Raw genomic sequence first — 57671 nt, forward strand, 5'->3', positions numbered from 1 at the left:
TAACTTCTATTTTACACGAAGCGAGTGTGGGTTTTTTTGTATTTTCTAGATGTCGCACTTAATAATACAATTTGTCAAACGATAAAAAAGAGGTGTTTCCACCTCCTCTGTTAACCACCGGCTTCAATAACAGTATGGTCCAGTGTGGACGGATATTCAATTTCTGGTTCCACTCCAAAAAACTGCTTGACTCCTCCATGTACACCACAAAAGATCGGTTGCTTAAAACCGCTAATATTAGACTGGCGAATTTTATTTGCTGTATCCACCTGAAAAATCGAAATCTTGGTTAATTGAATGGGGTTTCTATTCATTATGCATCCTCTCTCCTTTTTCTTTTTTTTAACAGCCATCTGGTCCGCAAACCCAGCCTTCAAAATCCATTTCTGGTTTTTGCTTTGTTATTTCTTCATTTATTATTTTTTCAAGAGTTTCCTTAGGCCGTGCACCCTTAACTATTGTTTCGCCAATATAAAAGGTTGGAACTGCCTGTATGTCCGCTTCCTCATATGCATGTCTTAAGGCCTTCTGATGTACTTCTTTATACTTTCTTGTTTCTAAAGAGGAACGAAATTCTTCATGATCAAGTCCCAGCTCTTCCCCAATATTGGTTAATACGTTTATATCTCCAATATTCAGTTCATCCTGAAAGAATGCAGTAAACATTCTATGGTTATACTCATTTGCTTTTCCTTTTTCCTTGGCATATTGGAAACCTTCAAAGGCAAGATGGGTATGCGGCTGTGGAGATACTCTGGGCAATACCATCTTCACACCAAAATGCTCTGCCATAGGGTAAACGTAATTTTTCCATGAATTTTGAAGGTAGTCGCCTTCTGGTTTAAGTGTTTCATTTGGATAAGGCCTTAATTCATAAGGCATCCATTCAATCTCTACATCTTTATTCTTAATCGCTTCCTCAAGCGGAACCTCCGCTATAAAGCAAAAAGGTCAAACATAGTCTGAATATACTTTAATTTTTAAGGTCATCGTGATGCTCCTCTAATCTCAAAGTTGTTTAGTTTACTTTTTCCTTTTTTGTTGAGGTTAAAACGGGAAAAGGCTGTTTTCCTGAAATTAGAAATTAATTTGTTATGAATTACGAAAAAAGTGATAAAACATGCCTTAAGCAAAAGTAACACGGAAGTATATGTAGCGCATTTCAGTCGCAGATTCCCTTAACAACATCGTTTAACATTGACCCTAGAAAAACCTGGCTTTCGCTAAGAGCTTTTTGAAGGATGCCCTAGTATTGCTACTGCGTTCATCATTTATAAATTCTGAGCATAAAAAAAACTATCTCTTAGTCTTTTAGAAAAAGAGATAGCCTTTTTAGCTAATTGATTTATTTTCAGATGTATTTAAAACAAAAGTATTCCCCTGAGTTGATTCTATAGTTTGAATTAACCTTAATTTTGCTAGCTCAGGATTGTTTTCCATCATTTTTGCCGAATTGGCTAGGCTCCTTAGAACCGCAGCTTCCCCTCTTGCCTTTTCAAGAGCAGATTGCGCTTCTATTTTAGCTTTAATAACCTCTGAAAAAGTTTTTTTCATATCTCCAGAAAGCATTATATCCCTGATTTCCGCAGAAAGAACAGTAAGGCCATCAACTAGACCATCCCCACAAGTTAATTCATTCAGCTGTTCATTTAACTTATTCCTGGAATTAACGAGCCCCTCAATTTCAATACGAGAAATGATATCTCTTAATTTAAGCTGAATCTCGTTATATAAGAATTCACGGTAGTTTTCATACTTAAAAGTAAGTGTTTTAGGATTTATAACTTTGAAGCTTACTGATAAGCTTATTTTCACACTTGCCTGGTCCGCGGTTAATAAATCCTGTCCGTTAATCGGCAGAATAGAAGGACGCAGGTCAAATACTCCTATTTCACTCGTTCTTGTATAGTAATTATATCTGCCAGGACCTAGTGTTTCCTGAAATTGTCCATTCTTAAACTTTAAGCCCTTCTGATATTCATAAATAGTAACGGACCGAAAAAGTCGGGTCCAAATAAACCAAATTAATGCTATGGCAATAATAGCAGCAAAGGTCGTTAAAATTGTATCCAACATGGTTTCTCCTTTTTCGTTGAATTTATATCCACCCACGGAAGTGGAACAGGAAATGGAGGTCTTAACCTGCAGAATTTCCTGCCTTATAAGTTTCCGTGAGTGGATACCAAGCGGGATTAGAACCCAAAATAGTGGCCCCCTATGGGAAAACCACTTCCAGAAGAGAAACGTGGATGGACAATAGCATTTAATAACCTTAAACGACAGCTTGGCGCCTCTCTGACATTATCTTAACAGCTGTATAAAGGGATGAATAGACCCAGATACGGATTTTATGAAACTTATTTGTCTGCGTAGCTGGTCTGCGCTTTAGGATCAGTTGTTGGCTTATAACAGACAAAATTAGAAAAAACATATACATTTGTTTATAGCATGGCGTCCCTGCTATCTAATCTTTATATGAGATATGTATTTCACTAGTAATTAAAGATATTTCTTAACTTTTTCGACAACTTCCGCCGCACATAGTTGATTGCCTTGGTCATTTAAGTGAAGTTTGTCCTCATGAAGATTGGCTGACAAATCCCCATTTACAACTGCATTTAAATCATTAACCTCAACGCCTAAAATGCGCATAAGTTTTACAGCTTCTTTATTGTAAAAAGCAATTTCTGCATTACTTCTTCCTATTGCATCTTCCGCTACACTTGTAGTCGTGGCAAAAATGATTTTAGCACCTGTACGCTTTAACTCATTTACAATTCTCTCGAGTGTTTCGAGGTATTCATGTAATGGCGTTAAGGCCTCAACCATTGGTGCCTCATGATGGAGATCCCACAATCCATTATTCCAATGAACAATATCAGGTTGCCCTAATTCCTTAAGCCAAAGATTGACTCCCCATAATGTATATTTGGCAAAGCGGCCATTTTCCTCAGGCGCCACTACTTCGGCCTTTCCTTCTAGAGCTTCTTTTACATAACACTCATAGCCCATTCTAATAGAATCGCCCAGCAACATTACTTTTTTCAAAATAATTCTCCTTTTGCAATATATTTATGGTTTGAGAAAATTAACTAAAATGTTTATTGAATCAAACTGTATTAAGTCCTAGTAAGACCTACTTTGGAATTCCACTCTTTTAGAAATACAGCTTTTTGCACTTAGGCATTCACTCTCGCAAAAAGATTGGTTTATTAAGCTTTTGATGAAGTTTAAGCAGCCCTTCTGCAAACGTTTCTATCATTCCTCCTCTTCAATCCAAGCAGATAAGAATCCGCTTACATACCAAAGAATACACTACTTTGTTAATTTTTTGTTTTTTAAAAGCACTTAACTTTTGGAATGCTTTTAATTTCTAATATCCTCTTCGTTTAGGTTATATTAAGAATGAACACAACTAATGGAAGGGATGATAAAACTTGCCAAAACAAATTAATCTTAAAAAAAGACCAACTGGTACTCCTACATATGATAATTTTGAGGTTGTAGAGGTGCCTATTGGAGAGCCTTCTAAAGGCGAAATCCTTATAAAAACGGTTTATATTTCAGTTGATCCTTACCTGCGTGGCCGGATGAATGAAGGAAAATCTTATATTCCTCCTTTTCAATTGAATGAAGTAATTACAAGCGGCGTTATAGGCCAGGTTGTCGAATCCCAATCAGATCTTTTTGAAAAAGGCGATATGGTACTTGGTTCATTGGGGTGGCAGGAATACTCGATTGCTAGTGAGAAATCTGTTCGTAAGCTGGATCCTAATCTTGCCCCTGTTTCTACGTATTTAAGTGTTTTGGGTATGACTGGTCTTACAGCTTATTTCGGTTTATTGGATATTGGGAAGCCTAAAGAAGGTGAAACGGTTGTTGTCTCTGGTGCTGCCGGTGCTGTAGGTTCAACTGTTGGGCAAATTGCTAAACTGAAAGGCTGCCGAGTGGTAGGAATCGCTGGTTCTCAAGATAAGATTAATTACCTTAAGAATGAGTTAGGGTTTGATGAGGCAATTAATTACAAGACCCAGGATGTTGGAACTGCTCTTCAGGAAGCATGTCCAAATGGTATTGATGTTTATTTTGAAAACGTTGGCGGAAAGGTATCGGATGCTATTTTCCCTTTATTAAATAATTTTGCAAGAATTCCAGTTTGTGGTGCAATTTCATCATACAATAATGAAACCGAAGATTTGGGACCACGTGTTCAACCCTATCTTATTAAGACAAGTTCACTCATGCAGGGCTTTACCGTTGGAAACTATTCATCCAGATTTGGAGAAGGTGTTAAGGCGCTTGCTGGCTGGATGAGTGAAGGCAAGCTTAAGTATGAAGAAACCGTTACTGAGGGTTTTGACCATACAATAGATGCTTTCCTTGATCTTTTTAAAGGCGCTAATCTGGGAAAATCCCTTGTTAAGATAGCTGAAATAGAAAAATAAATAATAAACTGATAAGAAGTGCTGTTTCGGGCTATAGTCTGGAACGGCGCTTTTTTTTGACTCTGTGGCTAATGATGATGTTTATGTAAGGGAAACTGCGATATTACTCGAAAATGCATTCGCGTTTACTCGGTGCAATGTATATACGAGGATGCTGGCGCTGTTTCAATGTTCTGCAGAAAAGCGTGCTGTGAGTACGAGCGGGGGCTTGGCAGTTTATCTGCGGAAAGGAGGCCACCCGAAGTGGGTCAGAAAGTTAGTGCAACAGGAAAAGGAAGGATTCGATGGCTACAGCATCGACCGAAGAAATAGCACCGCTTATTCGAGGAAGTCGCAAATTTAGCCTCTTTCCCATTAACTGTCGCTTACCATTTTTTTAAATCAATTAATTAAATCCATTTGGAAGGTAATTGAATAAAATACTTTTAAATTTACTTACCATTAAAATTACCACATTTTAATGAGTTGTTTCTATTGTATTTTTTTATTTACGTTGTATAATTCTTAGTATATCTATAGGAATTAAAGGGTTAGGAGAATGATAGATGAGTTTCTTTAAGAATCTGTTTATAGAGCGTTGTCCTAAATGCAACAAAGTATTGGAAACCAATCAATCAAATATATTCCAATCAGTAATTATTAAATCATGTCCTGAGGGGCATTTTCAAAAAGAATTCCATCCAGCTTTGGAAACATACATTGAAAGTAATAAGGTTTCTTAAAAAAGAGCAGACAGCTTTTAGCTGTCTGCTCTTTTTCCTAGTTATTATCGACTTCGCTAACTTTCAGAAAGTGATCTTAGCCTTCTTAATGAGGGAAATAAATACATCCATATTCCTGCAACGGCTAATGTTCCAAGACCTCCAATAAATGCAGCTGGTACAGCACCTATAAATCCGGCAAGCATGCCGGATTCAAATTCACCTAGCTGATTGGAAGTTCCAATAAACAAAGAATTTACTGCATTTACACGGCCGAGCATTTCATTAGGTGTTTGCAGCTGAACAAGGGATGATCTGATTACCACGCTAATTACGTCGGAAGCCCCTATTAAAAGCAAAGCCAACATTGAAATATATATGTTTTTTGAAACTGCAAATAGCATCGTCGCCAATCCAAAAACAGCCAGTGCTCCAAATAGTGTTGGTCCAAAAGCCTTTTTGAGTGGATAGTACGCCAAAACTATAGACATCAATAAAGCACCCACAGCGGGAGCTGTCCGCATTAATCCCAATCCCCAAGCTCCGGTATGAAGAATATCTTGCGCAAAAATCGGTAAAAGCGCTGTTGCCCCGCCAAGAAGTACTGCAAAAAGATCAAGTGATATAGTTCCTAAAATCACCTTATGGCGATAGACAAACACCAATCCTAAAAAAACTGACCGCAATGAAACAGGCTCTGATCTTCGTTCAATTATTATCTTTGGTATTAAATATGTGAGTACCCCGGAGATTATCAGTGCTATTGCTGCTATTATGTAGACAAACTCAGGTTTCAATGAAAATAGTAACCCTCCAAGTGATGGACCAAAGATTTGAGCTGTTTGTCCTGCTGAAGTAATCCAGGAAATTGCTTTTTGAAGAATACCCTTTGGAACAAGCTGTGGCAATAAGGCCGAGGCTGCCGGACCTTCAAAAGCACGGCATGCACCCAGGATTGCCGCTGCTAGCAAAATTAATTCCCTGCTCAACGAGCCATTTATGTTTCCCACCAAAAGAAAAATGGCTATACCGCCTTCAATAAACTGACACACATAGACAATTCGTCTGCGGTCAAAACGATCTGCTACATGTCCTACGACAAACGTTAGCAGGACCATTGGAAGAAACTGAGCAAGACCGACAAAACCGAGGCTGAAGGCATCGTGGGTCAAATTATACATTTCCCAACCGATTGCCAATGAAAGCATTTGAAATGCAGTGGATGCTAAGATTCGCGAGAACCAGTATTTCGCGAAGGAAGGCGATCCAAGAAAAGATCTACTTTTTAGAGGCAAAATACAACTCACGCTCCTTTTAAAAAAATTTCCATATTGGTTTTACATCGTTATATTATACTATTAATATTTAGGAACTCTAAAGATAAACTTTAAAAAAAGTGAAAAGAAAAATCCTTGTGCTTAACAAGGATTTTGAAAGTCCTATTGATTCATTGTAAAGACCCATCCATAACAGGCGGCTACAAGCAAAAGGGCAAAACCTGCGATTAAAAGCAGCCCTATTCCTGTATACCTCCTTCCTTTTGCGAAGAAGTAGATAATAGCTCCAATATGAATTAAAGGAGCAATTATCAAGAGCCAAAGCAATGTGAATGATAATGCCACAGGTACTGTAAGGATATATATTAAAATACCCACTGCAATGCCAGCACCGATGTTACCATCATTCTTTTTATCAGGATTATTAATTTGACCGCTCATAAGAATCCCCCTCTCCAGCTTACCTCTGAAGCACAACCTCTTCTCTGATTTTCTTCAACTCTTCCTCTTTTTCATCCCGGTAAAATAAATTGAATGTATCAAAAGGAATGATTCGTCCATCAGGATGAGCAATGTGGACGCATGATTTTTTGACTGACCGCACATCAAAGTTATGGGCATCCTGGAACTGCATAATAATCACCCTAAACACATTGTCATAACCAATTTTCCCCGGCAAAGTAATTTTAGGAAGACAGCAAAGTAAGTCCTTAAGTGACATCGCTGACGACTGGGGTGAATGATTTAAGGAAAAAAGTTTAAAAATCATGTTGCGGATGTTTTCGTCCTGTTCAAAAACAATGGTGTTCCTCTCACCTTCCAACAGAATGTTTTTATCGATCATCCCTGTTAATGGAGTAACCTTCCCATTCTGTTTGAATGCATATCCCATTGCCAATGAATCCGGGTGGCATGGTACCGGAACCATATCTTTTTCACCGAACACTCCTGACTGGTCGATAATCATCTGCCGGACCTCGCTTAACGTAAGCCTGTCAGTTTCCGGATTAAATTCCTCAAGACGTCCGGCACCCTGAATTGGCTGGAAAGTAACTCCCCTTACGCATTTTTGCTGGAGGCCATACTGAATGATCCTTCCTACCTCACTGTCATTGAGCCCCTTTTTAAGGGTAACTACAAGTGTAGTAGATATATTAAATTCATTTAAATGGTCAATCGCTTTTTTCCTAACATCCCTTAAATCGACTCCGCGCAGCTCTTCAAGTGCTTCCTTCTCAAAACTGTCGAACTGAAGGTAGATTTCAAACCCAGGTTTGTACGATGCGAGTTTCCTTACAAAGTCTTTATCATTAGCGATTCTAAGTCCATTTGTGTTGACCATAATATGCTTTGTAGGCGTTGCTTTTACCATCTCCAGTATGTCAAAAAATTGAGGATGAATAGTAGGCTCTCCCCCGCTAATTTGAATAATGTCGGGCTCTTTCTCGTTTTCTACTATACTGTTTAACATAAATTTGATATGTTCGAGGGAGCGGAATGTACCCTTATGCGGTGAAGATTCGGCATAGCAAATCGGGCATTTCAGATTACATCGCTCTGTTATTTCGAGAAGACTTAGGCAGCTGTGCTGTTCATGGTCGGGACACAAACCGCAATCATATGGACATCCATATTTAATCGGTGTATTCCAGCGATGCGGCATTTCGGATGGCTTAATAAAATCCCTGGAAAGCTTGTAATACTCAATATCAGTTGATATTAAAATCTTTTCTCTTCCGTGCTGCATGCAGGTTTTGACCATATAAACATTTTCATTTTCAAAAATAATTTTAGCTTCCACTTTCCTTAAACACTTAGAACAAATGCTAATTGTTAAGTCATAATAGGTATATGGCCTATTCGGCATTCCTAATCTCCCCTTTTATAAGTATATCTTCGTTAACAATTTGGCTATGCTTTTTCTGAATAAGGAAAAAGTAATAAAGAATACCGGCAATGCTCGCCACCTGGATATTATTTAAGTGAAGATAGGGATGCGGCGTGGGTTTTATAAAATCGATCAGTAGCCGGAATGTCAGATAACCAAGCATAAATAACTGAAAAAGATAACCTTCCCATCGAACCTTATTTTGTTTTTTTATAATAAGAAGAAAGATTATAAAAATGAATAGAAATCCAATTTCATATAGTTGAGTGGGATGCCTATATACCCCGTCGCCAAAATTAATTCCTGTTACCCAGTTTGTTACTGTTCCATATGTATGGTCATCCAGTCCGGTTAAAAAGCAGCCAATCCTTCCAATCATCATTCCAACTGCAAGAGGCAGTACAAAATCATCACCAGTGGAGCGGCTCCAACCAATAATCTTTTTGGCCGTTTCAACCCCAATTAATCCTCCCAGCAAGCCACCTACAATGGTTTTCCCTTTCATTAAATACAAGATGTTATCCCAATTTTGTAGAGTTTCAGCTGGATTCTCTAGCCAGTAAACAAATTTCGAACCAAAAGCAGCTCCAAAAATTGCCCCTACCACTACCCACATCGCTTTGTCCTTAGGAATTCTTTCTTGATTCCGTGTATATAGATATACCCTGAAACCGATAAAGTAGGAAAGGGATTCAAACAGAAAATGAGGGTGAATTCCAAAAATATAAACAGGATAAGTCATCCATTTCTCCTTTTTTATAAAATTTTGATAATTTATTCTAACATGGCCTTATTGGAAAATGGTACCTTTTTTAAAGGGAAACATTATTTAGAGAAAAGAACACTTTTCTCTAAATATCATAAATTAATGTATTGATGGCATGTATGAAAAGGACTGGAAATGTTGAAAAACAAACCCATGATTAGCCAGGTAAATTTAAATCAAGTTTCAGTAAACACAATTGATACTTCCTCTGGTATTTTTATAGGAACAAATTTTGCCCATAATTGGTCTTCACATAGAAAAAATAATTACGGCTTTGGAACGGCCAGTAATTCGATCGTCTCCCAAAACTCTAGTTATGTCATTGATAATGATTTTGTTGATACTCCGATTGATAACTGTCCTGAAATTATTATCGAAAGGGTAAATGACAACCATGGAAATGAGATTAATGTTACCGAGATTAATATAAATGTCTTAGATTCAGGTGCCGCAGTTTCTGTAGGTGAAAATGACCTTAACGGCTGGAGCGCCCACAGTAAACGAAACGCTGGGCAAGGAAGGTTTGCAGGTGCCATTCAAAATACGATGAACTCATCTGTTATTTTAGATAACGACGTCATCGACACCCCTATAAATGACTTAGGCTAGAAAGGAGCTGAAGGAAATTGCCAATTGCATTTACACTTGGGGCTATAAATGTAAATTCATTAAATACTAATGCCGTCATCTCTGTTGGAGAAAACCAGCTTCCTGGCTGGGCTGCCCACCGGAAAGTCAATAATGGTATTGGCTTTTTTGCAGGCAATGTTTTAAATGCAGCTAATGGGGCGTTGATAAATGATACAGATGTTTTAGACGGCCTTATCAACAGTCAGAACCCATCACCGAGTGTTCAAACACAGGCTCTTTAATTTAAGCCCACCGGTTTAAAATTTAAGAGTCTTTTATATACCCTTTTGGCATGTCTTCCTGAAAAAACACATAGAGTGAAATAAGTGAAAAATATAATTTTGGAGGGATTTGAGTGGTTAAGCCTCATCTTCACCCTCACATAAAAAGGGTTCTGGGACCAGGAATTTCCGAACTTCTTTACGAGATTGCACCTTTTGTCGAGCCTAGGCTGGATGTATTTGAAACAGAAAATTGTTTTTATGTAACTGTAGACCTAGCTGGAGCAGATCGGAAAGATTTTTCGTTAAGATTGGAGAATACTACACTAATTATAGAAGGAGCCATTCACAATTCCTTCTCACCTAACATTATGAAAACAATAGTAAGTGAACGTTTTTATGGTCCCTTTAAAAGAGAAATCCCCCTTACAAATGATTACAGACTGGACAAGCTGACAGCTGAATTTGCAAAAGGAATACTAATTGTCTCTATTCCGATAGATAAAAAAGGAGAAGGAAAATGACTTCGATTAAGTATACGTCAATTAAGATTCACAGTCTGAGGGAATCATCAGGTTTTTTTGTTGGAACGAATGTTCAAAAAGGCAGGAAAAGCGATTCAATAATAAATGAAGGATTTGGAAGAATTACTGGAAGCAACAATAATATAAGGAAAAACTCAGCAAGCTTAGAGAAAAATAGGTAAAAAGGATTTAACTATATGGAACAGGAAGACTTAGCAATGAAAATCGAGGAAGTATATCGAAAAATCAATATGCTCGAAAAAACGTTCCAGGAGAAACAACCCCCTCCAATTATTATAAACGTGGATATAAAGGACCTTCATCTTAATGAGGTAAATCTTGAAGAGCTGGCTTTTCATCTGGATAAACTGGATATAAACGAATTGAGCGGTATGTTAAACCTCGGTAACACCTTCTCCCCTGTGGTTCATCCAAAAAAGAAGACAGCAAAGCAACAAAAAGCCGACAAAAGAAATGATATTCAAGTAAAGATAAATGATAAGCAAGTGGCTTATACAATTGATTAAGGAAAGGGTGTTTATGTGAAAAAGTTCTCCCCATCCTTTTTTATTGGTACAATCTCCATTGGAACCGTCGAAGGTGCCTCCTGTGTAAACCTGGGGAATAATTTTCCGACTGGATTTGTAAGCAACAAAAAGCATAACCAGGGGTTCGGTTCAATAGCTGGGGATCACAATGATATAGATGGAATTATGGCCTCCTTAGAGGAAAAAGATATAAACGATTCTTTTAGTTATGGATTGAATGAAAATGAACCTTTAAATAAGCTTGCTACCCAAATGCTTGAAACTGATCTTGAAATTGAGGAAGTAGATACAGGAGACCAGCATTCTTCACAGGAACTCTAGTATAGGTCTTCTTTTTTCTAATGGAACTTTTTATCAACATTTACGTCTATTAGAAAAAGGCGATGGTACCAGCCCTTGATCTCTCTTTCATTTATAAACTACCAAGGATGCGTATTCGGAAGTATTCAGCCCAAGTATTGATCCGGTTACCTTATTAAACTTACCTTTATTAGCCCCCTCTGCAAAAAAAAAGAGACTGTAGGCAAGCTCGACTTTCATCGAGTTCGTCGACAGTCTGGGTGCCGTAAATGCATCCTTTTTTCATTCTTTAGTGTCCTGAAACCTTTTCCAGTCCGCCTGGCTTATTATGAATTCCAATTTTATTAATAAGTTTATTGCTTTCAGTATTTAACCCTTTTAAAGTCACTTTTACAGCGTTTTGGCGGTACTTCATAATCACTTTATCAATAGCACCAACAGCAGAATCATCCCAAAGGTGAGCATTGGATAAATCAATCTCTACCTCTTTTACGTCTTCCTTGTAGTCAAAGCTGTTTACAAATTCTGTTACCGAGGCGAAAAAGAGCTGACCTGTTACGTGATAGATTTTTTTGTGAGAACCTTTTGAAGATAGACTGCTTACTTTCACTTTTGAAATTTTAGCTGCAAAAAATAATGCACTTAAGATAACACCAAATAATACACCTAAAGATAAGTTACTAGTTTTTACTACTGTAATCACAGTCACAATCATAACGATTGTATCTGTAACCGGAACCTTTTTAAATGACTTTAAGCATGACCAATCAAATGTTCCAATGGATACCATAAACATAACGCCAACTAAAGCTGCCATTGGGATTTGCACCAGAAAACCTTTAAGAACCACAATTAGCGTTAATAAAAAAGAACCTGATACAAATGTAGATAATCTTCCTAGGCCACCCGATTTAACATTTATAACAGACTGACCAATCATCGCGCAACCGGCCATACCGCCAAACAAACCAGATACAATATTAGCAATCCCCTGGCCTCTAGCTTCAATATTTTTATCGCTTTCCGTATCTGTCATATCATCTACAATAGAAGCAGTTAAAAATGTTTCAACTAAACCTACAAGAGCAATAGATAAGGAATAAGGAAAAATAACCTGCAGTGTTTGAAAATTAAATGGAATATCAGGAATTAGAAAAACAGGCAGTTTTGATGATAATTCTCCGATGTCTCCTACTGTCCGGACATCGCTTCCTGTAAATATAGATATAGCTGTAATAACAATTATTGCTACCAACGGTGATGGTACCGCTTTTGTAAACCGAGGAAGAATATAAATAATAGCAAGCGCACCTGCTACCATCGCGTACATTACCCAGGTTGCACCTTTAAAATGAACCAACTGAGCGGAAAAAATTAGGATCGCAAGGGCATTAACAAAACCAGTCATTACGGATCTTGGAACAAACTTCATCAAACGGCCCAGCTTCATAGCACCCATAATGATTTGAATAACACCAGTCAAAATGGTGGCTGCAAGCAAATATTGCAGACCATGCTCCTTAACCAAGGATCCCATCAAGAGTGCCGTAGCACCAGTGGCTGCTGAAATCATTGCAGGACGACCGCCAACAAATGCAATGGTAACAGCAATACAGAAGGAAGCATACAGGCCAACCATTGGATCAACTCCTGCGATGATAGAAAATGCAATAGCTTCAGGGATTAATGCTAGAGCCACAACAATACCTGATAAAATATCCCCTTTAATATTTCCAAACCAAGAATATTTAATTGTATTTAAATTCAAAATTAGTACCTCTTCCTTTTTTATTTTTGACTTTCAACTCTCATGAAAGTCGGGGTCCGTAGTCAACAAAGGTGAGTATACAGGATTGTGTCGGATTTGTGAACTTCGAAAGTAAACGGAGACATTTATGAAATACTCAGTTTATCTTTAAAAAGCTTTCAATTGCTATACTAAATAATAAATAGACCGTGACTTTGATTTTTTATAAAAAGAGCGCAAACGCCGGGATTCGCCGCGGTTTTGTCCTTGGCGGAAGCGTTTATCCAACATTTTATTGGGCGCGCGATCCCATTTTGTCCTAACCTAGGCATTATAAGGATGAAAGGCTAAAGTCGCAACTTCCTTGAAAAAGCTATGCTTTTTCATCGTGCACTGCTAAAGGCTGTCGTAGCCTTCCTTGCCCTGTTGGGCTCCATTCCATTTCCGTGTACGAACTGCCAAACTTACTCACTCGAGCCAAGCTGTGGAGTCTTGCCAGCCCATTTTTCCTCAGTAAATTTGAACTATAATACATGATTAAGCTCTGGACAAAGGATATGCGAATGTATTCGTGGAGTGTCGCAGACTCCCTTATAATCAACAACCTTGTTTAACAGATCTATATATATAAAGCACTATTCGATTTTTTGTATCATCTTACTTTAATACTCTTCTAATTTCAGAGTCAGGAAATAACGAGGAAAAAATAACAAAAAAGCCTGCAGAATTTTTGCAGGCTTTTTTGTTATTTTGTTTTCTTAATCCATTCCATGAAATTTTTCATCACTGTATCTAAAAATTGAATAGTTGGTTCGTGAGTTAACTTGCCTGACTCATCAAGTTTTTCTTTCACTCCGCCAATAAATACTTCGTTTCCTGGCAAAGCAAGGGCACCCATTCCCGGCGAATTTAAAATCTGCCGAAGATGTACCTGAGCCCGCACGGTTCCAAGTACTCCTGGAGAAGCACCCACGATCATGACAGGTTTTCCAACTAATACCTTATCTACACGAGAAAACCAATCTAATGCGTTTTTCAAAAATCCTGGGATGGAGTGATTATATTCAGGTGTTGCAATTAGAATGGCATCTGCTGCTTTAATCTTTGCTTTAATTTCAGTAACCTGTGAAGGTGGGTCTAATTCATCGTCTTCCGAATACATTGGAAGGGTTTCTATAGGTAATATTTCTATTTCTGCTTTTTCATTATATCTTTCCTGAATAAAGAGAACGATTTTTTTATTATAAGAATTTTTTCTATTGCTTCCGACTATTGCAGCGATTTTCACTGTATATACCTCCTATTTATTGGCTTTCTATAACCAGATCCATTTTTACTTGTTCGACAGTTTTCATAAACCCTCTACTTAACAGATATTTTACTACAGGACTCGATTCCCTGTTATTAATGGTATTGTAATTCACTAATCCTCCATCCTGCTGTCCTGCAATAGCAGCAAAAACAGATTGAATCGTTTCTTCTATTTGCTCTCCGATTAATTCCACCTGAAAAAGAAAAACTTTATCCAGCCCGCCATCTGCTTTCCAAGTTCTTTTAAAGATGGAATAGCCTAAAGGATTTTGATCGGTATCATAATATACCTGTGCTTCCCCTTGTTTTACACTTTGCCATTGGCATTGCCATGGCTCACTACTTTTGTAGAAGGAATACTGTGAAAGCTGCTCTGGCCTAATATTGACTGTCTGGATTTTCAGGCCATTTCCTAGCTCTAAATTCCCGCAGATGTATACAAGAGTGTCAGTTATTTCATAACCATATTTCTGATAAAGGCGAATGGCCCTTTCATTCTCTTTAATTGCCTCGAGGGTCGCCATTTCAACATTCTCTTCCCTGTAGATTTTTAAAATCTCCTCCATAAGGAAAGTAGAAACTCCTTTACCTCTGTACTCTGTTGCCACCCCGGTTCCACCATTCCAGGAAATTTTTTTACCTCCAACTGTCCTGTAGCCATTTAAAACGATTCCAACAGATACGTCGCCATCGAAGGCTATTATTGATTTATCAAGTGAGATTCCTTCATTTACTGCTCTTTGAAAAAAAGCTTCAGCAGTCATCTTAATTGGAACAAAGTAACCTTCAAACCCACGATTCCAGACGTCCACTATTTCATCAATCGAGCATTCATTTAATCTTTTAATAGAATAGTTCCCCATTTTCTCCCCCACTTTTTTATGTAAGTTAAAGAAACCATACCTTCGCTATTTTTTCTCCCTGAATTTCATATACAGCTACAGCCTTAGCTTCCTTTCCGTTTGCCCTTCCTGTAACATATTCATGGTCAATGACATGGTTCTCTTTTACAATCCTTGCTAAAAGCTCGGCATGATTATTTGGATTATCTTTAAAAAGCTTCCCGTATCTTTCCCTCATTTCTTCAAGGCCGTTTGTAGTTACACGGTTTGAAGGAAACTCCATAATTTGTACATCTTCACTGTATACTGATAAAAACTCTTCTAAGTTTTGAGCATTATAAGCATCCAGTTGCTTTTGCGCGAGTTTTACTCCCATATTCTCCATTAAGTTAGCTCCTTGTGTTTGATTTATTATCTTCGAGTTCCTTTTTAAATAAGACTCTGCCCTGCTAATTTTACCATATTTTTTAAGTTTGCTAAATTTTCGGTTTAGAAAAAGAGGAACCACTCGGGCTCCTCCTATAAAGTCATATATTGGTAACGACCTCTTATTATTCCATATAGTCCGTATAATATGAGGCCAGTTCCTGCTATTCCGAGCAGAAAGTGTCCATATGGCTGTTGAGCGAGCTTGGATAGTGCTCCTCCAAGTCCTTTTGTATGCCTCGGATTTGAGGTAATCGCTGTAAGAATAACAAAATAACCAATTAAACCAAATACTAGGCCCCGTGAGATAAGACCAATTTTCCCAGCCTTTTTGGTCATTTTTATTTCATGAGGATTCATATTATAAATTTTTAATTCCTTCATAAATTTTTCTTTAAATCCATTGAACATTTCCCATATTCCATAACCAATTATGATACTGCCTACTATCCCTATTGCCCATTCACCAAATGGTTCGGAAAGCACTTTTGCAGAAATAGATTTCTGAGTCCCTTCTCCACCGCTGCTTAAATGCAGGGCTGTTTTTATTGCATTATAAGCAATTGCCGAGTTAAGGATAGCACTCACAAGATATCCAATTCTTGCAATAAGACCTTTTCCTTTAAATCCTTTACCTTCGGGATCAACAATGGCTAGTATTCCTTTCCAAAATATATACCCTATTAAACCGATGCCTATGGCCCAAAGTATTACTTCTCCAAATGGTATTCCTTTTATGAATTTAAACATTCCGTTTGGGCCTGTTGCTTTACCACCAAGTCCGAACGCCCACATGACAGCAAGTATCCCAATTAATACATAGACAACTCCCCGTGCCATATATCCGATACGGCCACAGCGGCAAATCCATGGTGCCATTTCCCTGCCCGCTCCTTCGGCTTTTTGCTTAGCCACCGATAAACTCATTACTGCCACTTCCTTTTTTTGTTCCTTGATGGCTAAATTCCCTTTAAAAACTAAAAAGAAACCAATTGCTGAACTGGATTAAAGAAAAAATGCTACCAATTAAGGCAGCTTTTTTAGTCATTTCTATAATCATAGTTAGCTAGTTTAAAGATCCCCTTTTTTAAACCAAAGAAGCAAAACCATAAGGATTGCAAAAAGAAATAGATTCCCCATGCTTGTGCAGGAATAAATCCAGTTAGACGAGCCAGGTTAGCAGCGTCTCCTGAGTATTGTGGAGTCAGGAAACTGATGTACATGACATCAAAGCTGCTTTTTACCGAGTCTACCATTAGGATGGAAGCAAAAAGTAAAACAAGATGGTAATTGAACCTTTTAGAACCTTTGGCCAAAAGAAAGAGAAAGACGATTCCAAAAGAAAGCAGCCAAAACAGACCATACAAATTACGCACCCAAAAAATTAGATTAAGTACAATGAAGGTTAACAAAATTAAAATCATAACCTTGTACTTCCTCTTTCCAATCAGCCAAAAGGCGATAAAAGCTAGTAATGATGAAGTAAAATACCCTGCAAGACTGGTAAAAAAAGCACCAATCCAGGTTGACTGGCTGCTGACTGTCACTCCTTCAGTATTGCTAAATAGAGAGATTTGATCGACTTTTCCGCCGAACAGAGAGATAAATGCATGGCCGGACTCATGTATTAACGTATCTATCATACTTACATAATTGCCGAGAACTGGAACTTGGATTAACACAAATGCCAATAATAAAAACAAAAAACTTTTCCCACTTAATTTATTGAAAATGGCTCTCAATCACTTCGTTCCTCCCTTTATTAGGAATTAACTGCTCTCTATAATTACATTTTAAAGCTTCAAGATGGGAGCTGCCAAAAAATCAAGAAATTCTTTACACTACTTTTACAATAACACTCATTTACCTTAACGATAATGGGTTAAAGTAAAAGTGTTAAAAAATAAAATATCCGGGAGGAATACGATGCGGCACTTGTTTTCCGTGTTAATTTTAACGGGATTTCTGGTCGGTTTTTGCAATGAACCATCCATTAATCGGGATAATCAAAATAACATGTCTAAAGCTGTTTACTTAAAAGAGAAGAATCTTAAGAGTAAGACGCCATCTGCACTATTACCAACGGAAAATGATTTTTCGGCCTCGGGGGACTCCATATCTTCCTTTTTTGGGACATTAACACTTAAAAAGAACATACCAATCAACAAACTATACCTGCTTGACGGCATCGAATACATTGTTAACGATATAAAAATAATACATTTTCATCCGGCCCAGGGACATGAACACTTATTTAAAGAATACACGAATTTAAGAGAATTTGATTTCATAAAAGTGAATGTTGAGATGGTTAATACAAAACCAAAAACGGTCAAATTTACTCCTATTATTTCTTTATTAGCTGACAAACTTTTTATAAGCGGTGAAAAAGATATTTACCAGGAAAAAATAAGCGGTAATTTAAAAGGGGGAGAAACGAAAAAAGGCAATATTGGTTTTATCCTGCCCACTCCTTATGAGCAGGTGAACCAGATCAATATTTCATCTAGTGCTGTTATAGATCTTGATAATACGGTGAGGAAATCTCCAGTTACACTGCCAGTCCTGCTACGTTAACCTAGTTTTTCTAAGATCTGAAGGATTCTTTATGATACTGTGTAATAAATCTGAATAGTTCCCTGCCGTCAGTTTTTAACTCTCTCTCCTTTAAGGGCAGGTACATCGCCTGGTAAGGTTCAGGCACCCATATATATTGGTGGATATAAGGTGTTAAGATAAATCCGCACTTCTCCCAAAAGTGAATTCTGGACAGACTTTCTTGAGTTTCCTCTGATTCCACTTCAATGATTATTGAATCAAATCTCCTGGGTTTTGTTTTTATATATTCAACCATTGCACTCCCATATCCTTCATCCTGAAAGTTGGAATCAACAGCGAGGTAGTCAATAAGCAGGGTGTTATACCCTTTAATTGTTCCTGTTATCGCCATTGACACAGCTTTGGAACCTTTATAACCTACATGAAGGTGAGCAATTTCTTTTTTAAACATATTGCGTAGGATCTTTTCTGTCTTGGCTCCCTTTTCAAAGGCCGTATGATATATTTCAGAGGCTTTTTTCCATACTTCCTCATTCCAGAGTTCAGTTGTTTGATACTCCACTTTATTCCCCTCTATTCCGAAAGTTAATTTCATTTTATTCTTTTTCTCCGACAATTCAAGAAGGGAAACAGGATTGCTATATAGAATTTAATCGCAAAGCATTTGAAAGGAGAAAATATGAAGAAAAGATCAGCGATTGTGACCGGCTCATCAAGCGGGTTTGGGCTTCTCACCGCAATTGAACTTGCTAAAAAGGATTTTTATGTCATTGCTACAATGAGAAATATAAGTAAGGCAGAAATACTTATAGAACTTTCAAAACAAAATGGAGTTAGGGAAAATATAGATATTCGGCAACTTGATGTGACATCTGAAGAGTCTGTAAATAACCTTATTTTAACACTCGAATCCGCAGATATTCTTGTCAATAATGCCGGTCTGGCCGTGGGGGGATTTTGTGAAGAATTGTCTTTAGAAGATTACCGTGTTCAGTTTGAAACGAATTTCTTTGGTGCAATCCGTGTGACACAGGCACTGCTTCCATTTTTGAGAAAAAGTGGCCAGGGGAAGATTATAAATATAAGCAGCATAAGTGGCCAAATTGGTTTTCCAGGTTTATCTGCCTATTCTGCGTCAAAGCATGCACTAGAAGGCTGGAGTGAAAGTTTAAGGCTTGAACTCAAACCTTTTGGTATTGATGTAGTACTTGTTGAACCTGGTTCATACGAAACGAGCATTTGGAGTAGTATAGCTGAGATAAATAGTAAACCTGATTCAGTTTACAAGGATTATATGAATTTCATCTTAAATGAACTTGAAAAAGGTAAATCGGAGTACGGTGACCCCATTGAAGTAGCAAAACTGGTTTCAAATCTTTCCGTTCACAAAAATCCTGCCCTTCGCTATCCCGTGGGAAAAGGGGTTAAAAGGAATCTTTTACTTAAAAACATACTCCCTTGGAAAACCATAGAGAAGGCTGTTTTAAGAGGAATAGCAAAGAAATAAAATGGTTTTAAAACCAATTTTAACCAACTATAAATTTAATGTTTTTCTTTTTCATGCGGTGGTAAATAAAGAATGTAACGCCAATAAGTCAAGAAGGGACTGGTCAACTTGAAAGGGTTAACAGCGACTTCAGATTTTGGCACTTTATGGGAAGGCTCTTTTGCTTACAGGGCGAAAGGAACTTTGGTTCTTAATCGATGGACTTAAGTTCGATAAGGCCCCAGTAAAAGCAGCAGCTCAACTCCTCCCTATAGTAAAGAAAAACGCGAACTGTAATGGTTCGCGTTTTTCTAATATTGCACTATTTTACTTTAATTGGAACGATCTTACCATCCTCAACTGCAGCAATAATAAGTTCCCCTTCAAATCCGCCATTATCATCGATTTTAGGAATTACATATACTTTTTTGTTTTCTGGCAGCTTATCCAGCCCATCCTGCATATGTGCACGGATTTTTTCAGGATCATCTACAGACCCAGCAGCTTTCATAGCTTCAACAAAAACATAAGTAGCAATATAATTTAAACCGGCTTCTGAGCCTGGATCTTCATTATATTTAGCTTTGTAGTTTTTAACGAATTCAGGAATACCTGGGCTTTCGGAATGAACCAATGGCATTACTCCAATTGCTCCATTTAAAACATCATAAGATCCTGTTACTTTTTTCATTTCATCCAGTTTTGCCTGGTCCATAACGATGAATCCGCCTTTAAATCCTAGTTCCCTAGCCTGTTTTGCCACTTTTACCGTTGGCTCTGAAGCACCTCCGATAAACAGAACATCCGGCTTTTTCTTTAGAGCGTTCGTCACGATCGTGAAGAAGTCTGTCTCTTTTGCGAAATCAATGGAGGCATTGTAAACAACCTTTCCACCTTGTTTTTCCCAATATGGCTGGAGTTTTTCAGACCAGTCCTTTCCATATTGAGAGGAAGTTGGAAGAAATGCGATCTTCTTGCCGAAGTGATCCATTTCATATTTTGTAAAAGGTTCGATATATCCATCGTAACGCGGTGGGATCCGGACCGTTAACTTATTTCCATTCTCTGTAATCTTCGGCTCACTAGTATAGGCGCCGATGATAAATTTATTTGTAGTCTGGTTAAATACCTGAAGGGCAGCTACTCCGCCACTGTGTGGAGTAAAAATAATCGGTGTCTTGTTTTCCTGAAGAAGCCTTTTAGCATTCGCCCCTGTTTCGTTTGGCAAATATTTGTCGTCAAGTGCTACAACATTCAGCTTATACTTTTTCCCCTTAACCTCAAAACCGCCTGCTTTGTTGATTTCTTCAGCAGCCATTTCGGTACCATTCAAGGTCCGTTTACCATAAAAGGCTGCGGGACCGCTTAATGGTCCGCTATATCCAATATTCACTGTTGCAGCTTCACCGGCTCCAGCTTTGCTTGGTTTGGATGAAGTACTGCTGGATTTAGAGGAATTACAGGCCACGAGACTAAACATGAAGACAAAAATGATACTAAGTCCAACCAGGCTTCTTAATTTTCGCATTGATTTCTCCCCCTTTGTGTTTTTATTTAAAATATTCGGAAAATTAACCCATTAAGTGTTGCCCATCACCCCCCAAATGAAACGATAAAATGCTAGGCTCCGATGTAGGCTTTTCTAACCTCATCATTAGAGAATAACTCATTTGATGTTCCTTGAAGAACAACTGATCCATTTTCAAAAACATAACCCTTATCCGCAATTTTTAAAGCAGCATTGGCGTTTTGCTCTGCCAAAAGAATTGTGGTTCCTTCTTTATTTATCGTTTTGATGACCTCGAACATTTGCTCTACGATCAACGGTGCAAGCCCTACCGAAGGTTCATCCAGCATCATTAGCTTCGGTTTAGACATGAGTGCTCTTCCAATAGCAAGCATCTGCTGCTGTCCTCCGCTTAAAGACCCTGCTGGGTCATGCTGCTTATCTCTTAGGATTGGAAACAATTCAAATACATGAGCCATGGATTTCCTGATTTCATCCTTTTTTTTGCGATGAACATAGGCTCCCATTTTTAGATTTTCGTAGACTGACATGGCGGGAAAAAGATGTCTGCCTTCTGGGCATTGAACAATCCCCAGCTGAACAATTTTATCGGCAGTCCTCTTGCTGATTGGTGTTCCCTGAAAGAAGATTTCTCCTGATGAAGGCTTCTTAAGTCCGCTTATGGCCTTAAAGGCCGTACTTTTGCCTGCACCGTTTGCACCAAGAAGAACAACAATCTGGCCTTCTTCTACTTCAATCTTTAAATTTTCAATAGCTATAAAGCTGCCATATTTAACTGAAACATTCTGAAGCTTAAGCAATGGCACTCCCTCCCAGGTAAGCCTTGATGACAGTCGGATTGTTTTGTATTTGATCCGGGGTCCCCTCTGCTATTTTCTCTCCATAGTTTAGGACCATTATCTTGTCTGCCAATTTCATAATCATTTTCATCTTGTGCTCAATTAGGCAAACTGTAATTCCTTTATTGGCTATCTGTTTAATTAATTCCCCCAGCCCTTCTGTTTCGTCGGGGTTTATACCTGCTGCGGGTTCGTCCAGAAAAACTATTTCCGGGTCAGTAGCAAGTGCCAGAGCAAAGGCGGTCCTTTTCTTTTCCTCCTGTGATAAACTGCCGACCTGTTTTCCCATTACATGCTTTAGACCTGTGAATTCAATAACCTCCATCGCTTTCTCACAACATATGGCTTCCTCCGTTTTTAAACGGTGCGTCCTAAAGATTGCGTCGAGAAGAGTTGATTTTGTCCTTAGACGGTGTCCGACAATAACATTATCCAACACAGTTGACTGCTCAAATAGATTGGTTGTTTGAAAGGTTCTGGCAACCCCCAGCTCGGCAATTTTGTTGGCCGGCATATTGGTTACATCCTGCCCCTTAAAAATCACTTGCCCTGATGTTGGAGGGTGAAATCCGCTAATTAAATTGAAAAAAGTTGATTTTCCGGCACCATTCGGACCGATAATAGCATTAATCTTTCCCTGTTCAACTGTAAAATCGACATTATTGACGGCGGTGTTTCCTCCGAATCTTTTGGTTAATCCCTTTGTTTCAAGAAACATATCTAGCCCTCCTTTACCGGCTTTTCTACTGTGACTTGGCTTTTTCCAAAGGCCATGGAACTTGCACGGGCTACTTGGGGCTTTCTTTTTTCATCCCTTTTGTGTTTCCAGCCTGTTAAGGCTCCAACAATTCCGCTTGGATAAAAAATAACTAGGAGTGTTAAAACCGGTCCAAAAATGAGCATTCGATAATCCTGTAAAAATTGAAGCTCCTGAGACAGCCATACAATCAGCACTGTACCAACAATAGGTCCTGATAGGGTTCCAATCCCTCCTACCAGCAAATAGGTCAGCAAATCAAAAGTGACGGAAATCTGTCCGATATCCGGGCCAATAAACCGGATAAAGGAAGCATATAAAGCACCTGAAAGTCCAGCAAAAATGGTTGACAGTACAAACACGGAAAGCTTGTTTTTCATGGTTGAAATCCCAATTGTCAGGGCGAGGTCTTCGCTGTTCCGAATCGCAATATAGGTTCTTCCTGATAGTGAATGGATAATCCGGTACACAACAAGTACAGTCACCAGCAGGAAAAACAGGACAAGATAATATTGAGATAAAGGTTCCTCAAAGTTAACCGGACCTACTTTTCCAGGAGCCGGTATACCAATAAGACCGCGTACACCCTCGGTTAAGCTATCCCATTTATCAATTACTAAATAAATAATATAGCCTACACAAAGTGTGTAGATCGCAAAAAAGTGTTCCTTTGTCCTTAGAGCGATTAGTCCTATTAAAAATCCAAGAATGCCTGTAATCAGCAGGGATAACAGAAATGCAAGCCAGAAATTCATTTCAGATTTTACCGTTAATATACCAAGTGAGTAGGCACCGATGGCAAAAAATCCTGCATGAGCCAAGGAAAGATAACCTGTATATCCTGCCAGCAAATTAAGCCCGTATACACCTATCATCCAAATAAATGACAGAGTCATAACATGAATGAAATATTCGTTTTTAGTAAGGAAAGGGAACACAATCGCAATTAAAATCAGTAGAGAAATAATATTTCTCTGTTTAAGAATCTTCGCCATTAGTGCCCCCCCTTTGCGAACAACCCTGTTGGCTTAACAGATAAAATAATAACCAGAAGAACGAAGGCGATAATGTCCTTATAATCATTGGAGATGTAGGTTGCTCCAAGGCTTTCGCTAAACCCGAGTATATACCCCCCCAGAATCGCCCCTGGAATACTCCCCATTCCTCCCAAGATGATAATGACAAATGCCTTTAGAATAACGAGTTGTCCCATTCCAGGAAACACTAGGTTAATAGGAGCGGCAAGAGAACAGGCAATTGACGCCAGCCCACCGCTTATTAAAAAGGTCAGCATAGCTGTTCTATTCGTGTTAATACCAACCAGATTTGCTCCCTCCCTGTCCTGGGACATGGCAATAATGGTCGCTCCTGTGAAGGTTTTTTTCAGGAATACATAAAGAAGAATCATAACAGCTATTGCAAAAACAATAATCAGCAGCCTTTGCATCGTAAAGGTTAGGCCAAACAGATGTACCACCTGATCATAAGGAGATGGCATTGTTTGATAATCCGCTCCCCATACATATTGGGCGAATGCCTCCAAAAAAAGGAGAATTCCAATGGCAGCAATTTTGTCATGAATGGGTGGTGCATGGCGGAGAGGATGGAAAACAAGTCTTTCCATCAGCACTCCAATTAAGCCTACTCCAAGAATGGATACAAGAATGGCCAGCCAATAATTAAGGCCAAAGTTTGTCATCATAGTGAGGGTAATATATCCCCCCATCATATAGAGAGCACCGTGAGCGAAATTCGGGATGTGCAGAATGCCGTAAACAAGCGTCAGCCCTAAAGCTACAAGCGCATAGACACTGCCAATGGTTAAGCCGTTAAACATCTGCTGAACGAATATCTCCATATTTATCCTCCTTGTGAGTTAATGGTTGCCAGAGTCACTGTATTTTGTTAGACATAGGGACTGGAGGAATGAATCAAACCTGTTCTGCTTTTGCCTGTTCTTCTTCCTGAAGCTTTCTCCATAGAATTTTTCCGCTGCTGGTAACAGGAAATTCTTTTCTGAATTCAACCTGGCGTGGGTATTTATAAGCAGCCATATGCTCTTTGGACCACTCCATAATTTCCTCTTCAGAAACATTTCCTTCATAACCATCATTTAAAATGACAAAGGCTTTAACTGTTTCACCTCTTCGTGGATCTGGCACCCCTACCACCACTGCCTGCTGGATGGCTGGATGTTTATAAAGGTAAGATTCTACTTCTGTTGGCCATACCTTATAGCCAGAGGCATTAATCATCCTTTTCACGCGGTCAACCATAAAGAAATATCCCTCTTCGTCATAACGGCCGATATCACCAGTTCTGAAAAAGATTTTCCCCTCTTTTTCAATAAATGAGCTTCTGTTCTCATCATCCCGGTTATAATAACCAACCATAATCTGCGGACCATTCACGACTATTTCTCCAACTTCCCCGACTCCAAGCTCCTTGCCTGTAGAAGGTTCGATAACCCTTGCATCCACATTAAAGGAAGGAACACCAAGGCACTGCATTTTTGGCCGATCTGTAGGATTAAAATGGGTTTGAGCAATGGTTTCAGAAAGTCCATAACCTTCTACAAAGTATAATCCTGTGAGATTAAACAATTTTTGCCCGACTGCCTCTGGAAGAGCGGCACCTCCGCCTGAAATAGAGGTTAAAGAAGCGATATCCTCCTTTTTTAGGTTCGAATTTGCAAGGAAATCAACGATCATGGTAGCGATGGCAACCCAGTGCGTGCATCCCTCATTTTTAATCATTTCAACAGCAGCTTCCCGGTTCCATCTAGTCATAATGACCATAGTTGCTCCCGCATAAATCGGCATATGCATGCTGTGTACCATACCTGTTACGTGGAAAAGAGGCAAAGTCTGAAGATGCACTGTATCCGTTGTCGATCTTGACCAATGATAGGCACCAACAGTATTGGCGTTAACTGTCCTGTTTGTATGCATGCATCCTTTTGGAAGACCGGTAGTACCCGATGTGTAAGGCAGCACAACAAGATCATCCGCTGAGGTTGTATGCTCACCAGGCTGATAATTTGCATTAATGGCCTCTTTCCAGAGGTAATGATTTGGTTCATTAATCACGGCGCGAGGTGCTTCTACTTCAGCAGGGATAATACCGGTAAAATTATCTCCCTTGTAATCGGAATAGGCAGCAACCACAATGTTTTCCAAAGAAGTTGATCCTATGTTAGGACCTACCTTTGAATATAGCTCCTGTCCGGTTAACGCAGTCTTGATCTCACAATCACGGATATAGAATTCCAATTCATTTGCTGTCAGCATAGGATTAATCGGAACAACAACAGCATTTGCTCTTGAAATAGCATAAAACCCGATAACAAATTGGGGGGAATTTTGCATAAATAGTAAAACCTTATCCCCCTTTTTAACACCTAGTTTATTTTGCAAGAAGCCTGCAAGGGCGTTCACTTCTTCCTCGAGTTCCTTAAATGAAAGAGTATTTCCGTAATAGTTAATGGCTTCTTTGTTTGGATATCTTCTGGCACTGATACTTAGATTTTCATATAGCGAAGTTTCTGGAAGAGTTAAAGTTTTTGAAATCTTAGGCCAGAATTGGTGATGCAGTGTTAACATATTCATCTCTCCTTATTAAATACTTTCCGTTGCTTTTTGCAGCCCTTTAAGTTCGTTTGCAGCCTGCTTAATGGCATTTTTGGCATCTGGCAGATATTCTGTCATACCTAGGAATCCATGTATCAGCCCAGGCAAACAAACATATTTGGTTTCTACACCGGCTTGTTTTAACTTGGCTGCAAAGTTTTCTCCGCCATCACAAAGCGGATCATATTCAGCAGTCATAATAAAAGCTGGTGGCAGTTTGGAGGCTGCTTCGTCGGGAATTAACATTGGTGCGGCTAAGGGACTAAGGGTGTCAGAAGGGTCGTTAAGATATTGTTCGCGGAACCAGGTCATGGTGGATTTCGTCAAATAATAGCCTTCTCCATACTTTTCATATGAAGGAGTATATTCATATCCTGTTGAAGGATAAAACAGCATCTGATAAGCAATGGATGGAGAATTTCGTTCTACAGCCAAATAGCAGACAACTGCTGCAAGATTTCCTCCTGCGCTATCTCCGCCAACAGCAATAAGATCTTTACTAATATTTAGCTCGGAGGCATGGTCTGCAGTCCATTGGACAGCTAGATAGGCATCTTCAACAGCAACTGGAAACTTGCTTTCCGGAGACAGGCTGTAATCAACCGAAATAACAATACAATCACCTTCAACAGCTAGCGAATGGCAGGTTGCATCATGGGTTTCGATATTGCCGATTACCCAGCCGCCTCCATGATAATAAACAAGAGCAGGACGAGCATTTATTGAATCTGATTCCGGAGTATAAATCCTAATGCCGATATCATTCTTAAAGCCTTTTATTTTTCGATCCTCGGTTTTGGCTAATTTGTCCGCTTTGCTTAATAACTTGGCCGAAGCTTCAAATCCTCTTCTGGCTTCTTCAAGGCTCTGTTCTTCAATCGGAGGAACGCCCTTTGCCTCGAAGGCTTCCAGCAAAGCTTTAACTTCTGGTTTTAATGTCATATATTCTTCTCCCTTTCCCGTATGTAAACGCTAACAATTTATTTAATAACCCTTAAATCGGTATTATACGTTTGCTGTCGATCAGGCGTGGGACTGATTGAAAAAAGTCCTCCTGTGAAACAAACTCAATTTCCTTATTGAATCCAGCCTGTAACAGCATTTGGCCAACACGGGAAATTTTTAAAATATCCTGTCCCTTTTCTTTATTGTTTATATAAAATTGATGGGCAGCAAAGGCAGAATCCGTTAAATCAATTTCCTCCCCTTTACCCCTGTACAGGCAGTCGATAAAGCAGCCAGCACCGTAAAAGTCTTCCACATTAAATTCTTGGGATGAACCGGAACAAACCAATATGATCGTTTCTCCCTTGTAATCTTTTAAAATATGGTTGGCTACAGCCTGGCTGTTAAGAATAGAGGCTGCATATACAGCATTAGCACCTGATGAATTTTTCAAGGCAACCGTTCCATTTGTTGTTGAGAGAATAACCGTTTTACCTTGTATTTTCTCCTTCAATTCAAGCGGATTAGGAGATAAAAAACCATCAATGGTCTTTCCCTGGTATTCGCCTACCAGCACAAAGCTATCCTCTTCTCTACCTTGGGCTTCCAACTGGGCCTCCGTCCCGTTTAGTACAGGGATGACTTCTTTAGCACCGAATTCAAGTGCAGCTGTAACTGTAGAGGTTGCCAATAAAATATCGAATACGACCGCCAATTTATTTTCCTGCATTTTCTCTTCGTCGATTTCTTCTTTTTTTAATAAAAGATGGACTTTCAGCAATGAGAAGCACCCCTATCCGTATTTACCATTTTTGTCCCGCTGTATATAGTGAATATTGGATTAGGCTGCTCACAAAATTATTTAGTCCAGCAAATCTTTCATCCTGGGTCTGGCCCTTTTTCCATCGGTAGTAAATCTGCTGACAGATGACGGCAAGCTTAAAGTAAGCAAAGGTTAAGTAGAAATTCATATTCGAAATATCTCTTCCGCTTTTATCAGCATAACTGGATAGAAATTCATTTCTTGTCATGAATCCTGGAGCGGCAGTAATAGGAGGCTTTCCCATGCCTCTTTTTAAAAGATCTGAGTCGTCTGGTTCAATCCAGTAGCTCATGGCAACGCCCAAATCAGCAAGAGGATCTCCCACTGTTGTCATTTCCCAGTCGAATAAACCAACCATTTCACTTAAACTTTCATCAAACATGGAATTGTTTAATTTGTAATCATAATGGATAATGGACGAATCTTTAGAATTCGGAACATGGCTGTTTAGCCATTGTTTAAGTTCGTCGATACCAGGTATATCATCCGTTTGGGATCTTTCATAACGCTGGATCCAGCCGATTGTTTGCCGCTGCATAAAACCCTCAGGTTTCGTCATTTTAACCAGCTTTGTTTGCGTATAGTCGATACTGTGAAGCGCTGCAAGATTGTCTGCCATTGTAGCGGATAAGTTCCAGCACATTTCCTCAGTTGGAGTAATACCCTCCGGGAACTCGGTGTCCAGCACAATTCCATGCTTTCTTTCCATAATAAAGAACGGACTGCCAAGGACACTTTCATTAGCAAAAAAATATGGCTTAGGAGCTGCCTTAAAATGCGGATGAATTTCCTTAAGTATCAGGTACTCCCTTTCCATATCATGTGCTTTGGGTGCAACAGGACCAAGCGGCGGGCGCCTTAAAACTGCTTCCCAATCACCAAGCTTTAGCTGGTATGTCAGGTTGGATCGTCCATGACTAAACTGCTGAATAGTAAGAGAGCCTTCAGGCAAGTCGGTGAGCTCAGCTCTTATGAATGTTTCGATTGCGTTTGTATCCAACTCTTCACCTTTTCGAATTGGAATCGTATCGGAAGCCATATATGCCCCTCCTTTATGAAATAAATAATAGAATTGGGAGAGCGTTTAAGCTCTCCGTTGATTTATACGCGCATTTAAAATCTTTTCAGTGCATCCTGTAGTTTTATCCCGCCGTTTTAGAGCCTTTTTCTGCGAAACTCTTAATCACGCGGTACATCTACAAAAACAAGGTATATCTCTACACTTTTGGGCTGATGTTCTGTATTTTTTAGCAGAGGTTCTACAAAAAATATCGTAATTTCTACACTTTTTGGTTATACTTCTGCAATTGCTGCAGCCTATGCCCGCTCGATGATGGTGGCAATGCCTTGACCGCCGCCGATACAAGCGGTTATTAGCGCATATCTTCCACCGATTCTTTCAAGCTCGTAAATTGCCTTAGTAACGAGGATGGCTCCAGTGGCACCAAGCGGATGCCCATGTGCAATCGCTCCTCCATTAACATTCACTTTTTCCATATCCATCTCAAGCTCTCTGTTGCAGGCAATAACCTGTGCAGCGAACGCTTCATTAATTTCAATCAAGTCCATGTCATTCAGAGACAGGCCGGCCTTTTTTAATACTTTTCTAACAGCCGGAACTGGTCCGATTCCCATAATGTTAGGATCAACACCTGCTACTGCCGAAGCGCGAATGACCGCCAATGGCTGAACATTTAGTTCATTTGCCTTTTCTCTCGACATGATCACAAGAGCAGACGCTGCATCATTTAAACCAGAGCTGCTTCCGGCTGTAACGGACCCGCCTTTCAAGAAAGCAGGCTGAAGCTTTGATAATCCCTCGATTGTAGTATCGGGACGTGGATGCTCATCCTTTTTAAAAACTATTGGCTCACCTTTTCTCACAGGAATGGTGATCGGGACTATTTGCTCATCAAACCGCCCTTCCTCCATCGCAGCAGCCATTCTTTGCTGGCTTCTGAGAGAAAACTCATCCTGCTCTTCACGGCTGATATTATATTTTTCCACGAGATTTTCTGCAGTAATTCCCATCGGAGGATCTCCGATTTCAGCAGGTGACAGTCTGGACTTTCTAAAGCTTGGAGGTGCAGGGCTGTATGGCTTTTCAGGACGATCCATTAAGTAAGGGGCCCGGCTCATACTTTCAATACCGCCTGCAACATAAACCTCTCCGTCACCGGACAAGATTGCCTGTGCTGCGAGATTCACGGCATTTATTCCGGAACCACACTGCCTGTCAATGGTCAGACCTGGTAAGTCTAGTGATAAACCAGTCTGTAAAGCTGTTAATCTAGCGATATTTCCTCCTCCGCTGATAACATTTCCCATGATGACATCATCAATCATTTCCGGCTTAACATTAGCACGGCGAACCGCTTCCTTGATGACCTCGGCTCCAAAAACATGGGCAGGTACTGTGGCCAATGCTCCGCCCTGTCTCCCGATGGGTGTTCTTACTGCAGAAACAATTACCGCTTCTCTTGTCATGATGACTCCTCCTTATAAGACGTGCGCTCCGCCGTCGACTATTAAAATATCACCTGAAACAAAGTCCGATGCAGGAGCAGCCAGGAATAACGCTACACCCTTAAGGTCCGAATCCGAGCCGAATTTACGAAGAGGCGTTCCCTCCAAAATCCCTTCACCGCCCGCATCCAAAAGGCCTTTTGACATCTTTGTTGGGAAAAATCCTGGTGCTATGGCATTCACATAGATACCGCTTGGACCCCATTTTGCAGCAAGGTCTTTTGTAAAAGTTATAACAGCTCCTTTGCTGGCATTATAGCCAATGGCATTCATATATTTAGGATTGGAGCCTTTCAGACCGGCAACAGAAGCGATGTTGATAATCTTTCCAGACTTTTGCTCTAGCATCACACGGCCGGCTGCCTGAGACATTAAAAAGGTTCCGGTAACATTTGTATTAATCACCTTATGCCATGCTTCAAGCGGCATGTCTTCTACAGGCGCTCCCCAGGAAGCTCCGCTGTTATTGACAAGAATATCAATTCGTCCAAAGCGTTCTTTTGTTTTATCTACTACATTTTGAACATCTTCTGGGTTGGTAATATCACACTTCATTGCAAAAGAATCAACGCCAAGAGATTTCAGGTGTTCGCTTACCTCTTCACAGGCATCCACTCTTCTCGAGCAAACGACTACATTAGCTCCTGCTTCTGCAAATCCTTCCGCAATCTGCCTTCCAAGTCCGCGTCCTCCCCCGGTTACGATGGCAACTTTCCCTGTTAGATCAAATAATTCCTTTACATGCATCTATAAACACTCCTCGTCGACTCTATTTGTGCTTTTTCAATTCATATCTGGCGATGGCTCTTTTGTGAACTTCATCGGGCCCGTCAGCCAATCTAAGTGTTCTGATATTGGCCCATGAAGCTGCCAGTGTAAAATCATCACTTACACCCGCTGCCCCAAATGCCTGAATGGCCCGGTCAATCACTTTTAAAGCCATATTTGGTGCTACTACCTTAATCATGGCTATTTCAGCTTTCGCTTCCTTGTTGCCGACTGTATCCATCATATAGGCTGCTTTTAATGTAAGAAGTCTTGCCTGTTCAATATCAATTCGAGATTCTGCAATCCATTCCTGGATAACACCCTGGTCAGAAAGTTTCTTTCCAAAAGCTGTTCTCTCCTGAACACGCTTACATAATTCATCTAATGCTCTTTCAGCTGCACCTATTGTTCTCATGCAATGGTGAATACGGCCTGGTCCCAGTCTTCCTTGTGCAATAGCAAACCCCTTACCCTCACCCCAAAGCATATTAGAGGCTGGCACTCTTACATTCTTATATTCAATTTCAGCGTGGCCATGCGGGGCATGATCATAGCCAAACACAGGGAGTACTCTTTTAATCGTTACTCCAGGAGCATCGAGTGGTACTAGAATCATAGATTGCTGTTCATGCTTTGCAGCTTCGGGGTCATTTTTTCCCATTACAATTGCGATTTTACATCTTGGGTCTCCTGCACCTGAAGACCACCATTTCGTTCCGTTAACGACATACTCGTCACCGTCTCTGATTATACTTGACTGGATATTTGTTGCATCAGAGGAAGCTACGTCGGGTTCAGTCATTGAAAAGCAGGAACGGATTTCTCCGTCAAGAAGCGGCTGGAGCCATTGGTTCTTCTGCTCCTGTGTTCCATACCGTACAAGAACTTCCATATTTCCTGTATCAGGTGCAGCGCAATTGAATACTTCCGGTGCAATGGAAGAACGTCCCATGATTTCACATAGTGGAGCATACTCGAGGTTAGTCAGCCCTGCTCCATATTCACTCTCTGGTAAAAATAAATTCCAAAGGCCGGCATCCTTTGCCTTCTGCTTTAGTTCCTCCATAATCGGAGGCACAGAAGAAAAACGATCCTGTTTATCGATTTGGTCCTTATATATTTTTTCATTTGGATATACATACTCGTTCATGAAATCTGTCAGCCTTGCTTGCAGTTCTTTCACTTTATCAGAATGGTCAAAGTACATATCTACACCTCATATTCCGCATCCAACATACTAACTAGTTGGTATGCATTTAATTAATAATATCCAAAATTTTTAGAATATTCAACTTGTTTTTGTTATTTCTGTATTGTTTTTTAGTCCCATTTACTCGCGAATAATTTTGTATACTCCGCTGCCCTTTGCAATTAGCCTGTTTTCACTGTCTGTAATTTCAGCTTCTGCACCTGCAATTTTATAGCCCTTCTGGAAAACCTTTGCTGTGGCAAAAAGATCTCCCGAGCTGGTTGCCGCCAAGTATTGAATGTTGACATTCATTACGGAAACTCTCGTTTTATAAAGGGAACGTATCGCCATTGTCTGAACCGTTTCCAGCATAGAAGCATGAACACCGCCATGCAGGTTTTGATTCAGATTCAGATGGATTGGCTCTATTGTCAGCTTTAAAAGAATATTTTCTTCTTCAAACTTTAAAATTTCAAAACCCGTTTTCTTTAGATATGGATTATTTTCAAGTCCTGTTCTTATTTCATGAAGGGCTTGGGACATGTTTTCCTCCTTCCTACTGACGGGATCCTGGTGAAATTTTAAAGGTTCCCATTCCTTTTGCGATTAAGTCTCCTTCATTGTTTAAAATGACGCCTTCTGCCGTAACGCTTTTATTATCATGATGAAGGATGGTCGTTTCAGCCCGAAAGGAGGGATAAGGATTCAGATTAAAAAAAGAAATATTTAAATTAATGGTGGTTGCAAAAGAAAGAAACCTTTTCGAAATAGTTGCACCCATTACAATGTCCAGCATGGTTGAGAATACACCGGAGTGAATGGTCCCGTCATCCTGAAGAAGATCGGGCTGAAGATCAAGCTCCAAATTAAAGGCATCCGGGTCTGTTTCATCTCTTCTAAAGCCGATGTGTTCAAAAAAGGTTGATTGAACCTTGCTGGTTTCCAAGAGTTCACCTCCTAATATTTTTAAGCCTCACATTCGGACTAGCACAGACAACTTCCTGCTGGTCCTGCTTGAATGCCACTCCTATTCGGACTAGCACAAACAACTTCCTGCTGGTCCTGCTTGAATGCCACTCCTATTCGGACTAGCACAGACAATTTTCTGCTAGCACTGTCTGATAAAGCCTTAATATTCTTTTTCTAACTGTGCTGCAATGATATTTTTTTGAATTTCCGAGGTTCCTTCATATATTCTTGTTATTCTTGCATCCCGGTAAAAGCGTTCAACCGGATAATCAGCAATATAGCCCAGACCCCCGTGAATTTGAACAGCTTTATCTGCAACACGGTTGTAGACTTCAGATCCATAAAGCTTTAACATAGCTGCTTCTTTGATGACCTTCATTCCCTGGTCCACCATCCAGGCAACCCGGTAGGTAAAAGAACGAAGCGCTTCAATCTCAACTGCCATTTCTGCAAGCATATGGCTTACGGCCTGGTATTTGATGATTGGGGTTCCAAATTGAATTCTTTCTTTTGCATAGGCAGCGGACATATCCAGAAGCTTTTGGCTGGAGCCCATATTTCTTGACGCAAGACCGGCTCGTCCGTTTGCAAGAATTTTTAATGCATTCACATAACCCTGGCCATCTGATCCTAGAACATTTTCCGCAGGAACCTCGCAATCTTCAAAAATCAGTTCTGCAGAATGAGATCCTTTCAGGCCCATCTTTTTTTCAACCTTACCGACTTTAAAGCCCGGAAAGTCCTTTTCAACGATAAAGGAGGTAATTCCCTTTGCGCCTTTTGTAGGATCCGTGACAGCCATCACTGTAAAAACACTTGCTTCGGTAGCATTGGTTATATAATGCTTTAGGCCATTAAGGATGTATTTGTCTCCTTTTCTAACAGCTGTTGTTTTTAGATTGGCGGCGTTGGACCCTGCTTCCGGTTCCGTTAAAGCAAATGCTCCAATCAAGTCACCGGTTGCCATATCGGGAAGGTACTTTTTCTTTTGTGCTTCATTGCCCATTTCTACAATACCGACAGAACCAATTCCGGTATGAGCACCAATCAGGGTCGTATATCCATTATGAGTTTGGCCAATCTCTTCATAGAGCGCACATTTACCTACCATTCCAATTCCAAGACCGCCGTATTCCTCTGGAATGCTTAGCCCGAACAGTCCCATTTCCTTGGAAAGGTTAATGATCCTTTCCGGAATTTTATCCTCTTCTTCAATTTGCATCGCAACCGCTTCAACTTCAGTCTGGATAAAATCGCGGACGTTTCTTTTTAAAACTAATATATCCTCATCAAGTTCAAAGTTCATTTTGAAAGACACCTCTATCTTTATTTCTTATCAACTAGCAGTCTCTTTAAAATCTTCCCGACCGAGTTCCTCGGAAGTTCATCGATAATCTCGAATTCTTTAGGAACTTTATAGCGTGTCAGCTCCTGATAGCAAAATTCCTTCAGATCTTCCAGGTTGATTGTTTTTCCTTCTTTCGGAACCACGAAGGCTTTAACGAGTTCACCAGTTTCAAGGTCGGGAACACCAATAACTGCTGCTTCCTTTATTGAGGGATATTCATAAAGAACACCTTCTACCTCCTGAGGAAAAACATTAAAACCGCCAACTATGATCATTTCTTTCTTCCTGCCAACGATATAAAAATAGCCTTCTTCATCCATCATTGCCAGGTCTCCAGTATAAAACCAGCCGTCCCGAATTGCCTGCATGGTTTCCTCTGGCTTATTCCAATAGCCAGCCATGACCTGTGGCCCTTTTATCAGCAATTCACCAATTGCTTTCGGGGGCAGTATTTCACCCAAATCATCGACGATCCGGCAATCTGTACCAGGAAGTGGAAGTCCGATACTCCCCACTTTTCTGATACCATATGGAGGATTTCTGTGAGTTGAGGGTGATGTTTCTGACAAACCGTACCCTTCTCCAATTGTTGACCCCGTTAATTTTTCAAACTGGTGAATGATTTCAACCGGCAGTGGAGCGGATCCACTTGAACAGATTTTAAACGAATAAAGCCCATAGTTTTCTATTCCAGGATAGTTTACAAAGACCGTATACATCTTGGGAACTCCCGGAAAAAATGTCGGTTGATATTGTTTAATCAGATTAAGTACTTTTTCCGTCTCGAATTTCTTAACGAGAAGATTAGCGGCACCAGTGTAAATTCCCAGGTTCATCCCTACTGTCATACCAAATACATGGTAGAGGGGAATGGCAGTGAGAATGGTCTCACAGCCAAAAAGCATTTTTTCCCCATACAGGGCCTTGCTTTGGAGAACATTTGCCACTAAATTAAAGTGAGTCAGCATGGCCCCTTTTTTTCGGCCGGTTGTTCCTCCTGTATATTGAATAACTGCAATATCTTTCTTAGCCGTAATAGGTACCTTTTCTGCTAAAGGGCTTGCGTTTTCAATTAATTTATCCAGAAGCAGGATTCCTACTTTTTCTATCTGTCCAGACGAGAAAATATACCGAAGGCCCGGAAAGTCCTTTTCAACGTTTAATACTTTTTCCAATTGCTCTGGTTCTGCTGCAAGAAAGGCAATATCTGAATCCGTCAATATTTCAGCCAGTTCTCTTTGCGTATACTGGGGATTGATCTGGACTATTATCAACCCTAGCTTTAAGGCCGCATAATAGGAAATAATATAAAGGGGCACGTTAGATAGCATCAGGCCGATTCGATCGCCTTTTTGGGCTCCAAGGTCCCTCCATGCACCGGCAAGGCGATCAGTCTTGCTCTTCAGGCTTTTATAGGAAATGTGCTCCTCTTCATAAATAATCGCTGTATGCAGTCCATATCTTTCCACCGTATCTTCTAAAAACGAAAATAAGCTGATCTCTGGGATATCGAACGATGTTTCCGTTGTATCAGGATAATGTTTCATCCAGGGTTGAGGGTGGACTTTATTCATGTCGTCACCTCAGAAATAGGGCTGCCAATTCTAGAGTCCTGAAATTTTAAAAGATGGTAGATGGTTTGAAGGACAGGTGTAGACACGTTATATTCACGGCCTTTTTTAACTATAAATCCGCAGATGGATTCAACCTCCATCTTTTTTCCCCGTAATTTATCCTGCAGCATGGACGTTTGATGGTTTCTCGCAAGCGCCCCCTGTGCAAGGATTTCATCACAAGCACTATTTCCAAGTGTAACGCCCATGGATTTTGCTACTTTAATAGATTCACGGCAAATTTGTATAGCTGTATTTTTTAATTCCGGATTATCAAGTACTTCACCTACGCTTGTTTCAAGGAGCGCAGTAATAGAGTTAAATGTAACATTCCATAGGAGCTTCTTCCATTTAGTTTCCGTAATGTTTTTGGTAGTGAAGGTTTCGATACCAGCGAGATTTAAGAAGGTTGATATTTCCTTTATGGCTGTTTCCTGGCATTCCTCCACTCCTCCCATTACGAGTCTGGGAGAATTGCCAATCTGCCTGACAACCCCTGGTTCCTTAGAAAAAACCTGAATATAGGATGCTGCTGAAAAAATTTTTTCCTTTTCAAAAACGGTTGAAAGAATTGCTTCATTATCCACTCCGTTTTGCAGTGTCAGTATGAAGGAACCATCTTTCAAAAAGGGCTTTACGCGTAATGCTGTTTCATATGTCTCTGTTGATTTTACGCAAAATAAAAGAAGGTCAGAATCTGATAGATCTTCATATCGTTCAGTAAAATTGCCCTGAACGGTAAAGCTTTCATTTTCACCTTCCACTGTTAAGCCCTTTGCTTTCATTGCTTCAAGATTTTTACCTCTTGCAAGGAATACAACCTCATTACCTGATTTTTGAAGGATACCGCCGAAATATCCGCCGACTGCCCCTGCTCCTATTATGCCTACTTTCAAAACCATTCCTCCTTTCCGAAGGGCTTTCATATGTAGTAAAAATTAATCAAGGAAATCTGGCTGTTCTTTGACAATCCTGTTCCAAAGCGGCTGGAATTGGAACCATCCGGCTTCATGTGTTCCTACCTGGCCTCTTGTCACCTCAGCATTCTCCGGTTCTATTAGCACAGGGGTTCCCGCGGCTTCAGCCAGCAACTGTGCCTGGCAGGAGCGTTCCATCGTAATAAACCACCAAACAGCTTCGTCAACCGTTTTTCCCACCGTAAGTAAGCCATGGTTTCTTAAAATGCATGCCTTATGGTTTCCAAGTGCCTTGCCTATTCTTTTGCCTTCCTCAGTGTCTAAAACTACGCCTGTATAATCATCAAATAAGGAATGGTCATTATAAAAGGCACAGGCATCCTGTGTGAGCGGATCGAGCAGTCTTCCAAGTGAAGACCATGACTTTCCGTAAACAGAATGGGAATGTGCAGCGGCTATGATGTCTGGCCTTGCTGCATGGACCTGTGAGTGGATAGCGAAAGCGGCCCCGTTAACCGGATAGTTCCCTTCGACTACTTTACCTTCATGATTACAAAGGATAAGATCAGATGCCTGAATCTGGCTAAAATGAACACCATAGGGATTTACCCAAAAATGGTCTTTCTTCTCAGGATCCCTTGCCGTTATATGGCCGGCTACACCTTCATCAAAACCAAATTTAGAAAATAGTCGAAATGCCCCTGCAAGCTTTTGCTTTAAATGAAGACGCTCCTCCTCAACTGTTTGAAAAACAGGAGGTTTATAGTTTGCCTTATATTCTTTAACTGTCAATTTTATCTCTCCTTTTTAAAATTTTCAGGATAAGAATGACCTGCGATTCAGCCATTGGCCTCCATCCACAGTAATACAATCCCCGTTAATATAGGCAGCTTCTTCCGAAGTTAAAAAAGAAGCTACATTAGCAATCTCTTCTGGAAGAGCAAGTCTTTTTAAAGGTATGGAGGAAACCGTGCGCTGATAAGCTTCTTCTGATCCCCATAGCCGTTCGGCCCCGCCTGTATTCGCTACTGGTCCAGGTGCAATAGCATTTACACGGATTCCATATTTGTAGCCCCATTCAACAGCCAGCGTTCTAGTCATGGCGAGAACACCCGCTTTGGCACTGGCAGAATGGATGACCCCAGGTCCGGATGTCCAGGCATAGGTTGCCAGGATATTAATGATACTCCCCTGCACTTTGTTTGCGATCCACTCTTTTCCTGCAGCCTGGCTGAAATAAAAGGTTCCATTTAATACGATATTTATTACCGCATTCCATCCATTGAGGGATAAATCCTCGGCCGGGCAGATAAAATTTCCGGCTGCATTGTTTATTAGAGTGTTAAAGCTGCCAAATCGAGCTTTAGTCTCCTGTATCGTTCTTTCTATATCCTCCGGGCTTCTTATATCCATCTCAACTGTTAGAAGCCTGCCGGTATTTTGATCGAGTTCTGCGGAAGCATGGCTTAGTTTATCTTTGTTTCGGCCAGTAATGACTACATTTGCTCCTTTTTCAAGGAATTTTTTAGCCATCGCTTTGCCAATACCACTGCTTCCTCCTGTTATAATCACTGTCTTTCCTTTCATCCAGAACACCTCTAATGGATAGCAATAAACCCAGCAAATATGCCGGGTCTTTGGGTTAAGTTTTCAAATAACAAAAATGGGGACGGTTTTTGATGTTTTGTAAAATCCGTCCCCATTTTTGTAGAATAGAAAGTATGTTGAGTAGAATAAGCGGGACTTTTTGTAGAATAAGACCTATTTTTTGTAAATTATGCAATGCTTTTTGCTTTACTAGAAAAGAGAGATTCCAAATCACTAAGTGTGATCTGTAGTTACTTAATCTTCATAATTTTTATAAACAACCTCACCTTTTATCACGTCTTCACCTTTTTGGTTTACCGCTTTAACTAGGAAACTCAGCTGGTTTGCCGCTTTTTCCTTCAGCTCTGCTTTAAGGGTGATTTGATCGTTTAAGAAAACCATACCTCTGAAGCGGATTTGGTAATCCTGGATAAATCCCTCTTCGTAATAAGGAGTAAACAGCTTTGACAAGTTGCCCATCGTCCACATACCATGGGCAATGATACCGGGCAGACCGGCCTTTTTTGCTTCCTCATCAATTGTATGAATTGGGTTAAAATCGCCTGAAGCACCGGCGTATTTGATCAAAGTAATTCTGTCTACCGGCTCCAATTGAATATCTTCCAGCGAATCGCCAACTTGAATCTCCTGAAGTGTCATCATGGAACCAACACCTTCCTTACTGCTTCCGAAATAATAACGGTTGATTTAGAAGAAAAGACAATCTGTCCTGATGTATCTTCTCCATAGCTTTCTAAAACAAGGAAGCCCATTTCTCCCATCGTTCCTTTTTTTTCAAAATAGTTCTTAACCTCGGAATAGCAATAAATATCTTCGCCTACCAACAGTGGTCTTTCATAATGGAAGGTTTGCTCTCCATGGATCAACCCTTTATTAGGGAGGTTAAGATCTTCAATTGTTCCGTAATCAAAAACCCTGGGAAAGGTTGGTGGTGCGATATTCCCTTTATATCTGGAATTACGGCCAGTTTCTTCATCAAGATAAATAGGATGAATATCGCCGATAGATTCGGCAAATTTTTTAACCGCACCTCGTTCAACTGAGTTTTTCACTTTAGCAGATTGCTTGCCTATCAAATGCTTGAACAATTCTTCCACACCCCATTTTTTTAGAATTAAGCTTTTGGACCGCCAGCGACATAGATAACCTGGCCGTTTACAAAGGAAGATTTTTCGTCTGCAAAGAATGCAACTGCATTGGCAATATCAGCTGGTTTGCCGCTTCGGCCAACAGGAATATTGGAGACACTGTGTTTGATCAGCTCATCAAACGGAATTCCGATTCGGGCTGCAGTTTCTTTTGTCATTTCCGTTTCAATAAAACCCGGGGCAACGGAATTAGCAGTAATACCATATCTGCCAAGTTCAATTGCAAGTGTTTTTGTAAAGCCTTGTAAACCAGCTTTAGCCGCAGCATAGTTAGCCTGACCACGATTTCCCAAGGCAGAAGTAGAAGATATATTAATGATTCTTCCGTATTTTTGCTCTACCATATATTTTTGTACGGAACGGGCTGAGTTAAAGGAACCTTTTAAATGGACATCCATTACCGTTTGCCAGTCTGAATCTGTCATTTTAAAAAGAAGATTATCACGGATGACTCCTGCATTATTTACAAGAATATCAACAGATCCCCAAGTGTCGTTAACTTCTTTTACAGCCTGCTCAACCTGTTCTGCATCTGTAACGTTAGCAACTTTTGAAAATACTTCATAGCCTTTATCACGAAGTTCATTTGTAGTTTCGGCGAGTGCCTCTTCATTTAAATCAATGAAAGCTACCTTAGCGCCTTCCTCAGCAAAACGCTCAACGATTCCTTTTCCAATACCGCGGCTGCCTCCTGTTACGAATGCAACTCTTCCCTCAAATCTGCCTGTCATTAGATTACCTCCTTATAAATTCTGTTATCGCTTACATTTTTTTAAATATATTGGCCTACTTTGACATGTCCTTTAATAAGGTTTCTAGCAATAATCATGCGTTGAATTTCATCCGTTCCATCGTATATTCTCCAGAGTCTTGCTTCACGGTACCATCTTTCAATTGGCAATTCTCTTGTATAACCCATTCCCCCATGAATTTGCAGCACGCGGTCAACTACGCGGTTACCCATGTTGGAGCCATATAATTTCGCCATTGAAGCCAGGTGGCGATTATCTTCACCAGCATCAAGAGTGAACGCGGCATTTAAAACGAGCCATCTGGCAGCTTCGATTTCTACTGCAGAGTCAGCAATTTGCCATTGAATAGCCTGGCGTTCAGCAATCGGTTTACCAAAAGTTACACGTTCTTTAGAATAATCAATGGCCATTTGCAATAGTCGCTCAGCAGAACCTACTGCTCTCGCTCCAACGATCCAACGAGCGAATCCAATCCATTCAAGGCCTAAATTATAGCCTTTGTGCAATTCACCAAGAATGTTCTCCTCAGGCACTCGCACATTATCAAATACTAGTCCGGCTGGGCCCCATTCTCCCATCGTATGTATATACTCCGATTTCCAGCCCATATCCCTGTCTGCGATAAAGCAGGTTACACCTTCACGGCCTCTCGTTTCCTGATGTCTTTCTTTATCAGTAATGGCAATAACCATTACGAAATCGGCTTCATTACCGCCAGTAATAAACGTTTTCTCGCCGTTTAGGACCCATTCATTGCCGTCTTTTACTGCTGTCATTTTAATGTTTTGTGTATCAGATCCAGCACCAGGCTCTGTCATTGCAAAACAGGATTTTTTCTCGCCGTTAATGGTTGGAATTAAATATTTTTGCTTCTGCTCTTCATTACCATAGTAAAGAATATTATCGGCTGAACCCCCAAATGTGAAAGGTACAAACGTTTTAGAAACTTCCATTAAAACAATGGCCATCATCATTTGGCCAAGTTCCGCACCGCCATATTCTTCAGGTGTGTTAATGCCCCAGAAACCGGCTTCCTTTGCTTTAAGCTGAAGTTCTTTTAATTTTCCCGGCGGAAGGCTTGGTTTTCCTTCTCTTTCATTTCTTAGAACATCGTTTTCAAGCGGAATAAGTTCTTTTTCTACAAATCTGCGAATCGTTTTTTGAACCATTTTTTGCTCATCAGTCAGCCTTAAATCCATACCTTTCACTCCATTCTTTGTCTGGTAATCTAGTTTTTTACTATAAAAAGTATATTAAATAAATATCCGGTACATACCAACCGGTAGGTATGTTAGTTTAATTCTATTCCGAAATTTCAGAAAAAACAAGTTTTTTGAATTATTTTTTGAAAAATAATAGGATAGTCCTCCCTCATATTTTGGGAGGACTATTTTTTTATTTAAGCGATTCCTCTACAGCAGGTTCAAATGGCCAGGCTGGCAGTGTTTTAGATAATGGCTTATCTGTTCGGTAACCTAAGGCATACTCGCCCTGCATTACCGTATGGATCTCACGTGTTCCTTCATAGATTACCGGAGCTTTTGCGTTTCTTAAGTATCTTTCCACTGGATACTCATTTGAAAATCCATAGGCGCCATGTATTTGAACAGCATCATTTGCCGCTTCATAGGCATAATCACAGGACTGCCATTTTGCGAGCGAGGTTTCCCTAGTGCATCGCTTTCCCTCATTTTTCAGCCAGCCAGCTCGATACACCAGCAGGCGGGACACCTGGAGGCCTGCCTCCATTTTGGCAATCATCTGCTGAACAAGCTGGTGGCGGCCGATTTCCTTGCCAAAAGTACTTCGTTCATGGCAGTACTTTAGACTTGCCTCAAGGCTTGCCATGATCGTTCCGCAAGCCCCTGCTGCAACAGTGAATCTTCCGTTATCCAAAGCTGACATCGCAATTTTAAAACCTTCGCCTTCCTGTCCAAGGAGATTCTCCTTCGGAACTCTAATATTATCAAAAAAGAGTTCTCCTGTATTTCCTGCACGAATTCCAAGCTTCCCTTTTATCGCTTTAGATGAAAAGCCTTCCCAGGTTCTTTCTACAATAAAGGCGGATATTCCGTTATGCTTTTTACTCTTATCTGTATAGGCAAAAACAAGAAAATGGTCAGCCACATCACAGAGGGATATCCAGGTCTTAGAGCCATTTAATAAATAGTGATCACCCTTGTCCACAGCTGTCGTCTGCATGGCTGCCACATCAGATCCTGCATTTGGTTCGGTTAATCCGTAGGCTGCAACCTTGTCACCCTTTGCCTGCGGAATCAGGTATTTACGTTTTTGCTCCTCCGTTCCCCATTGCAGGAGAGTCATACTATTGAGACCTGTATGAACGGAAACTGCAGTCCGGAAGGCAGTATCTCCTCTTTCCAGCTCTTCACAAACGATAGCAAGGGAATTATAATCCATACCGCTGCCGCCATACTGCTCAGGAATACACACACCCATTAGCCCTAGCTCGGAAAGCCTTTTTAAAATATGAGGCTCAAATTGATGATTCTCATCCCACTCTTTGATATATGGCATTATCTCTTTATCTACAAAACTTCTAACTGTCTTTCTTAAAAGCTCCTGTTCTTCTGTAAAAGAAAAATTCATCATTTGGTTCTTCATCTCCTAGTTGACATAATATTATTATGTTTATAAGTAATAGGAAAACGGACTCAAAAAGCTAAAATTGAGTCCGCTTCATTTACATTTATTTTACAGTTAAAGGCACTACCTTCTGGCCAACCGCATGGATAAGCTCCTTAGGCATTGGGAAGGAAACCGAAGCAGGGTCCTTTGCAACAGCTGCTGCTGCCCTTTCAAGATCCTCTTCTGAAAGATTGTACTGTGCAAAATCCTCAGGGAGGCCTGTTTTATGCTGAAGCAGGCGCAGCTTTTCAACCACCTTCGCTAAAACTGTACGCGGCTCGTCAGCTGCATTCGTATCTACACGAAGTGCTTCAGCTAGTTCAGCAACTTTTGGCAGATAAAGATCAGGTACATATTCCATGACAACTGGCAGGAAGACTGCGTTGGCCAATCCATGTGGAATACGGAACAATGCTCCATATGCATGGGCAAAATTATGGACTGGAATTGCATTTAAAGCAAAGCTAAACGCAGTAATTCCCATTAAACTTGCCTGGAGCATTTCCATTCGGGCATTTACATTCGAACCATCCTCCACAGCAAGGGGAAGATTTTTTTCAATCAGGCGAATAGCATGGAGGGCATGGGCATCTGTTAAAGCAGTTGCACTTGGAGATGCCAAAGCTTCAATTGCATGTGTTAAAGCATCAAACCCTGTAAATGCAGTAATTGCCGGTGGAAGACCTACCGTAAGGTCAGGATCTAAAACAGCAATATCTGCACTGATAAACGGATTGATAATATTGCCTTTCATTTGGATATCTTCATTAAAAATAACAGCGATTGGTGAAACCTCTGAACCTGTTCCAGCAGTAGTTGGAACTGCGATATGAGGAATTTCCATAAATTGTGCCTTAGGGAACTGTTCAAAGCGGAAACCGCCAGGAATTGCGTCCTTGATATCGGAAAGGCCATTATAAAGGGCATACTTCACACCTTTTACAGTATCAAGCACACTGCCCCCACCGACAGCTAAAAGTCCGTCAGCTCCTACTTCTCTGGCATATCTGACAGCCTCATTAACACTACGGCTTTCCGCATCCTGTGAAATATCCAAATAAACTCCAGCCAGCTCAGGGCCTGAACCATGAGAAGTTAATTCGAAAATCTGAGCTACTTTTTCAACTACTCCTGCTTTTTCCAGTCCGCGGTCACTGAATAGTACGACTCTCTTTGCCCCAAGTCCTTTAAATAAATCTGGTACGAGTGCCCTTGAATTCGATCCGCTATAGATAGCAGAACGAAGCATAAATTGTGATAAAGTTGTCGTTTGCATCCTCTTCACCTCGATATAATTTTTTTATTCATTAGTATTGGAAAACAATAGGCCGTACCAGTTGCGCTTATGAATTTCAGGAACCATGGAAGTATGGACATGCTTAACCTGTGTATAAGCATCAAGAGAATGCTTGCCCATTTCACGTCCAATACCGCTTTGCTTATATCCGCCAAACGGTGCATCATTACGAAGCATATGCCAGTCGTTAATCCAGACAACACCGGCCTGCAGCTTGCGGGCTACCTCGTATGCTTTGTTAACATCACGTGTCCATACTCCCGCTGCCAGTCCATAAATGGTGTCATTTGCAAGTCGGATTGCTTCATCAACATCCTTATACCGGATAATTGATAATACAGGTCCAAAAATTTCCTCACGGGCAATTTTCATATCATTTGTTACATTTGTAAAAATAGTCGGTTCAACGAAATGGCCATTTTCACAGCCAGCAACCACTGCTTCTTTCCCGCCGCAAACTAGAGTTGCACCTTCTGCCTTACCCGTTTCTATATAGGAAAGGATGGTTTCCTTTTGCTTTTTTGAAATAACAGGACCAACATCTGTAGCAGGATCTAGTGGATTTCCAAGCTTAATTTTTCCTGCCAGCTTTACAAGCTGCTCTACGACAGCGTCATGCAGATGATCCGGAACGAATAATCTTGTTCCAGACTCACAAAGTTGTCCGGAATGCAGAAATACCCCAAATAGGCTTCCAGGAATAGCAAGGCTTAAATCCGCATCTTCAAGAATGATATTTGGAGACTTTCCGCCAAGCTCCAAGGTTGTATTTTTAATAGTATCAGCAGCAAGCTTCATAACACGGCGTCCTACATCAGTAGAACCAGTAAATGCAACCTTATCTACCTTCGGATGTTTTACTAGAGTTTCGCCTACTTCAGCACCTGGCCCGGTCACTACATTAATGACTCCAGGAGGAACAACCTGTGAAATGATTTCAGCAAGTTTCAATGTAGAAAGTGGTGTATAGCTTGCTGGCTTAACCACCACTGTGTTACCCATAGCGAGTGCCGGAGCGATCTTCCAGGTAGCAATAACCATTGGAAGGTTCCAGGGAGTTATGGCAGCACAAACTCCAATTGGTTCTCTCCAAATAAAGTTATGGGCCGGTCCAGGAAATGGCGGACTTGGAAGCGTTTCCGAAAATGGATACTCTTCAACAAACTTTGCAAGAGTCTGAAATAGATCAACCATCTGCAAAATATCATTACCACCCAGTCTTCGAACTGTTCCGCCGGAGCTAATAGCTTCTAGATAGGCAAGTTCTTCTGCGTGTGCAGCAATTTGATAGGAAATGGCATAAAGAACCTTTGATCTATCCTTTGGCTTCATGTTCTTCCAATCGGTGTTGTCAAAAGCATTTCTTGCAGCTTCAACTGCTTTATTGACATCCTCTTCTGTTCCCTTAGCCACTCTAGCTACAAGTTCGCCTGTAGCGGGGTTTAAAACATCAAACGTTTCGCCGTTTGATGCCGGCTCCCATGTTCCGTTAATAAATAACGGAAAGGTTCTTACATCCACTTGTACTGTCATTTCAATTCCTCCTCTTATAAAATTTTAAAGAACACCAAGCTCGCTTTCTGTAAATCTGTAAATCTCTTCTATCTTTTTGCCTCTTGCCCGTGAAAGAATATCCATGCGCACAGAAAGCTGGCGAAGTGTAAAGTTCATTGTATCCTCAAGTAAATGGCCAAACTCACTGACATCTTTGCCGGCAAAACCTTCCTGATTAAGCCGAATTGCCAGCGGAGTCAGTTCTTGCATTTTGGCTTCAACAAAATCATATAAATGTGGGTGCTCACAAATCAGCCGCTGCAGCAAGAATGTACCGTAACCGATATGCCTTGATTCATCCTTTTTCAGATAACCGATTCCCTGTAGCAGGCCTGGCATGATTCCGTCTGCTTCAAGAGATTTATAGAAGGAATAATAACCTGTTTCCGCCAAAACGCCTTCCACAAACATGTTGTAAACAACAGAGGCTTCTGCAATTGCTTCAGGTGATTGGTCCGTTACTAGGCGCTCCATTGCAGCCGGCAAAATTTCATAGAAAATCGTTTTATAAGCACCTGTATGGAAATGGGAGAGGTCCCCGCGCTCATCTATTGCATTCAATACAAGCCTGAAGAATTCTGTATGCTTTGCTTCCTCGTATAAAAAGGTGGTAAGGAACATTTCTTCCTCAAGCCTGCCTTCTTTAGCTATCGTCATGATTAGCGGCAGCAAATCAAGAGTTACTGCTTCTTCACCTGCCTGGAATTGGGAAATTAAGCGCAGAATATCATGCTTTTGCTCAGCGGTTAAATTCTGCCAGTCTTTTTGATCCTGTGAAAAATCAATGTCGGAGGGATTCCAAGTACCAAACTTCTTTGCTTTTTGATACAAACGGAAGGGGAATGAATCCTCCAACAGTCCCCTTTTACTTGTCGTTAAAATGGTTCTTTGGTCCATATTTCACTTCCTCCTTGAATTTAATTGGTTACTATATCCGCAGCGGTCTGTCTTAGATGGGTTTTTAATATTTTTCCAACTCCATTGCGGGGAAGGGCGTCCATAAAAACAACCCTTCTAGGTGTTTTATTTTTGGCAAGGTGTTCCTGGCAAAAACGAATCAGCTCTTCCTCCGTTACTGTTGATCCCGGTTTTTTAACGATGCAAGCGACCATTTCCTCGCCCATTCTTTCATCAGGCACGCCGACCACAGCTGCCTCTGAAACTTTTTCATGACCGTTAAGAAGCTCTTCAATATCACGCGGGTAAACATTAAAACCGCCTCTGATAATCAGGTCCTTTTTACGGTCTACAATATACAGGTATCCTTCATCATCCACCCTGGCCATGTCTCCTGTATGTAACCATCCATTTTGTAAAACCTTTTTGGATTCTTCTTCATTTTGATAATAACCCGGTGTCACGTTGTCTCCCCGGACAATAAGCTCCCCAACATCACCAGCAGGAACCTCTTCACCCAGATCATCGACAATTTTAATCTCTACACCCGGTATGGGAATACCAACAGAGCCGGGCTTAATTTCAATATTCTTATTATGTGCTGTCACTACCGGTGCAGCCTCGGAAAGACCATAACCCTCCAGCACAACAGCCCCGAACCTGTTCTTAAATTCATTAAGCAGCGCTACAGGCAAAGGAGCAGAGCCTGAACCAATAGACTCAAGTGATGAAGTATCATAATCACCGGCCTTAGGATACGAAAGCATCGCATGGATCATGGCTGGTACAGCAGAGAAGGACTTAACCTTGTATTTTTCAATTGCTTCAAATATTTCTTTGGGGTCAAATTTTGAAAAGATTACAACAGAACTTCCAGTTAAAAAACAGGCATTCGATATTGTAAGTCCGTAAACATGAGCAAGCGGCAGAACTCCTATAGTAATCCCGCTTTCTGCTCCGCTATGTGCTGAGGAGTTAACGGCGTTGGAGTAGAGGTTTTTATGGGTTAATAGCACGCCTTTAGGATTTCCGGTTGTACCGGAGGTGTAAAGAATAACCGCAGTATCTTCGTCAGTTGCTTCCATTTCCTTCAAAGTATCATCCTTCATCAAATCATAAAAGTTAAGGACTCCTTCACCCGAGGGAAGATCAGTTACAATGAGTGCAGGCTGCTGTTCCAGGCCATCAAGTGATTTTTTTACCTGTTCCGCTGTATACGCAGAACAAATGACAGCCTTCGCAGAACTGTTTTTAATAATGTAATGAATTTCTTTAGGATGCAGGGTGAACATAACAGGAACAATTACAGCGCCGCTCCTGGTAATTCCCTGATAGGAAAAAACAACCTCCGGGCAGTTTGGCATGCAAACCACTACCCGGTCTCCTTTTTCTATGCCAAGCCTTTTTTGCAGTCCGCTGGCTAATTGATCTGCATACAATTTTGTTTCTAAATTTGTGTATTGCTTATCACGGTAATATAAAAATGGATACTCACCGTATTTGTCTATATTAACCTCAAGCAATTCCTTTAGTGTCATTATCATCCACTCCTTCTTCATGGGCTAAGAGGGAAATCAACTAAACTAGTTTATAAAACATGACACTTTCAATCGTTTCTTTTTTCACCTCCCCTCGTAATTCCATTAAGTCAAGATGACCCTGGATTTGTGACAAGCCCAGGAAAATCATTTTGTCTCTTAATCGTGGATACATAACAAGACAAATCTCGTATATACTTTTACTGCCTGATGATAGTATTTCATGGATTTGCCTGCAGCGTTTATCATGCTCGGCAAACCTTCGGTCTATCAATTCCACATGCTGTCCAAACGTTTTTCCGTGCCCCGAATAACAGTTTTTAAGAGGGAGAGTCTTCACTCGTTTAAGAGATTCACGATACTGCAGCAAGGTTTTAGGACGGTCCATCTGGCCAGGTGGCGGCGGTTCAATGAAAGCGTTTACGGATAATTCCGGAATAATATGGTCTCCCACAAAAGCTGTACCGTCTTCAGGATTCCATAACAGAATATCTGTCTGGCTGTGACCTGGAACATAGATAACTCTGAAGGGAACTCCCCCAATATGGACATCGTCTCCATCCTTTAAATAATGAACATTCTTCCATATTTCTTCTTTATATCTTCTCGCATGCTGATGCTCTGATGGATCGGCACCGCATTGTTTAAGAAAGTTATTAAAGAAGCCATTTATTCTGTTAAACTCATTTATACCGCCTGTCACCACTGGGTCGGCAAGTTCATGAACATAAACAGGAAGTTCTGCTTCCTCCTGAATGTACATGACACCGCCGGAATGATCTGTGTGCATATGTGTTAAAACAAGACTGTCAAAGTCTTTAAAAGTAAGTCCATGTTCTTTTAACTGAGATTTCAGTTGATTAAAGGATTTCCTTCCTGGATTCCCCGCATCTACAAGAGTTGCTGTTTCACCTATTACAGCAAAGGCATTTACAATTCCTTCTGAAAAAGGTGTATCCATTGTCAGTGTTATGATCCTCTGAATAAGACCTCACCCCTTTTTTTATGTTCATATATAGGGTTTTAGGCCAACATTCTTTTTTATTTGGGGACAAGGGTCGTGGTCCCCGGATGAAAATGGTCTAAATTCCTATAAAACTACTTTTGCTGGTGCTCCTAAAAAAAGTGCTTTTGCATTTTCGCCAATCATCTTATCGATTTGCTTTTCAGTCACACCGTTTTCCCTCAGCTGAGGAAGGATATTGGTGAAAATATGAGTTGGCTGCCAGTTTTCCATTATTTTTGTTAATTGTTCATTCATTACTGGAGGGCGGCCGAGCCAGATATTAACAGTATCATGAGCCAGCATGATTTGATCCTCGTAGCCTTCATTTAACAGAGCAAGAAGGACCTGAACTCTTTCCTGGTCAAACGGCGCGCCTACCATTCCCTGAATACCAAAGCGATCAAAACCAATTCTTACTCCCTGATCCATTGTTTCTTTGTGGTATTCTGGATTTGTATTGCCGCACATATGTCCAATAATAATTTTAGAAGGATCTGCTCCATGTTCAATCAGGAACCTTGCTTGTTCTGGTCCCATTGTTCCTTCTTGGGTATGAGTCAAGATCACAACGCCTGTTTCCTTTTGAGCTCTAGCCCCTGCGCGGAAAAACATTTGTTCATAAGGAGTAATTTTATCTTTACTGGATGCCAGCTTAATGACCCCCGGTTTAATTCCGGTTCCGGCTATCCCTTCATTAATCTCCTTAATAAACATTTCGTAGATTTCTTCCTCAGCTGTACCCAAAGCCTGGCGGAATTTAAAATAAGGCGTTGCACCTTCGCCTTCATAATAGTAGCCTGTGGCGCAAATGATCTGAAGTCCTGTTTCTTCGCTGATTTTCTTTAGAAACTCAGGGTTTCTTCCACATTCATTAGGTGTAGGATCAACGACCGTCTGCACTCCAAAGCTTTGGATTTGCCTGGCAATTTTGACTGCTTCCGCTAATGCTTCTCCTTCATGAAATCCGCCAAGAGTTACATCCCCCTGGAAACCTGGATAGCCAAAAATAAAATGTTCGTGAATCAAAGTTTTTCCCAATTGGTCCACTGAAATAGGCCCTGTTACAGTATTGATTGTTGTCATGAATAAGCACCACCCTGATATTTTTTTATTAGAAAGCCAGACTTACAGATTTCTATAAGTTTGGCGGCTTTCAAAGTTTCGTGTGAATTGTTCCATAATCTGCGTGCGAACCTGCGGCACGATGGGAAGCCTCCCAATAATTTATAGAAATTTTAGATAGGACTCCATCCAACCTTGTTCTATTGGACCCCTCTTGTAAAAGATTTGTCCTCGAATGCCCTGCTCAGGGACAATTCATATGGTATCCGTATGAGATTTGTCCTCGAAACCAAATTTGGGGGGACAATTCTTATGGAATCAATCGAGTTAGACCTTGATAGATATCTTCCAAGTACAAAATTTAATAGTTTTTAAGGCTTCAATATCAGCTTTCCTTTTGTCTGTCGTGATTGGAGGAGTCTGTGAACCTCTGCAGCCTGTTCAAGCGAGTAAACTCCGCCAATTGTAAGTTTTAATTTTCCTTGTGACAGATATGTCAGCATTTCCTTCATACTTAAATGGATTACTTCCGGTTTCCTCATGATCTGAGGGAGAAAAAATCCGATTACTGACTGGTTCCTGGCCATGAGTGATGAAGGATAAAAGTTGGCCTGTTCTCCGCTTGCCACACCATAAATGACAAGCCGGCCAAAGGTCGCCAGGCATTTCAATGTTTTTTGAAAAACATCTCCGCCTGCCATCTCAAGTGCAACATTTACTCCTTTTCCGTCTGTAGCTTCGAGAACTTGTTTCTCCCATCCATCTTCGGTGTAATTAACGACGACATCCGCACCCATTTCACTGGCTAGCTTTAGTTTTTCCGAAGAGCTTGCTGTAGCGATTACTTTTCCTGCCCCCATTAACTTGGCAAGCTGGACTGCAAGTGTTCCGACTCCGCCGGCAGCAGCGTGAACAAGAACGCTTTCGCCTTCCTCCAGCCGGCCCATAGTTTTTAAAATATGATAGGCACTTAAACCTTGAAGAGGAAGAGCTGCTGCATTTTCAAAATCCATTCCATCTGGCAGCGGAATAAGCCCTCTGCTGTCTGCTAACGCGTATTCGGCGTATCCGCCAGACTCTATCAGTGTTACTACCCTTGTACCGGGTTTTACAGTTGTAACGTTTTCCCCTACCTCTGTTACTACACCCGCAACTTCTGCACCGGGTATAAAAGGAAGTGGAGTTTTAACGACATACTGGCCTTCGCGTCTTGCAGTATCGGCGAAATTGACGCCTATTGCTTTTATTTCTATTAATACTTCAGTACCTTTTGGTACCGGCTTATCTTTTTCTATTAGCTGGAGAACCTCTGGCCCACCGTATTTATCGAGCTGAATAGCTTTCATTTTCTATCTCCTTACCGCCCTGTGAAATTCGGTTTTCTTTTTTCCTTAAAGGCGGTTATGCCTTCCTTATGGTCTTCTGTTGTTACCATCATGGTTTGGGTAATTCGTTCCTGTTCAAGAATCTCATCTAAAGTGGCATTTAAGGAGTGATCTACTAGTTTTTTAATCATTCCATAAGCCCTGCTAGGACCAGCAGCAAATTTTTCAGCTATGTTCTGGGTTTCCTCTTGAAGCCTTTCTAGAGGAACTAGGTAGTTAACGACGCCCAGATTGTACAGCCTTTCAGCAGGAATTGGCTCAGCGCTGAAAAGGAATTGCTTGGCCAGATGCGGTCCGACAAGCCGAGGAACAAAATAAGAACCCCCTCCATCTGAAATCAGACCAACCTGAGAAAAGCTTAGCGCAAACTGGCTGTTATCTGCGGCAATAATTAAATCACAGGCTAATGCCAGGTTAAATCCGGCTCCTGCAGCAAAACCATGAACAGCAGCAATGATAGGCTTCTCTGTTTCCTTCATGGTAAGGATACATTCGTTAAGCCTTCCGATATGCTCATAAACACCAACTGCATTTGCCTGGCCCATAGATTTAACGTCTCCTCCGGCACTGAAGGAACGGCCGGAACCAGAAAGGACAATAACTCTGATTTCAGGATTCTGCTGAGCCTCTTTAATGGCCGCTGTTAGTCCAAGAATCATATCAGGGCTAAAAGCGTTTAAGCTTTCAGGCCTGTTTAAGGTTAGGGATAGAACTGCCCCCTTTTGATTGATAAGCAAGTGTTGATCTGACATCTTAATTCTCCTCTCTCTTTTACATAATAAGCCAGCCGCCATCGACCAGAATATCTGAACCGGTCATATAGGAAGCTTCACGAGATGCGGCAAACGTAATAACATTTGCCACTTCCTCCGGCTTGCCAACACGCCTGAGGGCTGTATTTCTTCTTATGGCTTTCACAAATTGTTCGTTTTGCAGCCCTTCTTCCGTTAACGGAGTGTCCACGAAACCTGGGGAAACAGAATTGGCTCTTATTCCGTACGGTGATAATTCCAATGCAAGTGCCCTTGTAAAATTAATAACTCCTGCTTTGGCTGAGCTATAGTGTGGTATATGTGCCCCAGCCTGATGACCTGAAAGGGAGGCGACATTCACAATTGCTCGAGGATGCGGTTGACCCTCTTCTTTCTGGGCTGCATCCGCCATAAGTCCGCCGAGTAACTTTGATACAAGAAAAACGCTTTTCAAATTCGTCTTTTGTACATAGTCCCAATCCTTAGCGGAGGTATCCATAATTTTGGAATGAACTGAACCTCCGGCATTATTGACCAATACATGCAAATCACCGTAATTCTGGTTCACATATTCCTTAAGTTCCTGCACATCATCTTCATCCGTTACATCTGCGGAAAAAATTTCAGCAGTAGGGATTTTCTTGTCCGCATTAATTTCTCGGGCAACTGTTTCTAGCTTAGACCGTGTTCGGCCAACAAGAATAACCTTAGCACCTTCATTTGCAAGCTGGATGGCCGTTGCTTTTCCTATCCCGCTGCCTGCACCTGTAACCAATGCGATTGTATCTGAAAATCTCATTCTTTCTCCTCCCTTCGTTTTCTTAAATTTGAAACTCGGTTATATCCGCCAAATTAGATCTCTTTTCCGCCGATTAACTAGATTTATCCGCTGTATTGCTTTTTTTCAGCCAATTTGCTTTGGAAATTTATCCATTAATCAGCCGTAGCCTTTTGCCAATTTCCTAATATTCAGTAATTTAGCAATGCACCTGGTAGCTTTTTAGCTCTTCCTTTAGTAATTCCGGCAATGCTTCGCTTTGTTGTTTTTTAAAATCAAAGTAAACAATAACAACATTGCCCCTGGCAATCAGCTCCCCCGTTTGAGCACATAAAATATCATGCTCAATCTGGAAGCTTTTTGTTCCTATACGGGAAACATAGGTTTTGATTGTTAAAGTTTGATTGAAATAACCCTGGCTGATGAAATCACATTTGGTAGACGCCATGATGAACTTCCAGTCGTCAATTCCCATGCTAAAACCTAAAGCCTCGAAAAACTTGATTCGTGCTTCTTCCAAATAAATAAAATAACTGGTATTGTTGACATGCCCTAGTGCATCTGTTTCGCAAAATCGGACGGTTACTTGAATTTCGTGCATTTTGTTATCCCTCATTCCTATTGCTTCACCGGTTCTGTTTTATATTCATACCAGCCTTTACCGGTTTTACGGCCAAGATGTCCCAGCTTCACTTTTTCCTCGATACATGTAAATGGCTTGTCGGCTGGATTTCCTGTTTCTCTATAACGCTGCTCTGAAACAAAATAGCCTACGTCAATACCTGAAAGGTCCATCAATTCAAAAGGACCAATCGGGTGACCAAGAGCTTTTCTGCAAATCTGATCAATATCTTTGTAATCCGCTATTCCCTTCTCATATAAGGAAACCGCTTCTCGCTGAAGCGCACCTAAAATTCGGTTTGCTACGAATCCGGATATTTCTTTTTTTAGCAAAAATGCACTCCGATTAATCTTTCGGCAAACATCCATGGTTAATTGTGCTGTTTCCTCGGAAGTTTGCTCACTCATAACTACCTCAACACAGTCCATAACAAGCGGTGGGAAAAAGAAATGCATATTTACGACTTTATCGGCCCTGCTTGTTTCTCCTGCAAGCAAGCTATTCACAATTGTTGAACTATTGGTTGCAAAAATCGCATGAGAAGGCGCCAGCCGTTCCAGCTTTGAAAATACTTCTTTTTTTACCTCCAGCTTTTCAACAACAGCCTCGATGATAAAGTCAGCATTCCCCGTGGCATCTTCCAGACTTTGAGTAAAATTTAAACGTTCAAACGCTGACAACTTCTGGTCCTCGGCAATTTTCCCTTTGGAAACCCACTTATCCATAATTCCATCAAGAGTGGCTGAAGCTTTTTTTAATGCTTCTTCCTGCAGGTCCTGAATTGTTGTTTCATAGCCGCCTAGGGCACAAAGCATGGCAATTTGGTGCCCCATTTGGCCGGCCCCTATTACTGCTATATTTTTCACTTTAGCCAATTCATTCATCTCCTTGTATACTAACCGGTTGGTATGTTATTTTAGAAAAAGGCTGAAAAAAGCCTTTTTTTCTATTGTTCGATTCCCCGTAGAATCATTTCTACAAAGATTTCAGCCACTTCCCTGTCGGTAGCTGCCCCGTTTGGATTGAACCACTGATAGCTCCAATTTACAACGCCTAGAATTCCGAAAGTAACAATGGTTGCATTTAAATCTGGACGGAATTCACCATTTTCAATACCATCCCTGACAACACATTCAACATTTAAACGGAACCGATCACGTTTATCGAGAATTTGGACAAGACGCTCCTCGCTCAAATGGCGCATCTCCCTGAAGAAGATTTTGGCGCTTGTTCCCTTGCTTTTAATACTTCCAATTAACATATATACAATTTCAAAAAGCTTTTCTTTATTGTTTAATTTGGAATCCTTGAGAATTTCCTCCTGACGGTTAAGGAGCCCGTCTATATAGCCAAGGTGGATATTCATAAGTAATTCTTCTTTGCTTGAAAAATAATAATAAAAAGTTCCTTTTGTTACTCCGAGCGAATCAACAATATCCTGTATGGAGGTATCACTGAATCCACGTTTTTCAAATAATTTGATGCTGTGTTCGGTAATTTTTGTCTTCATTTTATGTCCTCGCAATCCCACTAAAATCACATGAATTATACCATACTTTACCCCCTGTCTTTATCCGGGCAAATCTATTTCTATATTTTCAACGCTTCATCTCTTAAGGCTCTTCTTAAAATTTTTCCAACAGCTGTTTTTGGCAGCTGATCACGGAATTCTACAACATTAGGAACCTTGTAAGCTGCAAGATTCTCACGGCAATAGGCCTTAATTTCATCCTCATTGGCGTCTTTTCCGGATTTAAGGACCAAGATCGCTTTTACTCCTTCGCCCCGATACTTATCCGGGATTCCAATTACTACTGCTTCCTGTACTGCCGGATGCTCATATAGAACTTCTTCAATGTCCCGAGGATAAATATTATAACCGCTGGCAATAATCATATCTTTCTTTCGGTCGACAATGTAAAGGTACCCGTCTTCGTCTACTCTTCCAATGTCCCCGGTATAAAGCCAGCCATCCCGGAGAGTATTCGCTGTTTCTTCAGGCATATTCCAATAGCCCTTCATGATCTGAGGTCCTTTTATAACAACCTCTCCAAGTTCCCCAACTGGCATTTCTTCCGATCCTTCTCCCAAATCGACAATTTTGTATTCAGTTGAAGGCATGCCTATACCGACACTGCCCGGTTTCCTCTCCGCGAAGGTCGGATTACAGTGGGTTGTCGGGGAGGCTTCGGAAAGTCCGTATCCCTCAAGAATCTTGGAGCCTGTTTTCCTTTCAAACTCTCTTAGAAGCTCGACTGGCATCGGTGCGCTTCCACTGTTGCAAACTTCGATACTATTAATCCCGTATTCTTCCGCTTTTGGATGATTAGTAATAGCAACATACATCGTTGGCACACCTGGAAAAACCGTTGGCTGTTCATTCTTAATTGTGTTGAGAACCTCTTCCAGATCAAAACGGGGAAGCATGATTGATTCTGAACCTGTGTAGATGGAAAGATTCATACAGGATGTCATTCCAAATACATGAAATAAAGGAATAACGGTTAAATAACGTTCCTGTCCTTTATCAATATCAAATTTAAAAAACTCATAGGATTGAATGACATTGGCCAGGATATTCCGGTGTGTCAGCATGGCTCCCTTGGATCTTCCTGTTGTCCCCCCTGTATATTGAAGAACAGCAGCATCGTTTATAGTATCAATCGTTACAGGCCTTGCACCCCCAGTGCTTTCTGCAAAAAAAGCATCAAAGGAAGTGTCAGGCTCTACACTTTGGACAGAGGACTGCAAGCTAACGACAATAATATTTTTCAAAGAGGTGGAGGGCTGTATGTGCTTTACTTTCGGATAAAGCGCTTCCAAAACCACAATAGTTTCCGCACCGGAATCTTTTAAAATATATTCAAGCTCACGTTCTACAGACATTGGATTTACCTGAGTTACTATGGCTCCAGCAGTTAGTACTCCGTAGTAGGATGTGACATATTGAGGACAATTGGGAAGCATGATGGCAACACGGTCCCCTTTTTGAACTCCTCTTGACTGCAGAGCTGAAGCAAAGTGACTTACTAATTGGGATAATTGCTCATAGGTAGTTTTCTTTCCATAAAATGAGAGAGCATTATGCTGTGGATAGGTTT

61 protein-coding genes (1 of these 61 running past the window's edge) are annotated in these 57671 nt (G+C 40.7%); 9 read left to right on the top strand and 52 right to left on the bottom strand.

Going from position 1 to position 57671, the window contains the following annotated elements; translation table 11 throughout:
* Nucleotides 1–110: 110 nt before the first annotated feature.
* The 4 genes from AC3WR0_RS11225 to AC3WR0_RS11240 form a co-directional block, all read right to left on the bottom strand.
* A complete protein-coding gene (locus AC3WR0_RS11225; RefSeq protein WP_035443830.1) occupies nt 111–314 on the bottom strand; it encodes a hypothetical protein in 204 nt (67 codons plus the stop codon).
* Nucleotides 315–342: 28 nt separating this feature from the next.
* A complete protein-coding gene (locus tag AC3WR0_RS11230; protein WP_492552398.1) occupies nt 343–990 on the bottom strand; it encodes a DsbA family oxidoreductase in 648 nt (215 codons plus the stop codon).
* A 342-nt stretch (nt 991–1332) separates the two neighbouring features.
* Nucleotides 1333–2076, bottom strand: a complete 744-nt coding sequence (locus AC3WR0_RS11235) for a slipin family protein (protein WP_492552399.1) — start codon at nt 2074–2076, stop codon at nt 1333–1335.
* A gap of 423 nt (nt 2077–2499) precedes the next feature.
* Nucleotides 2500–3048 (bottom strand): SGNH/GDSL hydrolase family protein, encoded by a 549-nt coding sequence (locus tag AC3WR0_RS11240; RefSeq protein ID WP_492552400.1) that lies wholly within the window; start codon nt 3046–3048, stop codon nt 2500–2502.
* A gap of 389 nt (nt 3049–3437) precedes the next feature.
* Between AC3WR0_RS11240 and AC3WR0_RS11245 the strand changes: the two genes are divergently transcribed.
* Nucleotides 3438–4445, top strand: a complete 1008-nt coding sequence (locus tag AC3WR0_RS11245) for an NADP-dependent oxidoreductase (RefSeq protein WP_492552401.1) — start codon at nt 3438–3440, stop codon at nt 4443–4445.
* A gap of 778 nt (nt 4446–5223) precedes the next feature.
* Here the strand turns inward: AC3WR0_RS11245 and AC3WR0_RS11250 are convergent.
* From AC3WR0_RS11250 to AC3WR0_RS11265, 4 genes are all read right to left on the bottom strand, one after another.
* On the bottom strand, nt 5224–6441 hold the full coding sequence (locus AC3WR0_RS11250; RefSeq protein WP_492552402.1) for an MFS transporter: 1218 nt from the start codon (nt 6439–6441) through the stop codon (nt 5224–5226).
* Between the two features lie 144 nt (nt 6442–6585).
* The gene (locus tag AC3WR0_RS11255) at nt 6586–6864 is read right to left on the bottom strand and encodes a hypothetical protein (protein WP_492552403.1); all 279 of its coding nucleotides are present in this window, start codon (nt 6862–6864) and stop codon (nt 6586–6588) included.
* Nucleotides 6865–6883: 19 nt separating this feature from the next.
* Complete coding sequence (locus AC3WR0_RS11260) at nt 6884–8290, bottom strand: radical SAM protein (RefSeq protein ID WP_492552404.1); 1407 nt, start codon at nt 8288–8290, stop codon at nt 6884–6886.
* The gene (locus tag AC3WR0_RS11265) at nt 8280–9053 is read right to left on the bottom strand and encodes a prolipoprotein diacylglyceryl transferase (protein ID WP_492552405.1); all 774 of its coding nucleotides are present in this window, start codon (nt 9051–9053) and stop codon (nt 8280–8282) included. Before AC3WR0_RS11265 ends, AC3WR0_RS11260 begins: the two co-directional genes overlap by 11 nt.
* Before the next feature lie 162 nt (nt 9054–9215).
* Here AC3WR0_RS11265 and AC3WR0_RS11270 point away from each other — a divergent pair, with 162 nt between their 5' ends.
* The 6 genes from AC3WR0_RS11270 (at nt 9216) to AC3WR0_RS11295 (ending at nt 11321) form a co-directional block, all read left to right on the top strand.
* Nucleotides 9216–9686, top strand: coding sequence for a hypothetical protein (locus AC3WR0_RS11270; protein WP_492552406.1), 471 nt, complete (start codon nt 9216–9218; stop codon nt 9684–9686).
* 17 nt (nt 9687–9703) lie between these two features.
* Nucleotides 9704–9949, top strand: coding sequence for a hypothetical protein (locus AC3WR0_RS11275; RefSeq protein WP_035443142.1), 246 nt, complete (start codon nt 9704–9706; stop codon nt 9947–9949).
* 113 nt (nt 9950–10062) lie between these two features.
* Entirely contained in the window at nt 10063–10452 is a 390-nt protein-coding gene (locus AC3WR0_RS11280; RefSeq protein ID WP_492552407.1) for an Hsp20/alpha crystallin family protein, read from the top strand.
* Nucleotides 10449–10634, top strand: a complete 186-nt coding sequence (locus AC3WR0_RS11285; RefSeq protein ID WP_492552408.1) for a hypothetical protein — start codon at nt 10449–10451, stop codon at nt 10632–10634. Before AC3WR0_RS11280 ends, AC3WR0_RS11285 begins: the two co-directional genes overlap by 4 nt.
* Before the next feature lie 15 nt (nt 10635–10649).
* On the top strand, nt 10650–10979 hold the full coding sequence (locus tag AC3WR0_RS11290) for a hypothetical protein (RefSeq protein ID WP_492552409.1): 330 nt from the start codon (nt 10650–10652) through the stop codon (nt 10977–10979).
* Nucleotides 10980–10994: 15 nt separating this feature from the next.
* Nucleotides 10995–11321 (top strand): hypothetical protein, encoded by a 327-nt coding sequence (locus AC3WR0_RS11295; protein WP_492552410.1) that lies wholly within the window; start codon nt 10995–10997, stop codon nt 11319–11321.
* A gap of 268 nt (nt 11322–11589) precedes the next feature.
* Here the strand turns inward: AC3WR0_RS11295 and AC3WR0_RS11300 are convergent, their stop codons facing one another.
* From AC3WR0_RS11300 to AC3WR0_RS11325, 6 genes are all read right to left on the bottom strand, one after another.
* On the bottom strand, nt 11590–13068 hold the full coding sequence (locus AC3WR0_RS11300) for a SulP family inorganic anion transporter (RefSeq protein WP_492552411.1): 1479 nt from the start codon (nt 13066–13068) through the stop codon (nt 11590–11592).
* A gap of 724 nt (nt 13069–13792) precedes the next feature.
* Complete coding sequence (locus AC3WR0_RS11305) at nt 13793–14335, bottom strand: NADPH-dependent FMN reductase (RefSeq protein ID WP_492552412.1); 543 nt, start codon at nt 14333–14335, stop codon at nt 13793–13795.
* 16 nt (nt 14336–14351) lie between these two features.
* Entirely contained in the window at nt 14352–15221 is an 870-nt protein-coding gene (locus tag AC3WR0_RS11310; protein ID WP_492552413.1) for a GNAT family N-acetyltransferase, read from the bottom strand.
* A 25-nt stretch (nt 15222–15246) separates the two neighbouring features.
* Complete coding sequence (locus tag AC3WR0_RS11315) at nt 15247–15585, bottom strand: nuclear transport factor 2 family protein (protein ID WP_492552414.1); 339 nt, start codon at nt 15583–15585, stop codon at nt 15247–15249.
* 134 nt (nt 15586–15719) lie between these two features.
* Nucleotides 15720–16553, bottom strand: a complete 834-nt coding sequence (locus AC3WR0_RS11320) for a DUF1206 domain-containing protein (protein ID WP_492552415.1) — start codon at nt 16551–16553, stop codon at nt 15720–15722.
* Nucleotides 16554–16666: 113 nt separating this feature from the next.
* Entirely contained in the window at nt 16667–17368 is a 702-nt protein-coding gene (locus tag AC3WR0_RS11325) for a M50 family metallopeptidase (RefSeq protein WP_492552416.1), read from the bottom strand.
* A 184-nt stretch (nt 17369–17552) separates the two neighbouring features.
* Here AC3WR0_RS11325 and AC3WR0_RS11330 point away from each other — a divergent pair, with 184 nt between their 5' ends.
* The gene (locus tag AC3WR0_RS11330) at nt 17553–18203 is read left to right on the top strand and encodes a hypothetical protein (protein WP_492552417.1); all 651 of its coding nucleotides are present in this window, start codon (nt 17553–17555) and stop codon (nt 18201–18203) included.
* Nucleotides 18204–18213: 10 nt separating this feature from the next.
* Here AC3WR0_RS11330 and AC3WR0_RS11335 read toward each other — a convergent pair whose 3' ends face one another.
* Entirely contained in the window at nt 18214–18780 is a 567-nt protein-coding gene (locus AC3WR0_RS11335) for a GNAT family N-acetyltransferase (RefSeq protein ID WP_492552418.1), read from the bottom strand.
* Nucleotides 18781–18864: 84 nt separating this feature from the next.
* On the opposite strand from AC3WR0_RS11335, the gene AC3WR0_RS11340 reads away from it, so the two are divergent.
* Complete coding sequence (locus tag AC3WR0_RS11340) at nt 18865–19692, top strand: SDR family oxidoreductase (RefSeq protein ID WP_492552419.1); 828 nt, start codon at nt 18865–18867, stop codon at nt 19690–19692.
* A gap of 301 nt (nt 19693–19993) precedes the next feature.
* Here the strand turns inward: AC3WR0_RS11340 and AC3WR0_RS11345 are convergent, their stop codons facing one another.
* From AC3WR0_RS11345 to AC3WR0_RS11525, 37 genes are all read right to left on the bottom strand, one after another.
* Nucleotides 19994–21199: an ABC transporter substrate-binding protein gene (locus AC3WR0_RS11345; protein ID WP_492552420.1), complete on the bottom strand. Its 1206-nt coding sequence runs from the start codon at nt 21197–21199 to the stop codon at nt 19994–19996.
* A 92-nt stretch (nt 21200–21291) separates the two neighbouring features.
* On the bottom strand, nt 21292–21999 hold the full coding sequence (locus AC3WR0_RS11350) for an ABC transporter ATP-binding protein (RefSeq protein ID WP_492552421.1): 708 nt from the start codon (nt 21997–21999) through the stop codon (nt 21292–21294).
* Nucleotides 21992–22756 (bottom strand): ABC transporter ATP-binding protein, encoded by a 765-nt coding sequence (locus AC3WR0_RS11355; protein WP_492552422.1) that lies wholly within the window; start codon nt 22754–22756, stop codon nt 21992–21994. The genes AC3WR0_RS11350 and AC3WR0_RS11355 overlap by 8 nt, the downstream gene beginning before the upstream one ends.
* Before the next feature lie 2 nt (nt 22757–22758).
* Nucleotides 22759–23790, bottom strand: coding sequence for a branched-chain amino acid ABC transporter permease (locus AC3WR0_RS11360; RefSeq protein ID WP_027321411.1), 1032 nt, complete (start codon nt 23788–23790; stop codon nt 22759–22761).
* Nucleotides 23790–24653 (bottom strand): branched-chain amino acid ABC transporter permease, encoded by an 864-nt coding sequence (locus AC3WR0_RS11365; protein WP_027321410.1) that lies wholly within the window; start codon nt 24651–24653, stop codon nt 23790–23792. Before AC3WR0_RS11365 ends, AC3WR0_RS11360 begins: the two co-directional genes overlap by 1 nt.
* A gap of 73 nt (nt 24654–24726) precedes the next feature.
* Complete coding sequence (locus tag AC3WR0_RS11370; RefSeq protein ID WP_492552423.1) at nt 24727–26397, bottom strand: long-chain fatty acid--CoA ligase; 1671 nt, start codon at nt 26395–26397, stop codon at nt 24727–24729.
* Between the two features lie 15 nt (nt 26398–26412).
* Complete coding sequence (gene lipP1 / locus AC3WR0_RS11375; protein ID WP_492552424.1) at nt 26413–27366, bottom strand: LipP1 family hormone-sensitive lipase; 954 nt, start codon at nt 27364–27366, stop codon at nt 26413–26415.
* Nucleotides 27367–27418: 52 nt separating this feature from the next.
* On the bottom strand, nt 27419–28150 hold the full coding sequence (locus AC3WR0_RS11380; RefSeq protein WP_492552425.1) for a 2-phosphosulfolactate phosphatase: 732 nt from the start codon (nt 28148–28150) through the stop codon (nt 27419–27421).
* 22 nt (nt 28151–28172) lie between these two features.
* Nucleotides 28173–29231, bottom strand: a complete 1059-nt coding sequence (locus tag AC3WR0_RS11385) for a phosphotransferase family protein (RefSeq protein ID WP_492552426.1) — start codon at nt 29229–29231, stop codon at nt 28173–28175.
* Nucleotides 29232–29509: 278 nt separating this feature from the next.
* Nucleotides 29510–30679, bottom strand: coding sequence for a thiolase family protein (locus tag AC3WR0_RS11390; RefSeq protein ID WP_492552427.1), 1170 nt, complete (start codon nt 30677–30679; stop codon nt 29510–29512).
* A 12-nt stretch (nt 30680–30691) separates the two neighbouring features.
* Nucleotides 30692–31465 (bottom strand): SDR family oxidoreductase, encoded by a 774-nt coding sequence (locus AC3WR0_RS11395; RefSeq protein ID WP_492552428.1) that lies wholly within the window; start codon nt 31463–31465, stop codon nt 30692–30694.
* A gap of 22 nt (nt 31466–31487) precedes the next feature.
* Complete coding sequence (locus AC3WR0_RS11400; RefSeq protein ID WP_492552429.1) at nt 31488–32693, bottom strand: acyl-CoA dehydrogenase; 1206 nt, start codon at nt 32691–32693, stop codon at nt 31488–31490.
* Between the two features lie 123 nt (nt 32694–32816).
* A complete protein-coding gene (locus AC3WR0_RS11405; protein WP_492552430.1) occupies nt 32817–33218 on the bottom strand; it encodes a PaaI family thioesterase in 402 nt (133 codons plus the stop codon).
* A 13-nt stretch (nt 33219–33231) separates the two neighbouring features.
* Complete coding sequence (locus AC3WR0_RS11410; protein ID WP_492552431.1) at nt 33232–33621, bottom strand: PaaI family thioesterase; 390 nt, start codon at nt 33619–33621, stop codon at nt 33232–33234.
* A 183-nt stretch (nt 33622–33804) separates the two neighbouring features.
* On the bottom strand, nt 33805–34950 hold the full coding sequence (locus AC3WR0_RS11415) for an acyl-CoA dehydrogenase family protein (protein WP_492552432.1): 1146 nt from the start codon (nt 34948–34950) through the stop codon (nt 33805–33807).
* Between the two features lie 20 nt (nt 34951–34970).
* Nucleotides 34971–36566, bottom strand: coding sequence for a long-chain-fatty-acid--CoA ligase (locus AC3WR0_RS11420; protein ID WP_492552433.1), 1596 nt, complete (start codon nt 36564–36566; stop codon nt 34971–34973).
* Nucleotides 36563–37501: a ketopantoate reductase family protein gene (locus AC3WR0_RS11425; protein ID WP_492552434.1), complete on the bottom strand. Its 939-nt coding sequence runs from the start codon at nt 37499–37501 to the stop codon at nt 36563–36565. The genes AC3WR0_RS11420 and AC3WR0_RS11425 overlap by 4 nt, the downstream gene beginning before the upstream one ends.
* 42 nt (nt 37502–37543) lie before the next feature.
* Entirely contained in the window at nt 37544–38314 is a 771-nt protein-coding gene (locus AC3WR0_RS11430; protein WP_492552435.1) for a class II aldolase/adducin family protein, read from the bottom strand.
* Nucleotides 38315–38338: 24 nt separating this feature from the next.
* Nucleotides 38339–39109 carry a 2,4-dienoyl-CoA reductase gene (fadH, locus tag AC3WR0_RS11435; RefSeq protein WP_492552436.1) on the bottom strand — a complete coding sequence of 257 codons (771 nt, stop codon included), beginning with the start codon at nt 39107–39109 and terminating at the stop codon, nt 38339–38341.
* A gap of 255 nt (nt 39110–39364) precedes the next feature.
* The gene (locus AC3WR0_RS11440; protein ID WP_492552437.1) at nt 39365–39772 is read right to left on the bottom strand and encodes a MaoC/PaaZ C-terminal domain-containing protein; all 408 of its coding nucleotides are present in this window, start codon (nt 39770–39772) and stop codon (nt 39365–39367) included.
* Nucleotides 39769–40218 (bottom strand): MaoC family dehydratase N-terminal domain-containing protein, encoded by a 450-nt coding sequence (locus AC3WR0_RS11445; protein WP_492552438.1) that lies wholly within the window; start codon nt 40216–40218, stop codon nt 39769–39771. Before AC3WR0_RS11445 ends, AC3WR0_RS11440 begins: the two co-directional genes overlap by 4 nt.
* Nucleotides 40219–40244: 26 nt before the next feature.
* On the bottom strand, nt 40245–41009 hold the full coding sequence (locus tag AC3WR0_RS11450; protein WP_492552439.1) for a beta-ketoacyl-ACP reductase: 765 nt from the start codon (nt 41007–41009) through the stop codon (nt 40245–40247).
* A gap of 41 nt (nt 41010–41050) precedes the next feature.
* Nucleotides 41051–42229, bottom strand: coding sequence for an acyl-CoA dehydrogenase family protein (locus AC3WR0_RS11455; RefSeq protein ID WP_027321391.1), 1179 nt, complete (start codon nt 42227–42229; stop codon nt 41051–41053).
* A gap of 196 nt (nt 42230–42425) precedes the next feature.
* On the bottom strand, nt 42426–43643 hold the full coding sequence (locus tag AC3WR0_RS11460) for an acyl-CoA dehydrogenase family protein (RefSeq protein ID WP_492552440.1): 1218 nt from the start codon (nt 43641–43643) through the stop codon (nt 42426–42428).
* 97 nt (nt 43644–43740) lie between these two features.
* Nucleotides 43741–44955: an iron-containing alcohol dehydrogenase gene (locus tag AC3WR0_RS11465; protein ID WP_492552441.1), complete on the bottom strand. Its 1215-nt coding sequence runs from the start codon at nt 44953–44955 to the stop codon at nt 43741–43743.
* Nucleotides 44956–44979: 24 nt separating this feature from the next.
* Nucleotides 44980–46509, bottom strand: coding sequence for an aldehyde dehydrogenase family protein (locus tag AC3WR0_RS11470; protein ID WP_492552442.1), 1530 nt, complete (start codon nt 46507–46509; stop codon nt 44980–44982).
* 24 nt (nt 46510–46533) lie between these two features.
* Nucleotides 46534–47427, bottom strand: coding sequence for a R2-like ligand-binding oxidase (locus tag AC3WR0_RS11475; protein ID WP_492552443.1), 894 nt, complete (start codon nt 47425–47427; stop codon nt 46534–46536).
* A 20-nt stretch (nt 47428–47447) separates the two neighbouring features.
* Entirely contained in the window at nt 47448–48965 is a 1518-nt protein-coding gene (locus tag AC3WR0_RS11480) for a class I adenylate-forming enzyme family protein (RefSeq protein ID WP_492552444.1), read from the bottom strand.
* A gap of 40 nt (nt 48966–49005) precedes the next feature.
* Nucleotides 49006–49926, bottom strand: a complete 921-nt coding sequence (locus AC3WR0_RS11485; RefSeq protein WP_492552445.1) for an MBL fold metallo-hydrolase — start codon at nt 49924–49926, stop codon at nt 49006–49008.
* A gap of 129 nt (nt 49927–50055) precedes the next feature.
* Nucleotides 50056–51054 carry a phosphotriesterase family protein gene (locus AC3WR0_RS11490; protein ID WP_492552446.1) on the bottom strand — a complete coding sequence of 333 codons (999 nt, stop codon included), beginning with the start codon at nt 51052–51054 and terminating at the stop codon, nt 50056–50058.
* A 350-nt stretch (nt 51055–51404) separates the two neighbouring features.
* The gene (locus AC3WR0_RS11495) at nt 51405–52379 is read right to left on the bottom strand and encodes a quinone oxidoreductase family protein (protein ID WP_492552447.1); all 975 of its coding nucleotides are present in this window, start codon (nt 52377–52379) and stop codon (nt 51405–51407) included.
* An 11-nt stretch (nt 52380–52390) separates the two neighbouring features.
* The gene (locus tag AC3WR0_RS11500) at nt 52391–53170 is read right to left on the bottom strand and encodes an enoyl-CoA hydratase/isomerase family protein (RefSeq protein WP_492552448.1); all 780 of its coding nucleotides are present in this window, start codon (nt 53168–53170) and stop codon (nt 52391–52393) included.
* A 19-nt stretch (nt 53171–53189) separates the two neighbouring features.
* Entirely contained in the window at nt 53190–53969 is a 780-nt protein-coding gene (locus tag AC3WR0_RS11505; RefSeq protein ID WP_492552449.1) for an SDR family NAD(P)-dependent oxidoreductase, read from the bottom strand.
* Nucleotides 53970–54147: 178 nt separating this feature from the next.
* Entirely contained in the window at nt 54148–54549 is a 402-nt protein-coding gene (locus tag AC3WR0_RS11510; protein ID WP_492552450.1) for an acyl-CoA thioesterase, read from the bottom strand.
* A gap of 17 nt (nt 54550–54566) precedes the next feature.
* On the bottom strand, nt 54567–55454 hold the full coding sequence (locus AC3WR0_RS11515; protein WP_492552451.1) for a 3-hydroxyacyl-CoA dehydrogenase family protein: 888 nt from the start codon (nt 55452–55454) through the stop codon (nt 54567–54569).
* A 62-nt stretch (nt 55455–55516) separates the two neighbouring features.
* Nucleotides 55517–56080 (bottom strand): TetR/AcrR family transcriptional regulator, encoded by a 564-nt coding sequence (locus AC3WR0_RS11520; RefSeq protein WP_492552452.1) that lies wholly within the window; start codon nt 56078–56080, stop codon nt 55517–55519.
* An 80-nt stretch (nt 56081–56160) separates the two neighbouring features.
* Nucleotides 56161–57671, bottom strand: the 3' portion of a protein-coding gene (locus tag AC3WR0_RS11525) for a long-chain-fatty-acid--CoA ligase (RefSeq protein ID WP_492552453.1). It continues 103 nt past the right edge of the window; only the last 1511 of its 1614 coding nucleotides appear in the window; its start codon lies off the right edge, out of view; it ends in the stop codon at nt 56161–56163.

Source organism: Neobacillus sp. FW104-15D2, from assembly GCF_058790155.1.

Bases quoted from the DNA above. Each gene is read 5' to 3' on its own strand.
- AC3WR0_RS11255 (WP_492552403.1), bottom strand. From the start codon at position 6,864: ATGAGCGGTCAAATTAATAATCCTGATAAAAAGAATGATGGTAACATC.
- AC3WR0_RS11290 (WP_492552409.1), top strand. From the start codon at position 10,650: ATGGAACAGGAAGACTTAGCAATGAAAATCGAGGAAGTATATCGAAAA.
- AC3WR0_RS11470 (WP_492552442.1), bottom strand. From the start codon at position 46,509: ATGACAGTACAAGTGGATGTAAGAACCTTTCCGTTATTTATTAACGGA.
- AC3WR0_RS11465 (WP_492552441.1), bottom strand. From the start codon at position 44,955: ATGCAAACGACAACTTTATCACAATTTATGCTTCGTTCTGCTATCTAT.
- AC3WR0_RS11400 (WP_492552429.1), bottom strand. From the start codon at position 32,693: ATGTACTTTGACCATTCTGATAAAGTGAAAGAACTGCAAGCAAGGCTG.
- AC3WR0_RS11475 (WP_492552443.1), bottom strand. From the start codon at position 47,427: ATGGACCAAAGAACCATTTTAACGACAAGTAAAAGGGGACTGTTGGAG.
- AC3WR0_RS11510 (WP_492552450.1), bottom strand. From the start codon at position 54,549: ATGCACGAAATTCAAGTAACCGTCCGATTTTGCGAAACAGATGCACTA.
- AC3WR0_RS11235 (WP_492552399.1), bottom strand. From the start codon at position 2,076: ATGTTGGATACAATTTTAACGACCTTTGCTGCTATTATTGCCATAGCA.
- AC3WR0_RS11225 (WP_035443830.1), bottom strand. From the start codon at position 314: ATGAATAGAAACCCCATTCAATTAACCAAGATTTCGATTTTTCAGGTG.
- AC3WR0_RS11515 (WP_492552451.1), bottom strand. From the start codon at position 55,454: ATGAATGAATTGGCTAAAGTGAAAAATATAGCAGTAATAGGGGCCGGC.
- AC3WR0_RS11520 (WP_492552452.1), bottom strand. From the start codon at position 56,080: ATGAAGACAAAAATTACCGAACACAGCATCAAATTATTTGAAAAACGT.
- AC3WR0_RS11330 (WP_492552417.1), top strand. From the start codon at position 17,553: ATGCGGCACTTGTTTTCCGTGTTAATTTTAACGGGATTTCTGGTCGGT.
- AC3WR0_RS11455 (WP_027321391.1), bottom strand. From the start codon at position 42,229: ATGGATTTAAGGCTGACTGATGAGCAAAAAATGGTTCAAAAAACGATT.
- AC3WR0_RS11320 (WP_492552415.1), bottom strand. From the start codon at position 16,553: ATGAGTTTATCGGTGGCTAAGCAAAAAGCCGAAGGAGCGGGCAGGGAA.
- AC3WR0_RS11265 (WP_492552405.1), bottom strand. From the start codon at position 9,053: ATGACTTATCCTGTTTATATTTTTGGAATTCACCCTCATTTTCTGTTT.
- AC3WR0_RS11450 (WP_492552439.1), bottom strand. From the start codon at position 41,009: ATGACAGGCAGATTTGAGGGAAGAGTTGCATTCGTAACAGGAGGCAGC.
- AC3WR0_RS11490 (WP_492552446.1), bottom strand. From the start codon at position 51,054: ATGACAACAATCAATACTGTAACAGGGCCTATTTCAGTGGACCAATTG.
- AC3WR0_RS11395 (WP_492552428.1), bottom strand. From the start codon at position 31,465: ATGCATGTAAAGGAATTATTTGATCTAACAGGGAAAGTTGCCATCGTA.
- AC3WR0_RS11340 (WP_492552419.1), top strand. From the start codon at position 18,865: ATGAAGAAAAGATCAGCGATTGTGACCGGCTCATCAAGCGGGTTTGGG.
- AC3WR0_RS11460 (WP_492552440.1), bottom strand. From the start codon at position 43,643: ATGATGAATTTTTCTTTTACAGAAGAACAGGAGCTTTTAAGAAAGACA.
- AC3WR0_RS11355 (WP_492552422.1), bottom strand. From the start codon at position 22,756: ATGTTTCTTGAAACAAAGGGATTAACCAAAAGATTCGGAGGAAACACC.
- AC3WR0_RS11370 (WP_492552423.1), bottom strand. From the start codon at position 26,397: ATGTTAACACTGCATCACCAATTCTGGCCTAAGATTTCAAAAACTTTA.
- AC3WR0_RS11385 (WP_492552426.1), bottom strand. From the start codon at position 29,231: ATGGCTTCCGATACGATTCCAATTCGAAAAGGTGAAGAGTTGGATACA.
- AC3WR0_RS11500 (WP_492552448.1), bottom strand. From the start codon at position 53,170: ATGTCAGATCAACACTTGCTTATCAATCAAAAGGGGGCAGTTCTATCC.
- AC3WR0_RS11285 (WP_492552408.1), top strand. From the start codon at position 10,449: ATGACTTCGATTAAGTATACGTCAATTAAGATTCACAGTCTGAGGGAA.
- AC3WR0_RS11360 (WP_027321411.1), bottom strand. From the start codon at position 23,790: ATGGCGAAGATTCTTAAACAGAGAAATATTATTTCTCTACTGATTTTA.
- AC3WR0_RS11480 (WP_492552444.1), bottom strand. From the start codon at position 48,965: ATGACACTAAAGGAATTGCTTGAGGTTAATATAGACAAATACGGTGAG.
- AC3WR0_RS11345 (WP_492552420.1), bottom strand. From the start codon at position 21,199: ATGCGAAAATTAAGAAGCCTGGTTGGACTTAGTATCATTTTTGTCTTC.
- AC3WR0_RS11260 (WP_492552404.1), bottom strand. From the start codon at position 8,290: ATGCCGAATAGGCCATATACCTATTATGACTTAACAATTAGCATTTGT.
- AC3WR0_RS11390 (WP_492552427.1), bottom strand. From the start codon at position 30,679: ATGACAAGAGAAGCGGTAATTGTTTCTGCAGTAAGAACACCCATCGGG.
- AC3WR0_RS11365 (WP_027321410.1), bottom strand. From the start codon at position 24,653: ATGGAGATATTCGTTCAGCAGATGTTTAACGGCTTAACCATTGGCAGT.
- AC3WR0_RS11415 (WP_492552432.1), bottom strand. From the start codon at position 34,950: ATGAACTTTGAACTTGATGAGGATATATTAGTTTTAAAAAGAAACGTC.
- AC3WR0_RS11505 (WP_492552449.1), bottom strand. From the start codon at position 53,969: ATGAGATTTTCAGATACAATCGCATTGGTTACAGGTGCAGGCAGCGGG.
- AC3WR0_RS11485 (WP_492552445.1), bottom strand. From the start codon at position 49,926: ATGGATACACCTTTTTCAGAAGGAATTGTAAATGCCTTTGCTGTAATA.
- AC3WR0_RS11420 (WP_492552433.1), bottom strand. From the start codon at position 36,566: ATGAATAAAGTCCACCCTCAACCCTGGATGAAACATTATCCTGATACA.
- lipP1 (WP_492552424.1), bottom strand. From the start codon at position 27,366: ATGACATTAAAACCAGAAGTTAAAGCTTTGCTGGAAGCCTTCGAGGCA.
- AC3WR0_RS11310 (WP_492552413.1), bottom strand. From the start codon at position 15,221: ATGGGGAACTATTCTATTAAAAGATTAAATGAATGCTCGATTGATGAA.
- AC3WR0_RS11315 (WP_492552414.1), bottom strand. From the start codon at position 15,585: ATGGAGAATATGGGAGTAAAACTCGCGCAAAAGCAACTGGATGCTTAT.
- AC3WR0_RS11440 (WP_492552437.1), bottom strand. From the start codon at position 39,772: ATGATGACACTTCAGGAGATTCAAGTTGGCGATTCGCTGGAAGATATT.
- fadH (WP_492552436.1), bottom strand. From the start codon at position 39,109: ATGAAAGGAAAGACAGTGATTATAACAGGAGGAAGCAGTGGTATTGGC.
- AC3WR0_RS11405 (WP_492552430.1), bottom strand. From the start codon at position 33,218: ATGTCCCAAGCCCTTCATGAAATAAGAACAGGACTTGAAAATAATCCA.
- AC3WR0_RS11335 (WP_492552418.1), bottom strand. From the start codon at position 18,780: ATGAAATTAACTTTCGGAATAGAGGGGAATAAAGTGGAGTATCAAACA.
- AC3WR0_RS11495 (WP_492552447.1), bottom strand. From the start codon at position 52,379: ATGAAAGCTATTCAGCTCGATAAATACGGTGGGCCAGAGGTTCTCCAG.